Genomic DNA, 57,671 nt, shown 5'->3' on the forward strand with positions numbered 1-57,671 from the left:
CGCATCGTTCTGGATAGGGCCACGATTAGAAAACGTTTGGGCCTTGCTGGCGATAGAAGGCTGCGGTGTGGCTACAGCCTTGGTGGGAGAATTGGCCACCCATATCTCCATCTGCTGCGCTCCGCGGTTGTTCCAGGTAGAATAAGGGATGGCACGGAACGTTACATCCTTGATGGTGCCATCGGGCTGCAACTGCTTAGCATCGCCACTAAGTGTAACAACACCATTCAGAAGGTCAGCATCGTACTGAGCTGTAATGGCTGCCGAATTCAGGATATACTTATTAAACACCTGACCATCAAGTTGGTCGGAACCCTCCAGACAGTAAACGATAGGTCCACGCTCCAGTGCCACTTTGCCGCGATCGTCCTCAGCATTATCGTTAGCCACGATACGGCGCACACTCATAGGGAAGTCGATATCAATCACATCACCCTTTTTCCAGTTGCGGTTAATGGTGGCGTAATCGGTGTTTTCTACTGCCACCTGCTTGCCATTTACAGTAATGGCAAAGGCAGGGGCAGCATCGTTATAATAATAGAGAGTGTTGTTGGTTGGTGATGATTTGAGCCAGCTGGGGATACGCAGTTTGATGGCGAACTTACCACTACCCTTAGTCACCTTAATACGGATTTTGCCTTCCCAGGGATAGTTGGTGGTCTGCTCCAGTTCTACCTTGCCAATCTTGGCTTTGCCCTGTGCATACAGGTTTACGTAGATGTCCCTACCCTGCTGGGCGTACATATAACCAGGCACCGAAGCCACAAAACGAGTAATGTTACCTGGACAGCAGGCACAACCGAACCACTTCTGGCGCTCGTGTTCGCCATCGCTCTCCAGCACATTGTCGTAGAAGAACTTATCGCCGCTCAGCGATACACCACTCAACACATTATTATATAGTGCACGCTCGCAAACGTCGATATATTTGCTCTCGCCTGTAGCCAGGAACATACGATAGTTCCAGTAAACATTGGCGATAGCAGCACATGTTTCGCAATAAGCCGTGTGGTTATACAGTTCGTAGTTAGGTCCGAAGCCCTCGCCCTGCGGACGACTGCCTATACCGCCTGTGATGAAAAGCTTTTTCGAAGACATATTCTCCCAAATGCGCTTAAGGGCCTCAAAATAAGCCTTGTCGCCAGTGAGTGCTGCCACATCGGCCACACCACTGTACAGATAGCCTGCACGCACGGCATGACCTACTATCTCCTGTTGCTGCAAGATAGGCATATGGTCCTGCGAATACTCCGAAGGATGATGACCATCGGTACAACGACCTGTCTCATCCACGAAATACTTGGCACCTTCCAGATATTTCTTGTTGCCAGTTACCTTATACAGCTTGCAGAGCGCCATCTCGATGATAGGATGACCGCCCGGACGATGAATCTGACCCTCGTTAGGTCCGAAGGTCTTGCAAACCAGGTTGGCATTTTTGATAGCCACATTCAGGAATGTCTTCTTGCCTGTAGCACGATAGTGGGCAACGGCACTCTCGATGAGGTGACCAGAGTTGTAGAGTTCGTGCGAGTTAATCTTCTCCCACTTGTGTGTGCCCCACCATCCGCTCAGGCGCGTACATTTATTAGTAACACACGTAGTAAGATAGCCATCGGGCTCCTGAGCCTTGGCGATGATGTTAATCACTGAGTCGAGATAATGATCGAGTTTGGCATCGTAATGTACGGCGAGTGAGTAGCTGGCACCTTCGATAACCTTATATGGATCGGTATCATCGAACGAGAAATCGCCCTTGTGCTCGCCCTTGATAAGTCCGGCGGCGATGGCAAAGTTGTCGAAACGACCATTCACCTCGCACTCATGGAAAGCCGAGGGAATGCTGACGGTACGATTGATCTCGATACGTGGCGACCAGAATCCGTCGTTGAGGTGAACCTGAGTGAAGGGCACCTCCTGAATTTGTGTCTGGGCTGCTGCCGAAAGGCTGATACTTGCAACCCCGATAACTGATAACAATAGTCTATTCATTATTATACTTGTTATTGTTAGTAATCGTTAGAGTTTTTGATTTCGACTGCAAAGTAACATAAAAAAGGTGTAAACGGATGAAAGAATAGTCCAAGATACTAACAAAATAGTCTAAATACAGATAAAATAAGGCTTTTTAGACGATTTTGCCATCGAGATTAGACGATATTTTTATTCCGTTTAGCCGAAAGTTACTATCTTTGCACCAGAAATCAAAACTCTAACAAAAATGATGATTAATCGAATCTTATCATTCGCCACCTTATTAATAATGTGTGGTTCGCTTCAAGCCAAGGATCACATCGTAACTTCGCCCAACGGAAAGAATGTGGCGACGGTAGATGATGCACTTAACATCCGTGTTGCACACAACGGCAAACAGGTGTTAACGGTAAAGGCAAGCCTTCGCGATGGATTAAGAATTGCTTCTGTTAAATCCAAAAGCATCAACGAAACGATTCAGGCACCGTTTTACAGGCAAAAGGAGATTCGTATCGCAGGCAATCAGTTGGATGTTAAACTTAACGATGGATTTAGTCTGCAGATAAGAGCCTACGACGAAGGTGTAGCCTATCGATTCAGCACTACCAATAAGAAACAAACGATTATTTACAACGAGACGGCCGATTTCAGCTTTCCCGAAGACAGCAAAGCCTGGCTAGCCTACTCTACCAACGACGAAAAGCCCTTCGCAATGGCCTTTCAGAACTTCTACGACGAGACGAAGCTGAGCAAGGCCAAGGATAAATACATATTTCTGCCAGCCACCATCGAGAGTGGCGGAGTGAAAGTAACAATCCTCGAGAGCGACCTGCGCGCCTATCCGGGCATGTTCCTGAAGGCTGACAGACTGAAGCTGAAAGCCGACTTTGCCAAATATCCCAAGAAGATGGATTATTACAAATGGCGCGGCATGAGCTATGTGGCAGAAACAGAGGATTTTATCGCAAAGTCGACTGGCGCCCGTAGTTACCCTTGGCGCGTGATGGCTATCACCGAGAACGATACAGAAATGCCTGTTAACAACCTGGTATATGCCCTTGCCAAACCCAATCAGATAGGCGATACCAGTTGGATACGTCCAGGCAAAGTGGCTTGGGACTGGTGGAACGACTGGAACCTGAAAGGTGTCGACTTCGAGGCAGGCATCAACACGCGTACCTATCTATACTATATCGATTTTGCCGCCAAAAATCACATCCCATACGTAGTTCTAGACGAAGGTTGGTACGACTCAAGCAAAGCCGATATTATGAATCCCATTGCCGCCATCGACCTGCAGAAGCTGATAGATTACGGAAAGAAAAAAAGCGTAAACATAGTGCTTTGGACGGTATTTAATGTGCTCGACGAACATCTGCGCGAAGCCTGCGAGAAGTATAGAAAGATGGGCATCGCTGGTTGGAAGATAGACTTCCTGGATCGCAACGACCAGACGGCGGTAGAAATGGCAGAACGACTGGCAAAGACCTGCGCAGAATACCATCTGTTTGTGGATTATCACGGATTCTACACCCCAACAGGTATGAACCGCACCTATCCCAACATACTGAACTACGAAGGCGTGTTTGGCATGGAGGAGGCCCGCTGGGCTAAGAAAGAGACGGATATGCCTAGATACGACGTCACCTTCCCATTTATCCGCATGATGGCTGGCAATGTAGACTTTACTCCAGGCGCCATGCGCAATGGTACCAAACACAACTGGGTGGAGTGCTATCAGAACCCTGTATCGATGGGTACACGATGCCATCAACTGGCATGCTACGTCATGCACGACTCGCCATTCACCATGCTTTGCGATGCGCCAACCAACTATGAGCGCGAACAGGAATGTGTAGACATCATCACGTCGATTCCTGACACTTGGGACGAAACAAAAATTCTTTCAGGATATATTAGTAGTTATATGGTAACAGCCCGCCGCAACGGTAGCGACTGGTATGTAGGCGGACAAACGAACTGGGACGAAAGGAAAGTCGATATAGCTCTCGACTTTCTACGTCCTGGCGAGTCATATCAGGCTACAATCGTAACTGATGGAATCAATGCCAACCATAATGCCGAAGACTACCGCATAGAATCAAGAACACTTTCTGCCAACGACAAACTGCACATCAAAATGGCCAGCGGCGGAGGATTTGTTGTGAAACTGATAAAAAAGTAAAACATAGATATGAAGAAACTACTGACTATAGGGGTACTTGTCTGTTGTTCGCTTGGCATGAGCGCACAACAGAAAGCCTACGACGCCCCATCAACTGGCAATCCTATACTGCCAGGATATTTTGCCGATCCAACTGTAAAAAAGTTCGGCGACACCTATTATATATATGCTACTACCGATGGCAGCGGTGCCGGATTCGGACCTGCTCAGGTGTGGACAAGTAAGGACTTTAGTAACTGGACGCTGATGCCCATGAACTGGCCCGACACCCACTGGATTTGGGCACCCGATGTGATGCACGACGCCAAGGATGGAAAGTATTACATGGTGTATTGTCAACCCTGTCAGTTGCACATGGGGGTGAGCGATACACCTCGTGGCCCATGGAAGAACATTCTGGGCAAAAGCGATGCCGTACTGGTGCCAGACCGCTTTGTAACCAACGCCATCACCCTAGACGGACAGACCTTTGTGGACGACGATGGCAGAGTGTATATGTATTGGGGCACCTGGGGCATTTACAAAGGCTTTGGCTGTGGTGCAGGCATACTGAACGACGATAAGAAAACCTTCTCTGAGACACGATTGATACCTAATTCCGAGGTAACCGATTTCTTTGAAGCACCCTTTGTATTAAAGCGCAACGGCATCTATTACTTCATGTATTCATCGGGGTCCTGCCACGATCATACTTATCGTGTGCAGTATGCCACCAGCAACAAGCCGCTGGGGCCGTACAAATACCAAGGATGCATACTCGAGACTAATGCCGATGGTACCATTCATGGTCCAGGTCATCATAGCGTATTGCAGGAGGGCGATAACTACTACATTGTTTATCACCGCCACGACAACCCGCACTCCAATCGCGGTTTTCATCGTCAGGTATGCATCGATAAGATGGAATTCCTGCCCGACGGACGCATCAAAACAATTACCCCTACTCACGATGGCATTGGCTTGTTGGCACCATCAGTTATACGTTCAAGAAATCTGGCCTTAGATTGCAAGGTCGAGGCTTCATCGTATTACGATGATGACTTTAAGCCATCCTATGCTGTGGATGACAATAACGGCACACTCTGGCGCCCCAAAGGCACAGGTAGCGAATGGCTGAAGATTGATTTGGGCAAGACGCAGAAAATAAAAACCATCATGACGCAGTTTGAATATGGTACACAATTCTACCAGTATCTGATAGAAACATCTACCGACGGACATAACTGGAAGGTGTTTGCTGATAAGAGTCAGAACCGCTTGGCGGGCAGTCCGATGGTAGATTTTGGTAACGCTAAGGCCCGCTATGTGCGACTGACCTATCTTGGCGGACAGAAGAACGGCTTTGGTGGTGCCATCTGGAACATCAAGGTTTATCCTGAGATTGAAGATGCCTTACCCCAGCAATGGCTCGGCCTGACGCCTGCCGACTGGAACGGGCGCGAGTGGCTGAATAACGAAGGTATGCTTGGAGGTAGTTTTAAGTTAAAAACGGGCTCCGTATTCCGTCAGCATCAGGAGGACAAGGATATATTGGTACTACAGCCTGGCACCGAACTGGAATTTAAGAGTGCTGTTTACTGTCAAACAATCAAGGCCGATAAAGAGCCACTCACCCTCACCAATCTGCGCCACTACAGCTGGCAGCAGGCCGAGGCCGAGAAAGCATACGATGCCCAAAACGACATCGTACGCCTGCCAGTGGCCGATAATCAGAAGAAAGGTCTGATTGTTAGCATCACAGCCGATGATTTCCTGACAGGCGACACCATTTCCTATATTGAGAATCATGGCGTGGATGGCTATTTTGAAACGCTGACAGCACCTTGTATTGTTGAAGAAATCAAGGGCAAGAAAGCCCTACGATTCGACTCGATACAGGTGTATCAGTCGTCGTTTGCCCTGCCTGCCACTATGCGCGATAATGCACCTTATACCCTTGAGGCTTGGGTGCTGAATCCCCAAATGGCCATGAACGAGTGTGTTGCTGATTTTACCACCACTCACGACGAACTAGAGAAGATTATGCTGATTAGCGGCACAGAGCCTCGTTGCGGCGTAGTGAACCACTATGGATGGTACGAGGATGCTGGCTACAAAGATATCAAACAGCTGGAAGGCGAATGGCAACACATCATCGTGACCTTCGACGGACGTATCGAAACTGTCAGCATTAATGGAAAAGTTATCAGCCGTAAAGACATCCAACTGCTACTGAAGCCTTCGCAGTATGTTACTCTAGGCCGAAACGCCGAACGTGAATGGCTGTTTAGCGGCTATCTGCACAGTCTGAAACTTTGGGACAACGTGATAATTGATAATTGACAATTGATAATTTATGAAGAAACTTATGACTATTGCGCTGGGTGTAGCCATCATGCTCCCCATTAGCGCACAGAAAAAACAGACAGCGACTCATGGTTATCCCATCAGTCCTGTACCCTTTACCGCAGTAAAAGTAACACCTGGCACCTTCTGGGGACAACGATTGGAAGCCAGTCGTAAAGTAACCATCCCCTTGGCCTTCGCGAAATGCGAGGAGACTGGACGTTACACCAACTTCTCGAATGCAGCCCAGCACCTGAAAGACCCATCAAAGGTATTCAAGGTGAACGGTGTGGGCTACTCGTTCGACGATACCGACCCCTATAAGACTATTGAGGGTGCCAGTTACATCTTGCAGACCTATCCTGACAAGAAACTGAAACAGTACATTGATTCGGTACTCGATGTCATCGCCTCGGCACAGGAGCCTGACGGCTATCTCTATACTGCCCGCACACAGAATCCTGCCGACCCGCACCACTGGGCTGGCGACAAGCGCTGGGTGAAGGAAGAGGACCTGAGCCACGAGCTTTATAACCTCGGCCACATGATTGAGGGGGCAATCGCTCACTATCAGGCCACAGGTTCAAGAAAGTTCCTTGATATAGCTATCCGTTATGCCGATGTGGTATGCAAGGAGGTGGGACCCAACCCTGGTCAAGCTTGTGTAGTACCTGGTCATCAGATAGCAGAGATGGCACTGGCAAAGCTTTATCTTGTTACTGGCAACAAAAAATACCTCGACGAGGCCAAATTCTTCCTCGACTATCGCGGCAAGACCACTATCGTACATGATTACTCTCAGGCTCATAAACCTGTGATCGAACAGGACGAGGCCGTAGGTCATGCCGTTCGTGCAGCCTATATGTATGCAGGTATGGCCGATGTAGCAGCGCTGACTGGCGATAAAGATTACATCAAGGCCATCGATGCCATCTGGGACAACATCGTTACCAAGAAACTCTACATTACTGGTGGCATCGGTGCCACTAATAATGGCGAGGCCTTTGGCAAGAACTACGAACTGCCCAACATGAGTGCCTACTGCGAGACTTGCGCTGCCATCGGCAATGTGTATGTGAACTATCGTCTGTTCCTGTTGCATGGCGAATCCAAGTACTACGATGTATTGGAGCGCACACTCTACAATGGACTCATCAGCGGCGTATCGCTCGAAGGCAATGGTTTCTTCTACCCCAACCCACTGGAGTCGATGGGACAGCACCAGCGTCAGGCTTGGTTCGGCTGCGCCTGCTGCCCCAGCAACATCTGTCGCTTCATCCCCTCGCTGCCCGGTTATATCTATGCCGTTAAGGATCGCAATGTATATGTCAACCTGTTCCTCTCTAACAAGAGCAACCTGACTGTTGCAGGCAAGAAGGTTGGTTTGAGTCAGACAACTGCATACCCTTGGAATGGCGATATCACTGTAAATGTAGACCAGAATGCGGCAGGCCAGTTTGCCATGAAAATCCGTATTCCAGGTTGGGTGCGCAGCCAGGTGGTGCCCTCTAATCTCTATCAATATACTGATGGCAAGCGTCTGGGCTATACCATCACCGTGAATGGCCAGACTGCAGCAGCAAAGGTAACAGAGGATGGCTATTATACCATCAATCGCAAGTGGAAGAAAGGCGACAAGGTGCAGATTCACTTCGATATGGAGACTCGCACTGTACGTGCCAACAACAAGGTAGAGGCCGATCGTGGTAAGATTAGCGTAGAGCGCGGCCCGCTGGTTTATTGCGCCGAGCACCCTGACAACACCTTTGATATCATGGGCGCCCTGATGAATCAGAATCCAGAGTTCAGGCTGGGTAAGACCGAGATTGCAGGAACTACCGTACAGACCATCGTCACCGATGCTCAGACGCTAAGTTTCGATAAGCAGGGGAAACTGCAGACTACCGACCACAAACTGACGCTCATCCCCTACTATGCCTGGTGTCATCGTGGTAGTGGAAAAATGCGTGTTTGGTTGCCTCAGGACCTGAATGCTACTAATCCATCGCAGCCAGCCACCTTGGCCAGCGAGAGTAAAATCAGCAGTTCGACAGCTAAGATGCCAGCCCTGACAGCCATCAACGACCGCCTGGTGCCAAAGGATGAGAACGACCGTAGCGTACCTTATACCCACTGGTGGCCTAAGAATGGCAGTACCGAATGGTTAGGTTACGAATTCCCCGAAGTAACTACCGTACAGAGTGCCACCGTTTATTGGTTCGACGATGGTCCTTGGGGTGGATGCCGCGTACCGCAGTCGTGGCGCATACTATATCAGGACGCACAAGGCAACTGGAACCCTGTAACTGGCGCAGATGGATACCCCACCGATAAAGGTACAGCATGCACAGTAAACTTTGAGCCTGTTACAACCAAAGCACTTCGACTTGAGGTTGTATTACCTAACGATAATTCGACAGGAGTGTTTGAATGGATAGTTAAGTAACAGCATCATAAAATCCCAAAGCATTTTTCGTTTTGCTTTGGGATTTTTTATATCTACTGACCAGTAGCTTGTTTGTACTCCAAGAGTTTGTTCTGATAGTCGGCGAAGGCATCGGTATGCTTGTCGAGTGCTTGCTGGTAGAGTAGCTGTGCTTCGAGCAGATCGCTCATCTTCGAGGTGCCGGCACGATAGTAGTTGCGGTTCAGGCGCAGGTTCTCGTCGGCCTGTTCGATGCTACGCTGAGCCAGCTGCAACTGCTGATAGCTCTCCTCTACCCCATTCCAGGCATTCTGCATGCGTATCTTGAGCAGCTGAGCATTGTCTTCCAACTGCTCAACGGCTTTCTGATGCTCAATCTTCTTACGCTTGATGGCGTGCGAGCCGCCCCACCAATCGCTGATGGGCACACTAACGGTGGCAAACACCATACCAAACGAGTGGTTGTTTTCTAACACATTATGGTAGTTATAACCAGCTCCAACGGCCAACGTTGGCAGGTTCTGACCTACAGCCATCTGCTTTTGCAGTTTAGCGGCCTCGACCTGCTTACCTAACAACTGATACTCTGGCAATGACTGAACATCCGACATCATCGATTGTATGGTTGGAGGCACGCTGGTTTGGAAAGAAATGGCAAATGATGTGTCGCGGAGACCGCAGTATTGCGACAACAACAAACGAACGATAGAGATGCCATTCTGCAACTTCAGGCGCTGACTCTGAATATCGTTCTGGCGCAGTTGTACCTGCAACAGATCGTTACGCATGGCCACACCTGCACGCACGGCCACATCCACATCTTTATGGATATCGCGCAGCAACGTATCTACAGCATTAATGGTGTTCATCTTCTCCTGCAACGAGGCTAACTGCCAGAAGTACTGTTCGGCAGTCTTCTCCACCTCGTTTTCCGACAGTTGTAACTGCAACTTACTTACCTCCTCGCCGACCTTAGCCAGTTTGTTGCCGTTGATAATCTGTCCGCCAGCAAACACGGGCTGCACCGCCATCAACGAGCCAATGGTACCATTCTTCATCATCGAGATGCTGATGGGATTAGCTAAGGCAGCCAATGCCTCTTGGGGCAGCGACTGAGCCAAGGCCGCACCCAACTCGGGCGTAATACTCTCTGAAGGATTGATGGTGGTCTGCGCCATACCCTTATTGGCGTTAAACCACAAACCAGTACCACTCACAGTGGGGAAATACTTGGTAAACGCCTCCTTGCGCTGCTGCTGGGCAGCCTCAACACCATATTTGGCGCTGCGGATGGCAAAGTTGTTTTGTAAAGCAGAATCCTTAATCTGCTCTAAGGTATATGACTGCTGGGCTGTTGCTGTGGCACAGCAACATACCGAAGCAGCTATGATTGCAAATATCTTTTTCATCTCACTATTCACTTTTCACTATTCACTTAGTCGAAACTTTCCAATAAATAACGGGGAGCATGGTGACTACCATGATGAGCGAGCCGATACCACCTGCAAAGATGGTTACACCCACGGGCATCCAGAACGAACTCTGGGCGATAATCATCGGCACCACACCAACGGCAGTGGTTGCCGTAGTGAGGAAGATAGGCACCATACGGCGCTTACCGGCATCGTAGGCTGCCTGGCGCACAGCGGCGTTATAAGCCTGGCGATCTGTTTTCCAGTCGCCATGTTCGGCCACATGCTTCTTAATCAAGTCAATCGCGTGCTCGAAAATCAGGATTTCGTTACGCATAATCATTCCCATCAGCGTGATGAGTCCGAAGATAGAGGTCAGACCAAGGGCGCGATTCATCAGTCCGAGACCAATGAGCGCTCCAGGAATCATCAATCCCAAAGCTGCCATACAAACGGTGGTAACACCATACTTCTTGAAGTTAAACAACAGGAAGAAGTACACGATGATCAGTGCGATGGTGATGCCACCGATAATCTGTGGCATAGCCTCGTCGCCATATTCTATCTCGCCGCCCACCTCGGCACGGACGCCCTGTGGCAGTTTTATCTCCTCGTTCATCATACGGGCAATCTCCTTCTCTACAGGTGCGGTATATACGCCTTGTGCAAACTGGGCAGTAACGGTGATACAACGTTCGCCACCACGATGCATGATGCGACTCTCGCTCCACTTGGGTTGCACCTTGGCTATCTGGCGCAACGGAACGGTGGAATTGGTACTGCGCAGACCTCCCGACACCATCGATGCGGGCGATGCGATACCCAGGTTCGCGATGTCTGAGAAGGTCATATCAGCATCGTCCTTCACCACAATGGGTAGTTCATAATCTTTCTCCCAAATCTGTCCTACACGCAGGTCGGAAGATGTGGCGCTCAAAGCCAACTGGGCGGTGGTTCGGGTGATGCCTAACTGGGCCGATGTAACGGGATCGAGTTCGACATTGATAATGGGGTACGGCTGTAGATAATCAGTATGTACCCACTCCAGTTCGGGCATCTTCCGCATGCGTTCCATCAGTCGTTCGGCTACCACATGCAGCGAGTCGAGGTTGTCGCCATAGAAGCGATACTCCAGTTCGCTCACCTCCAGATAGTCCAAACGTTTGAACTTGACGTAAGCGTTGGGGAACGCCTCGCTCAATTGGGGCTGATATTGCGCCAAGAGGTCGAGTGTAGCCTTATTGCTCTTGGTATTCACGATAAACTGCGCATAGTTATTACCAGCCATCTGGGGTGCATAGGCATCCATGAATCGTGGCGACGAACAGCCGATAAAGCCCGTGATGCCCGTGATACGTTCGTCCTTTGCCAACACATGCTGCACCGAATCGGCAATCACCTCGGTCTCGGCCATGCCCTTACCCTCGGGCAGAAAGATCTCTACGGCAAACTGGTCGCGATCGGCGTATGGGAAGAGACGTATCTTCAGCGTAGGAGCAATCAACGTCGACAGCAGAATAACGCCAATACCACCACCAATGGTTAACCAAGGGTGTGCAAAGGTAAAATCAAGCACCTTATTGTAGGTTTTCTGCACCCATTTTGTTATCGCATTACCATCGGTGCTCACCTTGCCGGGCTTGATGATACGTGTCTCTAGGAACGGAATCACCGTTACGGCCAGCACCAGCGACACCATGAGGTTGATGGTAATGGTAACGGGGAAGTCCTCCAAACAGTCGTGGAACATACCCTTCATCGTAATCAGGAACGGATAGAAGATGGCACAGATACAGATGGTGGCCAGCAACATGGGCATGAAGTACTGACGGGCCGACTCGATGGCGGCATCGAAAGGTTTAAAACCTTTACCCAAGTATTCCAGATAGCCATCAATCACCACAATCGAATTATCAACAATCATTCCTAACACCACAATGAGCGCTGCCAGGGTTACAATGTTCAGTTCGATGCCCATCATATACATGATTGCCACACTCACAAAGGTACTCAAGGGGATGGTGATGGCCGACACGATGGCCGAACGCAGGGGGAACAGCACCATCATCACCAGGATGATGATAGCCATCGAGATAAGCAGATCGCGCAAGAAATCGCTCACACTCATCGCTACCACTTTGGGCTTATCGGCAATGCGGGTAACCTTTACATCCTCGGGCAGTTCGTTCAGACTGAACTCCTTCAGTACTTTATCCACCTGCTCGCCATACTGCACCACATTGTTACCAGGCGTCATCTCCATCGAGAGCAGCACGCAAGGGTGTCCGTCCTGCTCAATACGACTGGCGTTTGGCTCATACTCTCGCACCACACGGGCCACATCGCGAACACGTGCCACCTTGCCTGTCACTGGGTCGCTGAAGATAATCTGGTTGGCAATCTCCTCCTCGCTATTCTCCTGAGCCTCAACGTGGATGGGTATCTGCTGGTCGTCGTCGCTGATAGCGCCACTCATGGTAGTGATGCCTTGGGCCTGTAAGCGTGAAAAAAGCATCTGCTGACCAATACCATAGGCCTGCAGGCGCTGACGATTGATATAAAGCGATATCTGCTCCTTCTGTTCACCAAACAGTTTCACGTTGGCTACCGAGGGGATGCGACGCAGACGATCGCTCAGGTCGTCGCTATACTGTTTCAACTCACGATAGCTGCGCTGGTCGCTCTCGATGGCGATGAGCAAGGCCGAGGTGTTGCCAAAGTCATCGTTCACCACGATGGCCAGCACACCACTTGGCAACTGCGCCTTAAAACCATTCAGTCCGTGTTTGATTTTGCTCCACACCTCATCTTTATTGTTCACGTCATCGTTCAGTTTCACCATCACGATACACATGCCATTCTGACTCTGTGTGGTGGTTTTTACACGGTTCACCTCACCATAGGTAAAGAGGTAACGCTCAAGCGGACGGGCCACCTGCTGTTCAACCTCCTCGCTGGTGGCACCAGGATATACAGCCACTACCACACCCTGACGGATGGTGGCGTGGGGGAATTCGTCCTTAGGCATAATATACATGCCGTAGATGCCCATCACAAACAATATGCCGATGATGAGCAATGTTATCGAGTAATGCTCCAAAGGCCATCGGAGCCAATTCACATTTTTCATAATCTTCAATGTTCAATGGTCAATGTTCAATAAACCACCTTGGTGTTTTCACTAAGTTTCTGATAACCCTCGGTAACTACACGAGCACCTTCGGTCATGCCATCGGTAATGGCGATGCGGTTGCCCATCGTTTCACCCGTACGCACTGTTGTACGGTGGGCAGTACTGTCGTTGGCAATCGTCCATACAAACAGCGAGCCATCAGCCTTACGCTGTACAGCTGTTACAGGCAGGGTTAAATCCTTGCTTGGCTTTTCAATATTACCAAACTGCACGCTGGCCACCATACCTGGCAGCAATTGGCGCTGACCATTAGCCACATGTATGCGTATATCATAGGTATGCGTGAGCGCATCGGCCTGCACACCTTTTTCAATCCTTCCACCTGTAAAGCTGCCATTCACAGCCTCCACTTTAATAGTCGACGAGGTGTTGGCACCAATACCACTGATTTCGGCCTCGGGGATGGCCACTTTTACCTTAACGGTAGATATATCGAGAATGCTCACTACCGCCTGCGAGGGCATAGCCGTTTCGCCAGCACCTACCAGGCGCTTGCCAACGATACCACTCACAGGGGCTACCAATCGGCAATCGGCCAGATTCTTCTTAGCCACCTCCAGTTGCGACTTGGCCTGAGCCACCTTGCTCTGTATCTCAACCCACTGCACCTCAGGGAGCGATCCGTTATCGTGAAGCATCTTGTAGCGCGACAGAGCATCGTTGGCCTGCGTCATCTGAGCCTCGGCACCACTTAATAGGTTACGCGCCTGCGTGTCGTCCATCTCGGCTATCAGCTGTCCGCGACTCACTGCCTGTCCCTCGTTTACCAGCATGCGCTTTACCACACCCATGCCCGTAAAACTAACGGCAGTAGCCTCACACTCCTCAACAATGCCTACATACGTCTGACCATTGGCATTCATAGCAGTAGATACCACTTCTGTTTCAACTCTCGTAGGAGCCTTTGTGTTCTGCTCCTTCTTACTTGTGCAGCTACTTATCAGCATCACGCCCAGCAGCATCAAAATACTCTTTTTCATCATTACATGTAAAATTTTGGGGACAAAGGTAGTGCAAAATCAATCATTATCTATGTTCGATTTCACCACTTATATTACCAAATTAACCACACACCACCAAATAGAACATAAAAAACACTAAATAAAACACCAGATATGCGAAATTATGATTAATTTTGCCACATGAAACAGCAAGAAGAGATTACAATTCAGTCATTAGCTAACAACGAGGACGTACAGATTGGCTATTCGGACAACGAAATTGTGGTTGTGGATAGTATCCAGCAGTTTACGCAGATAAGCAGCGCTCATGTGGCCATGAACGCCATTGTGATTTGTACCAGCGGAAAAGCGCAAGCACAGATGAACGGCATACAGATGGAACTGCATAGAAATCAGATTGCCATTATCCCACAGAACGTAACGGTGACCGATGTGATGGTAAGTCCCGACTTCGACGCAAAAGGCATGTTCCTTACCAACCGTATTCTGCGTAGTTTCCTGAACGAGAAAATCAGCGTTTGGAACGACATGATGTATATCCATCGCCAGCATATCGTAACGATGGACGAAGACGAGATTCTATTCTACACCCACTTCTACGACATGCTCACGCTGGCCATTGAGAAAGGCAAGGAGAACCCTTATCACACTGAGATTATCCAGGCTTTGCTCCGTTCGGCCATCCTTGGTCTTTGTGGCACCATGAAGTGGATGCTGTTAGCTGACAATTCTCCGCTCGGCTCCGCCGCTTGGCAACGCCAAGAATTATCATCCGGTAAAAGTCACTTCCAGCGTTTTCTGGATTTGCTGCACTCTACCGAGGTGAAGCACCGCACCGTTGAGGCGTATGCCAACGATTTGTACATCTCGCCCAAATATCTTACCACCATCTGCAAAAAGAATTCGGGCAAAACGGCCAACGAGTGGATTACCGAACATGTTTTAGAGGACATACGCTACTATCTGAAACAAACCGACCTGAGCATCAAGCAGATATGCAACCAGCTGGGATTCCCTAACCCATCGTTCTTTGGTAAGTACGTAAAGGACCACTTCGGCATGACACCGATGGAATTCAGGAAAGGCTAAAACATGGGCCAAGCAACGTTTGGTAAAGGAGATAGCCGACGAGGTATGGGGCACAAGCAAATAAAAAACATCCAAAAAACTATAAATCCCAAGGCATAATACACCAGCTTTGGGATTTTTTACGTATATTTGTCGGCATAAAAACCAAACTAAAGGATAAGATGAAAGTAGGAATTATCGGAACAGGAAGGATTGCTGAGAAGGCAGCCATCACATTAAACGGACTGGACAACTGTGAGGCCTATGCTGTGGGCTCACGCCAACAGGAAACGGCAGACGCTTTTGCTGCCAAGTGGAACATCCCCAAAGCTTACGGCAGTTATACAGAGTTGATAGCCGATAAGGATATCGACCTGGTGTATATCGGCACCCCGCACTCGCACCATTACGATGTAACGCGCCAGGCCATCATGGCAGGCAAGCCCTGCTTGGTTGAGAAGGCGTTCATGGCCAACGCCACCCAGGCACAGGATATCATCCAACTGGCTCACGAAAAACAAGTATTCTTAGCCGAAGCCATCTGGACACGCTACCAGCCTGCCGTGGGCATCGTGAGGAAACTGATGGCCGACGGACGTATCGGCCAGCCTCGACTGGTGACTGCCACCCTAGGCTATTCGATGGGCAACAAACCCCGCATCATGCGCCCCGACCTTTGCGGTGGTGCCCTACTCGACCTGGGCGTGTATGCCCTTAACTTTGTACGTATGTTCTGCGATGCCGATATCGATAGTATCGACGGCCACTGCGTGAAGAGCGATACGGGGATGGACCTGACAAACGCCATCACCATCATTCTCAAGGATGGCATCCTGGCCAATGTGCAGTCGTCGGCCCAATGCGTGGGCGACAATATCGGCGTGATAGCAGGCACCCTGGGCAATATCATCATCGACAACATCAACAATCCCCAAACGATAACCCTCAACGGCCCCGACCGTACGTTTGTTGAAACCATCCACGTGCCACAACAGATAACAGGCTACGAATACCAGTTCCTGGCTTGCCGACAGGCACTCATCGACAAGCTATCGGAGCCGCGCGAGATGCCACACGCCGAAACCCTTTACATCATGCAGCTGATGGACGAGCTACGCCGTAAATGGGGCGTGCGCTATCCGATGGACAACTGACAGCATTCTCGGGTTCGCTGAAGAACTTCGGGCCTTGGTTGATTAAATTAGGCGGATAAGGGCAAATGCATTACTTTTGCCCCCGCTTATGACAACAATCAACAACATACTGGGCACCTTTGCCCCGATCACACTCGAGCAGATGAGCAGCGTAAAGCTCATGAATCGCACAGATACCAAGTTTGTTACAAACATGGCTAAGCTGCACCTGCTGCTGGAGATGGCACAAGCCGATTACTTTGTGCAGGACATAGATGGCGAACGTAATCTGGAGTACGACACCACGTACCTTGATACCTACAACTTCGACATGTACAACCAGCACCAGTGGAACCATACCAACCGTCAGAAGATACGGTTCCGCACCTACTGCGTAAGTGGTTTGCAGTTTATGGAGGTCAAGACCAAGAACAACCACGGGCGCACCAGGAAAAAACGCATAGAGGTAAGCAATATGGATGTTACCGAGGAACAGAAACGCCTGTTTCTCGGCCAGCATCTGCGCTACGATGTCGATACCTTACAGCCGGCACTCAACAATCATTTCCGTCGCATCACACTCGTCAACAAAGCCAAGACCGAACGCCTTACCATCGACCAGCAGCTATGCTTTCACAACCTCATCAGCGGTGTTAACAAACAGATGGACAACCTGGTGATTATCGAACTGAAACGCGACGGACTCATCTACTCGCCCATACTCCACATGCTGCGCCAGCTGCACATCCATCCGCACGGATTCTCCAAATACAGCATCGGGTCGGCACTCACCAATCCGCAACTGCAGGTAAACCGTTTTAAGTGCAAACTCATCGAAATAGGAAAACTAGTAAACAATTCATAATATGCAAGACATTTTTTCGAACGGCTTCGGCGACACGCTTCTCAGGTTCGCCATCTGTGTTTTAGTAAACTGGGCTATCGTACACTTCCTGTACTTCCGCAAGGGCAAACGGCAGGACTTTTATTTCACCTTCATGGTCATCTCGGTAGCCATCTATTTCTTGGTATACCTCATGATGGGTATGGATCGCGGCAAGGCCACCATGGGTGTAGGGTTAGGTCTGTTTGGCATTTTCTCGATCATGCGCTACCGCACCGACTCCATGCCTGTACGCGAAATGACGTATCTGTTTGTGGTCATCTGCCTGTCGGTGGTTCATGCCATGGCCGACTCGTTAGGTATCGATGTCAACGGACGGCTCATCGGCACCCCGGTGATGGAACTGGTAGTGATTGATGTGATAACCATTCTGGTCATCACGCTGTTAGAGCGCACGCTGAAGATAGAAACCTCGAAGTTGGTGCAGTACGACCGCATCGAACTGATTAAGCCCGAGAAACGCCAGGAACTGATAGCCGATCTGGAGCTGCGCCTGGGCATCGCGGTAACCGATGTAAAGGTGGGCGCCATCGACTTTTTGCGCGATATGGCCATGCTGCGTGTGTACTACCAGGGCGATGGCGATAAGGAGATAGATAACAAACTAAAAATTAAAAACTCAGAGTATGCAAATGTGTAAGTATTATGTGGCTGCGCTGCTGTTAATGGGTAGCATGCCAACTATGGCCCAGAGTGACGACTTTGGTCTGTGGAGCGAAGTAAACCTGGAGAAGAAACTTAGTAAGAAGTGGAGCCTGGATGCAGGTGTGGAGTACCGTAATCGTGACAACATGAAGACTGCCGACCGCTGGAGCTTTGGTGTTGATGCTAACTACAAACTCACCAACTGGCTCAAGCTTTCGGCAGGCTACTCATTATTAAACGATCATTATTACAAGCTGAATGATAGCGGCAAGAAATATGCCGATTACTGGGGGCTGCGCCACCGTTTCAACGTATCGGCCACAGCCAGCCAGTCGTTTGGCAACCTTACCCTGTCGCTACGCGAGCGCTGGCAGTACACCTATACCCCCGAAACCACCGTGCAGCGCTACTACACCGCTAATGGTACCGAGGCCGACGAACATACCTACAGCGGCAAAGGCAAGAACGTGTGGCGTAACCGCCTGCAGGCCAAATATAAGCTTGGCAACCTGTTCCGCCCCTATGCCAATGTCGAAACCTACCTATCAAACGGTTGGGATAAGATACGCTATGCCGTCGGTACCGAGCTGCGCTTAAACAAGCAACACTCATTCGATATCAAATACATGTACCAGCATCCCTTCGGCCAGGATGATACCGACGGTAACCGCCACATCCTTGGCCTGGGATACACGTATAAGTTCTAGGCGCGCAGGGTACGCATCGCATTCAGCACGGCCAGCACCGTTACGCCCACATCGGCAAACACGGCCATCCACATGGTTGCCACACCAAAGGCAGCCAGAACCAGCACAGCCAACTTAATTCCGATGGCCAGCCATACATTCTGTCGGGCGATGGCCAGTGTTCTGCGGGCTATACCGATGGCCGTTGCTATCTTCGATGGCTTATCGTCCATCAGCACCACGTCGGCAGCCTCTATGGCCGCATCGCTGCCCAGGCCGCCCATGGCTATACCTATATCGGCACGCGCCAATACAGGCGCATCGTTAATGCCATCGCCTACAAAGGCCAGCCCATCCCCCATCAGCTGCTCAACATGGGCAACCTTATCGGCAGGCATCAACTCAGCATGGTATTCGGTCAGCCCCAGCTGCTTGGCCACGTTATCGGCCACTTCTTTGCGGTCGCCCGTCAGCATCACCGTACGGTTCACGCCCAGTGCATGCAGGGCCGCAATGGCCTCGGCACTATCCGCCTTTATCTGGTCGTTAATCACAATATGTCCGGCATAGGTTCCGTTAATAGCCACGTGGATAATCGTGCCCGTATGGTGACAGTCGTGCCACTTGGCACCGATGGCATCCATCAGTTTGGTATTACCCACAGCCACCTCGCGCTCACCCACCTTGGCTATGATGCCCTGTCCGGCCATCTCGCGCACATCGCTCACCTCGCAGCCATCAGTAGCCTCGTCGGGGAACGCATCACGCAGGGCCGCACCAATCGGGTGAGTTGAGAAGTGCTCCACATGAGCCGCCAAGTGCAGCAGCTGGTGATCGTCGATAGCCTCAGGATGCACAGCCGTTACGGCAAACTGTCCGTGCGTAAGCGTACCCGTTTTATCAAACACCACCGTACGCACCTTTGCCAGCACATCCAAGTAGTTCGCACCCTTTATCAGGATACCACGGCGCGAGGCACCGCCGATGCCACCAAAGAATGTCAGGGGCACGCTGATAACCAACGCACAGGGGCACGACACTACCAGGAACATCAGCGCTCTGTACAGCCAGGTGCTGAAGGCCCCACCCAGCAGTGTAGGCACAATGGCCAGGGCGATGGCGGCAAACACCACGATAGGCGTATAGATACGGGCAAAACGGGTAATAAACGTTTCGCTCTGCGACTTATGTTCGCCGGCATCCTCAACCAGCTTGATAATCTTCGAAACCGTGCTCTCGCCGTAGGGCTTGGTCACGCGTACACGCAGCACGCCACTCAGGTTTACGCAGCCCGATATCACCTCGTCGTCCTCGGCCACATCGCGGGGCAACGATTCGCCTGTCAGCGCCACCGTATTCAGCGCACTCGTACCGTCGATAATCACACCATCCAGAGGCACACGTTCACCCGGACGGATCACAATCACGTCGCCCACCTTCACCTCATCCGGCTTTACGCGCTTGTCGCCATCAGCCAGTGTGGCATAGTCGGGTTTAATCTCCATCAGGTGTGCAATGCTGTCGCGACTCTTTCCCTCGGCATAGCCCTCAAACAGCTCACCCACCTGAAAGAACAGCATCACAAACACCGCCTCGGGAAACTGTGTCTCGGCCCCAGGCAGGAAACCGATGCACAGGGCGCCGATGGTGGCAATACTCATCAGGAAGTGCTCGTTAAACGGCTCGCCCTCCAGCAAACCCTCAGCCGCCTCCTTCAGCGTATCATGGCCTATTATTAAGTAAGGTACCAGATATACCAGCAGCAGCTGCCACGTGGGCAGTGCCAGCTGGTGTTCTACTATTACTGCCCCAACCAGCAGCACAGCCGATATGACAATCAGCCTCAATTGTTCACGAGTGTTATGCTCCTCGTGGTGGTGCTCATGTTCACCGCAATATTCGCAATTCTTTTCCATATGCTTAATCCTTTTTATTGTTTCTGGGTGCAAAGATACGCAGTATTTCCTGCAACTTGGTTGCAAATAATTTGGTGATGTGCTAAAATTGCATTATCTTTGCAGGCAATTATGGACATTACAGAAAGATTTATAAACTATACCCAGTTTGACACACAGTCGGCTGAGGATAGCGACACCGTACCGAGTACGGCGAAACAACTGGTGTTTGCCGAGTACTTGAAGAAAGAACTGGAACATGAGGGACTGAGTGATGTGGAGATGGACGACAAGGGTTACATCTACGCTACACTGAAGGCTAACACCAAAGATGAGATTCCTACCATTGGATTTATTTCGCACTATGATACCAGCCCCGACTGCTCGGGTGCAGACATCAAGCCACACATTGTGCATAACTACGACGGCAGCGACATTCTGCTATCGGAGGGTATCATGATGAGTACCGCCAAATTCCCAGAGCTGCTGCAGCACACAGGCGAGGACCTGATAGTGACGGATGGTACCACCCTGCTGGGCGCCGACGACAAGGCGGGCATTGCCGAGATAGTAGAGGCGATGTGCTACCTGCGCGACCATAAGGAGATAAAGCACGGCGATATTCGCGTGGCGTTTAATCCCGACGAGGAGATTGGCATGGGCGCGCACCACTTTGATGTGGAGAAATTCGGCTGCGAATGGGGCTACACGATGGATGGCGGCGATGTGGGCGAGCTGGAGTTTGAGAACTTTAATGCCGCCAGCGCGAAGATAACGATAAAAGGCGTAAGCGTGCATCCTGGCTATGCTAAGGACAAGATGGTGAATGCCAACCTGCTGGCGATGGAACTGGCTGCCATGCTGCCTGCCGACGAGCGCCCCGAGACCACCGAGGGCTATCAGGGATTCTATCACCTGCTGGGTGTACAGGGCAACGTAGAGAAAGCGAGCATGCACTACATTATACGCGACCACGACCGCGACCGCTTTGAGGAGCGCAAGCGCACACTGGCCAGCGTAGTGGCTGCGATGAACGAGAAATACGGCGAGGGTACGGTAATACTTGAAACCAAGGACCAGTACTACAACATGAAGGAGAAGATTGACCCGCAGATGCACGTGATAGACCTGGTGCTGCACGCCATGCAGGACTGCGGCGTGGCTCCAAAAGTAAAGCCTATACGTGGCGGCACGGATGGTGCACAGCTGAGTTTTAAAGGTTTGCCCTGCCCCAACATTTTTGCAGGCGGCGTGAACTTTCATGGACCTTACGAGTTTGTAAGCATCCAATCGATGAACAAAGCAAAAGAGGTAATCATCAAGATATGCGAGCTGACAGCCGGGTTTAATCTTTAATATTAAACAGGGCGTCGAGTGATTCCTGCTCGCCTACCACCCAGATGATATCACCTGCACGGAACTTACGATTAGGACTATAGGGGGAGAGGCTTTCCTTTCCCTCTTCTAATCCTACCACCATACAGCTAAAGCGATCGCGGATACGGCTCTCGACGAGGGTCTGGCCTACAAACGGGCTATCGGTACCGATAATGAGTTGGCGCAGCTTCATCTCGCGCATCTCTACATCTACATCGGCACCCAGCACCTCGTTCTCGATGGCATCGCGGAAAGCTGTGAACTGCTGGTCGCTACCGATGACCTGAAGCACATCGCCTGGGAACAGGATGTTATAACCATCGGGGATATTTATACGACGGCCACCACGCAGAATACTACTAACATGCACACCATACTTGGTACCCAACTTGAGCTGAGCCAACGACTGGCCCATCCAGCAGGAATTGAATGGCAGGGTGAATTCGGCAATATGGATATCGCGATCGAGCAGCTTTCCCTCGTACAGCGGACGTTTCTTGCCATGCACCTGGGCCTCGATATCGCGCGAACGCAGGTTCTGGATAAACAGGCGCTCGAGTGTGATGCTACGATGCTTGGTACGGCGCGAGAGGATGATGAGCACGATAACCACAAAGCCGATGGTTATCATCAAGGCATTGGTGAAGCGGCTGAGGAAATTGCAGATGTAGAAGATAAAGCTGACGGCAATGAGGAAACGTACCAGGATGGTGAACAGCAATGGCAAACGGTTGCGATTGCTCTCGGCCCACAGGGCTTTCCACTCCTCGCTGTGATTCTTCTTCATGACCATGGCACGCAGGAATGGTGCGATGAGGGCCACGGTGAGCACACCGGTAATGGCGTTGGCATACCAATGGAGCTCCCAGCCGGGCAGCATTTTGCGGGTTACGGGCAGCACAAAGGCAAACATCATAGCAATGGATGCCGACGAAAGGATGGAGTAAACAATGGTGTTGATGGCCATCTGTGTGAGCAGGCGCTTCCACTTGCTCTCCTCCTGACTATGGGTATTGCCCATGGTCAACTGGTTAAGCGACTTAATAAGCTTACCAGGCAGGCGCTTCTCTAAGTTATTATAAGCTGGCGTGGCCAGACGAATCATGTAAGGAGTCAAGAAGGTAGTGATGACAGATACGGCTACCACCACGGGGTAAAGGAAATCGCCAATAACGCCCAGCGACAAACCTAACGAGGCGATGATGAACGAGAACTCACCTATCTGTGCCATTGAGAAGCCGCAACGCATGGCCGACTTGAGCGACTGGCCGCCTAACATGAACGAGATGGTGCCGAACAGGCTCTGGCCTACAATAATAGTGAGTACCAGACAGAGGATAGGTATGGCATATTCGACCAGAATCTTAGGATCGACCAGCATACCTACCGACACGAAGAACACGGCTCCGAAGAGGTTCTTAACGGGCTCGACGAGTTTCTCGATACGCTCGGCCTCGATGGTCTCGGCCAGGATGCTACCCATGATAAAAGCGCCGAAAGCTGAGCTGAAACCAACCTTGGTTGAGAATACCGCCATGGCACAACACAAACCCAAGGCTACGATGAGCAGCACCTCGTTATTGATGAGTCGGCGCACGCGGCGCAAAAACAGGGGGATGGCAAAGATACCCACCACCAGCCATAGTATGAGGAAGAATCCGATACGCATGACCGACTGCAAAAGCTGTCCGCCACCCATATCTGAACCGCTGGCCAGGGCACTCAGCATTACCATCATGACAATGGCCAGGATATCCTCGAGGATAAGCACACTCATCACCATGCCGGCAAACTGCTGCTGGCGCAATCCAAGATCGTCGAAAGCCTTATAGATAATGGTGGTACTCGACATGGCGAGCATACCTCCTAAGAAAATGCAGTCCATCTTACCCCAGCTGAACACATGGCCCACCACGATACCCAGCATCATCATACAGAAGATGATGGTGATAGCGGATATGACGGGCGAGGCGCCCATCTTAAGAATCTTCTTGAACGAGAAATCCAATCCCAACGAGAACAGCAGGAACATCACACCGATATCGGCCCACAGATGGACGTTGGCCATATCAACAGCCGATGGCGTATAGGTCATGTTAGGACTAACCAGGAAACCTGCCACGATATAGCCCAGCACTAGGGGCTGCTTTAAGCGTTTAAATATGAGCGTAACCACACCTGCCACCATCAGGATGAGTGCCAGGTCGGCTATCATTGGGGGTAATTCTGCCATAGCGTACTAAGTTTAGTACCACTGCACAGCGTTTGAGTAACTTGAGCGCTTGTCGTACTTAAGCGCATCGGTAAGCGTTGACGCGTTACAGCGGAATGAGAAGTTATAACTAGTGTATGGTGCCAACACTACCGAGCACGACATATTGAAGCAATGGAGGTCGCGATTAAGTGAGGCCGTTGTCATAGATATCTTCTTATTATCGAAATCGTAACCAGATGAGAACGAGATGTTCCATCCGTCGCTGATGCGCAGGTTACCACTTATATTGAGGTTCTGACTAAACTTATAAGGATAGCGCATGGTGTTGTAGTTGAACTTTGAGAGGGTCTGATCCTCACGCATGGTCACACCATAACCGATACTCAAGCTCCAAGGCATCTGGAAGGCCATATAGCCATCCTCGTCGGTCTCGGCTTTCGAGCCGCCCTTACGCTGAGCGCCGTGCTTGGCTTTCTCCATATCCTTATCCACGTTCGACTCGAGGGTATCGTCCCACTCGTCATCGTCGTCCTGATTATTCTTCTTGCCTTTCTTATCATCAACCTTCTCGCCACGCAAACGCTTAAAGAAGTTGGCTATCTTCTCGTTGCTGAGGGTATAAGAGAGGTTCTGCGAGATACCCTGGAATCGGCCGAGCTTGCCCATGCCCCAATAGGTGGTGTGCTCTGACACGCGAGGTGTGGCACCAACGCTGTCGGCCTCGTAAACATACGATGCGAACACGGCGTTCAGGTTCAGGGTGTAGCTTTTTGAAAGCTTGAGTCGCAAGCTGGTTGAGAGATCGCTCCAAGGACGGATGTCGGCAGCAAAGTTATACGACATCGACATGCGGAACTCGTCGATGAGTGATATCTTCTTAAAGCCTGTAGAGTCGTCGTCGCTCTTAACCTTCATTTCGAGGTTCTGCGAGAGGTCCATCGAGAGGCTACCGGTTTTACCCTTGCCAGGCACACCGAAGGTACCTATCGAGTAAGGCGAGTACTCAACCATGGTTACCTTACCATCGGCATCGGTCTTCTGATAGTAGTCGTAATAGCCATAGCGCGAGGCACTGAAGTCGGGCGCATAGCTGAAGCTGACGGTTGGGGTAACCACGTGGCGGATAGCATTAATCTTATCGCCGAATATCTTACGATTGGGCACCCACATACCATAAAGCTTGGTAGAGGCGCCAACACTGAAGTTCCAGTTGTAAACGTTATAGAAACCGCTCAGGGTATCTACTACCTCGCGCTGAGCAGCGGCATCCCACGACTTGTGTACCTTGCTGAAATAGGTACGGTCGGTAAAGTTGAACGAGGGGTTCAGGTTGAGATAGCCGAACAGGGTAAAGTTACCACTGATAGGTATTGAGTGCTGCATGCCGTTCTTCCAGTCCTTCGACAGCGACGAGTGCAGCAGTTTATCTTCTTTGGTGGTTATCTCGTTCTTGACCTGACCGGTGTACTGCATCGAGATTTTCTCGTACCAGCGCTCATCGCCTACCCTCTTTTTGCGCTTAAAGGGATAGAAACGGGCGATTGAGATATTCAGGTCGGGCAGAGTGAGCGAGATAGTACTGTCGCGCATATTCTGGTTCAAGTTGGTGGTTGAGCTCAATGTCATGCCGATGCTCGAGAACGTAGTGCTCCACGATACCGATGAGGTACGTGTTGACTGCGTGAGCGTTTGCGGATTGTACATCGAGGTAAGGTTATTGCGCTCGTAGCTGCTGGTGGCAAAGTTAACGTTTGCCGAGAGCTGCGAGTATGGGTTGGCCTTGGCATCCTGACGATGGCTCCAAACTACCTTAAAGCTGGTTTGCTTAGAGTAGTCGGGCATATTCTTCTCGCCGTTAATGGTGTTCTGATAACTGGCCAGGAACGAACCGCTATAGCGATAACGCTTACGATAGTTAGATGCTGCCGAGAGGCCCCACGAGCCTTTGGTATAGATCTCGCCAATGAGTTTCAGGTCCATCTTATCGTTGATGGCAAAATAGTAACCACCATCGCGCAGATAGAAACCACGCTCGGTCTCATCACCATAGGTAGGCATGATAAGTCCGCTTGAGTAGCTCTTGGTGAAGGGGAAGAATCCGTAAGGGATGGCCAATGGCAGAGGCACATCGGCCACTACCAGATAGGTAGGACCGAACACCACATCCTTACCTGGGCGCACCTTGGCACGCGACATGGCAAGATAGAAATCGGGATGAGGATCGTCGCAAGTGGTGTAACGACCGTGCTGCAGGAACATCTCGCCATCAGCACCACGCTTCGACAGCTCGCTGGTTAAGAAACCTTCCTCCTGCTGCGTATATACGCTCGAAATCAAACCTTTCTTGGTTTTAAAGTTAAAGGCCATGGTATCGCTCTGGTACTCATCGTTACCCATCTTGAAAACGGGGGTACCCGTAAGTTCCATCTTCGATGAGTCCATACTACCAGTAGCATGTACCAAACTGCTGTCAAGACTCATATAAATCTTGTCGCTCTGCAGGTCCATATTCTGGTACTTCACCTTCGAGTCGCCATACAGATGGGCCAAACCCGAAGCAGCTTCGTATGTAAGCGAATCCTCAGCCGAATACTCTACTGGCGAATCGATACCATTTTTGCGACGCTTATTGATACTATCCTGCGCCAACGAATCGTCGATAGCCTTGTTATGGCGATAGATGGCAAGCTGGATAGAGTCCATCTGAGTGGTATCGGTAAGGGCTTTGATGGTATCCATCACGACTGTGATGGCTGGCTTTACAATGCTATCTGCAGATATACTATCAGAGGTGCCAGAGCCTTGCTGAACTCTGGAAACCATCTTCATGGGCACTTCCGCCATCACTAACAGGATAACGAAAGCGAACATAATCAATACCGATTTTCTTTTCACGGGTGCAAAATTACAAATAATTCTGCGATTTTCGCCATAGATTAACAGAGATTATCACAAAAATTTTACTTTATTCGAACATTTCCACCCATTTCAGGAACTTCTGCACGCCTTCGGCGCCGAATTTCTCCAGACTCTGCGCTGTTTCTACTACTGTACGCTCGTGATCGATATGTGATTTTGAATAGAACTTATCGGCATAGCACACCACCTGCTCTTCGAGTGTCTCAGGCTCGTAACTACGGTCGAGTGGCAATGGCAGTTGCTGGCGCTCAATCTGTGCACGGGTAAGACCTGTACCGGTATGGCGCTCGCATACCAGTGCGTGGCGCAAAAAGCCCTCGCTACGCAGTATCTCGCCACCCAAATAACCATGACAGATGTAAGGCTCGGTACCTACGCACTCGATACTGGGGGCATTACAACGAAAAATGCCGATATCGTGCAGCATGGCAGCCTCTTCTAAAAACACGATATCCAGACATAGTTCGGGGTGCTGCTTGGCAATCTTCAAGCATCTATCCGCCACCTGACGAGAATGATGCATCAGCAAACGCTTAAGCTCATTATCCTCAGGATAATACTTATCAATTATTGATTGGTAATCCATAAAAAATAAATGAGGCACGAATTACGCGAAATACACGAATTTTAAAATTTTCGTGTTAATTCGTGAAATTCGTGCCCTATTAAAATATTACACGTTTAAGCTTCGCGCTCAATCCAGGCGATAGTGTCGCCCTGACGAATGTTCTGACCAGGCTTAACGCTGATATCTACCAGCTTACCACCCATAGCAGCGGGAATCTCTACAATCTCGCCCCACTTGGTCTGCAGATAACAGAACGTGTCGCCCTCCTTGTACTTCTGACCGATGAATGGCTCAACGCATGGTGCCAGTACACCTTCGCCACCGAAGCCCCACAACAGCTGACCAGCCAGAGGAGCCTTTACAGCGTCGGCCTTTGCATGCTTGATAGCGTCGATCTCTTCCTGCGAAATCTTCTGACCACCACCCAGCTTGGCATCCTTAGCCTTCTGGATATCAGCCAGCAGTTGCTTCTTAGCCTGACCGCTCTTGAATGGACGGTACTGCTCAGGGTGCATAGCCAGCTCGAACAGCTCTTCGTCGTCCTGTCCGTAATCCCAACCGTTCTCGTCCATCTCCTTGCGGAAGGTATCGAGTGAGTTCTCCAACAGGGTGTGAGGATCGGCATCGGTGAACTTAAGACCCTTCTTCTCGGCCAGCTCAACCAGCTCGGGAGCGATTGTTCCAGGCACCTTACCGCTCTTACCAAGAATCATACCCCAGATGGCATCGTCCATCATCACGTAACGACCCTTGCCCTGCTCCATGGTGAGGAGGTTCATCAGAGCGATATTCTTAGTGTACTGAGAGAATGGTGTTACCAATGGGGGATATCCAACCTTTGGCCATACGTACTCAACCTCGTTGAACAGCTTAACCAGCATATCGTCCATAGTGAGTGCGTTCTCACCCTTCTTCTCGCGTTCCTTATTAATCATCTTCTGGATAGGACCAAGATCGGCCATCATAGATCCCATCATACCACCAGGCAGACCGCAACCAAGCAACAATGATGACATGTGCTTGTTAGCAGGGTTGATGAAGCAACCCAACCAGTCGTCGATAAACTCCTGAGTGAGTGTACGTGCCTGCATGTAAGCGTTCATGTCCAGATCGGCCACCTCGAAGCCCTCGTTCTTCAGCATAGAACGAACTGAGATGATATCTGGGTGAACCTTACCCCACGACAGAGGCTCGATAGCTGTATCGATTACGTCGGCACCGTTGTTACAAACCTCGAGAATAGAAGCCATCGACAAACCAGGACCAGAGTGACCGTGGTACTGAATGATGATATCGGGGTGCTTGGTCTTGATAGCCTTGGTGAGGGCACCCAGCATAGCTGGCTGACCAATACCTGCCATATCCTTCAAACAGATTTCCTCGGCACCAGCGGCGATTACCTCGTCGGCAATAGCAGCGTAGTACTCAACGGTGTGAACTGGCGAAGTGGTGATACACAGTGTGGCCTGAGGTGTCATGCCACCCTCCTTGGCCCACTTGATACTTGGAATGATATTACGAGTATCGTTCAATCCACAGAAGATACGAGTGATATCTACACCCTGAGCGTGCTTAACCTTATACATCAATGCACGAACATCATCGGGCACAGGATACATACGGAGTGCGTTCAAACCGCGATCCAGCATGTGAGTCTTAATGCCTACCTCGTTGAAGGGCTTACAGAAAGCACGAACAGCCAGGTTAGGATTCTCACCTGCCATCAGGTTCACCTGCTCAAAGGCACCACCATTGGTTTCTACTCGGGCAAAACAGCCCATATCGATAATGGCGGGCGCAATGCGTTCCAGCTGATCCTTACGAGGCTGGAATTTGCCTGAACTCTGCCACATGTCTCTGTAAACGAGACTGAATTGAATCTTCTTTTTTGCCATATTTTATAAGCTAATTTTCAAAATTTGAATGCAAATATAGCACTTTTTCCGCACATAGCCGCAAATATACTACAAATTTTATAATTTTTAGTTATTCTTTTTCTTTCGTCACCGAAAGAAGAAGAACCAAAAAGAAAGGTGCGAAAACGTCCTGAGCTCGGAGGCCGGAACACAAATTCTTCAAATCACTCAAAGAACTCGCTACGCTCAAACTGCTTTTCGTATTTCGTTGTTCAGATTGCGTACCGCAATCCGAAACTCAATGTTGATTCAAAGAATTTGCATTCCTCTAAAGACCTCCTCGTGCGGAATGTTTTCGAACGAACGCTGTGAGTGAGGAAACATGGAGCGCAAAGTGCGGTAATCGCGAAGCGCTTGCAACCGAAGAGACGCAAGAATGTTTTCGAACGTTTTATCCCAACGAAGAAGTGCGTAAGACAAAAGTAACTAGAGAAAAAGAAAGTAATCCTCAAAACATTCCGCACGAGGAGGTATTTATAGGATGTACTATTATCGGAATCATTTTCGATTCTTGTATCGCGTAAGCGAGACAAGCAAATCGACATGAGGAGCTGTTTGAGCGAAGCGAGTTCTCCGAATGATTACGATAATATTACATCCGGCCTCCGAGCCAGGACGTTTTTGGGATTACTTTCTTTTTCGGTCGCGAGGATTACTCTCTTTTTCGACCAATCGCGCGAACCAACTATTTAAAAGTGTGATTCATCAGGCGCTGCTCGGCGAGGGTTTCGAATTTGGTGCCGGGACGACCGTAGTTGGCGTAAGGGTAAATGCTGATGCCGCCACGTGGTGTGAACAGACCGATCACCTCGATGTACTTGGGATCCATCAGACGCACCAAGTCCTTCATAATCACATTCACACAATCCTCGTGGAAATCGCCATGGTTACGGAAGCTGAACAGATAGAGCTTCAAACTCTTACTTTCAACCATCTTCTCACCCGGAATATACATAATCTTGATCTCGGCAAAATCAGGCTGACCTGTGATAGGACACAGCGATGTAAACTCAGGACAGTTGAACTGTACCCAGTAATCATTCTCAGGATGCTTGTTCATAAACGTCTCAAGCACCTCGGGTGCATAATCACTTTTGTACTCAGTCTTTTTACCGAGTGCCTGCAAGCCTTCTACCTCTCTATTCATAACTCCTTAACTTTAAAAATGTTATATGCCACATCCTCGTCGTACACATCCTCGTGGTCGTGCTTCTTGGTAAAGTTTACCACACGGATGGTTACAGGAAGTGCGATGATTTCGTAAATAGTCTTCAGTGTTACCTGCGTGATAACCAGCGATGGCATCTCCTCCCAGGGTATAACACCACCGAGCGCCAGAGGGAAGAAGATGATAGAGTCGGTAAGCTCACCCCAGATAGTACTCATCACGGCACGTGCCGAGAAATTCTTACCGTTCGAGCTCAACTTCATCTTACTCATCACATAGGCATTCATAAACGATCCTGCCAGGAAAGCCAGGAACGATGCACCAGCTATACGAGGCGCCAAACCGAAAATCTGATGGAATCCCTCCTCACCGTGCCAGTACGGCGCACCAGGAATCCAGTCGGCGATGGCACCAAACACCACGAACATAAAGTTCATGGCAAAGCCCATCCAGATGAGCAGACGGGTGCGACGATATCCCCACACCTCGCAAACCACATCGTTGATAATGTAACTTACAGGGAACACAATCAGTCCGGCCGTCATGTTGGCAGGTCCGAACGAAATCTGTTTTGTCTCCAATACGTTTGCCGTAATCAGGCACACGCAAAACAGTATGCCGTACATCATGAACAGCACACTGATCCTTTGATTGTCTTTTAATTTTTCCATATTTCTTGTTTTGTTAAAGGGGGTGTTCAAGTACCCCTGTTATCCATTACAACAGATACAGCAACCAACCCATGTAGCCCATAAAGGTGAGTATCAGTACCCAACCCTCGCGGCGCGATACAAAGTACTTGGTGATTGCGAATATCCACATCAGTCCAATACTAATCAGCATCATCATTAAATCAACGATGGTGATACCCATAATACGCATGGGATGAACCACCGACGTGATGCCGAGAATAAGCAGAATGTTAAACACGTTTGAGCCGATGACATTACCGATAGCCATGGCCGAACGACCCTTATAAGCAGCCACCACACTGGTAGCCAACTCGGGTAACGACGTGCCGCCAGCCACAATGGTAAGACCTACCACACTCTGACGGATACCAAAACGATATGCCACATACGTAGCACCGTTCACAAAGATATGACTGCCCACGATTAAGCAGCCAAGTCCGAGAGCAATCCAGAACAGGTTACGCCACAGGTTTGCATAATCCCTCTTGGGCTTTTCGCGCTCCACACCCAGTTCCTCGTCCATGAAATCCAGCTTTCCGTCCTTGGCAGCCATCTGAAAGGTGTAAACCATAAAGGCCACAAAGCCGATGAGCAGGATGATACCATCCGAACGACTGATTTCGTTACCCCACAAGTGTACCGAGCTCATGTCATCGGCACACAGCATAAAGAGCAGCAACGAGGCACCGATAGCAAAGGGGATATCCTTTTTTACCGTGCTGGGTGCCACAGCGATTGGTGCTACTGCAGCCGAACAGCCCACAATAAGCAGGGTGTTAAAGATGTTAGAACCTATCACATTACCTACGGCCAGATCGGGTGTACCTTTCAGGGCCGACATCAGACTCACAAACAGCTCGGGCGCCGAAGTGCCGGCTGCTACAATGGTAAGACCTATTACGATTTCGGGCACACGCATGTCGCGGGCCAGTTTCGAGGCTCCATCCGTCATTCGATCGGCTCCCCAGATAACAAGGATGATACCTAAGACGATGAATCCGATGTTAAGTAATGTCATAGTAATCTCGGTTTTTATTCCATGTCGCTGATAAACGCATCCAGACTGCGACGATCCTTCTTGGTGGGACGACCAGTACCACGGGCACGGTCAACGAAACCACTGATACGTGTCATCTCCAGCAGTTCGTACTGCTCGGGAGCCGTCACATTCTCGTAGATTTCGGGCAGGAGTTTTGCTCCTACGCGCTGTTCGATAGTCTTCAGAATACGGAACGAATAGGTGATGGGCGGCTTGCGTACGCTTACAGTCTCGCCTACCTTTACCATACGCGAGGGTTTTACGTTTACCCCACCGATGGTAACGCGACCGTTCTTGCAAGCATCGGCTGCAATAGAGCGGGTTTTAAAGATACGCGATGCCCAAAGCCATTTATCAATTCTTGCTTCTTCCATATCACCTTAATGTCATTCTGTCACTGTCACATGTCATTTCTTACCCAGTTTGTTAAACTGGTTCATAGTAATATCGATACCTGCCAGCACAAAGCTCTTGATAATTTCGCAAGCAGTATCGATGCTTGGTGCGAGGGTTTTCATATCCTCCTCGTCGTACTTTCCGAGCACCCAATCTACCTGCATGCCGCGTGGAAAATCGTTGCCGATACCCATTCGCAAGCGAGCATAGTTCTGTCCGATGAGCTGCTGAATATGTCCCAAACCATTATGCCCGCCATTAGAGCCACCGGCTTTCAAACGGAAGGCACCGAGAGGCAGAGCCACATCGTCGCTGATAACCAGCAGTCGGCTCTGTTCGATATTTTCCTTATTCAACCAGTAACGAACGGCGTTACCGCTCAGGTTCATGTAGGTGGATGGTTTAAGCAGGATAACCTTACGACCTTTCAGCGATGTTTCGGCCACAAAACCATAGCGCTTATCATCAAAATGAATATTGGATGCCTTAGCAAAAGCATCCAATACCATAAAGCCTGTATTGTGGCGGGTGTTCTCGTACTCGTCGCCGATATTTCCCAAGCCTACAATCAAGTACTTATCCATTCGCTAACGAATTAGATAATTACTCAGCTGCAGCTGCAGCAGCAGAACGAGAAGCACGTGTAGCCTTAACTGAGCATACTACAACCTGAGCAGGAGTAGCGATCTGCAGACCTTCGAAGTTCAGCTCAGCTACCTTGATAGCCTTACCGAGCTTGAGCTCTGTAACGTCTACATTCAGAACCTCAGGAATCTGCTTGTAAGGAGCTGTAACGTTCAGTGTACGAACAGCCTGGCTCAGACGACCACCATCACGTACACCCTGAGCGTGACCAACGAGCTTAACAGGGATACCAATTGTGATTGGCTTCTCCTCGTTTACCTCATAGAAGTCAACGTGCAGCAGAGCATCTGTTGTTGGGTGGAACTGGAGCTCCTTCATTACAGCCTTGTGAGCCTCACCATCGATAGTGATGTTTACAACGTATACGTCGGGAGAATAAACTACGCGACGGAGCTGAGATGCTGGGATGGCAAATGCCATAGCCTCGGGCTGACCGTTCTCATTCTTCTTCTCACCGTACAGGTTGCAAGGTACAAGACCTTCCTTACGCATTTCCTTTGTGGCTTTCTTGCCAGTTGTGGCACGCTTCTGGCCACTTACACTCATTTCTTTCATAAATGTGTTACTCTAAATTAAGTTTAAAAAATTACGTTTTGCTTAATTCGCCATCACACGAATCTCGGCACAAGCCGAAAAAGCGGTGCAAAGGTACTACTTTTTTTGATACCAACCAAATATTTGGCTAAAAAACCTCAATTTTCTGTATTTTTCTTGCTTATTCCGACCTTTTTTACTAATTTTGCAGCCGATTTAAACGTAAAGTTTATATATAATAGGTATAATAATAAATAAAACATCAAGTGAGATGATTAACAGAGAAATTATCAGAATTAAGATTGTTCAGTTAACCTACGCCTACTATCAAAACGGTAACAAGAACATCGACACGGCTGAAAAAGAGTTATTTTTCAGTCTCTCGAAAGCTTATGACCTCTACAACTACATGCTGGCCCTGATGGTGGCCGTAAATAAAGAAGCAAGCCGCCGTATGGAGGTGATGGTACAGCGTGCCAAGCGTGAAGGCACACCCGAGCCATCGCAGCGTTTTGTATTAAACCGTTTTGCCATTCAGTTGGCCGAGAATAAGCAGCTTAACGACTTTATCAGCACCCAGAAAAGCGGTTGGGACGAGAATGCCGCATTTGTAGCATCGCTGCTCGAGAAGATTGAGCAGAGCGAGGTTTATCAGGAGTATATGAACAACCCCGAGGACAGCTACGATATCGACCGTGAGTTCTGGCGCAAGATATACCGTACACTGATTCAGGACAACGACGAGCTCGACGCTATCCTGGAGGACCAGAGCCTGTACTGGAACGACGATAAGACCATCGTTGATACATTCGTACTGAAGACCATCAAGCGCTTCGACGAGGCAAACGGCCCCAAGCAGGAGCTGTTGCCCGAGTGGGACAGCGAGGAGGAGAAGGACTTTGCCCGCAAGGTGTTCCGTGCAGCTATCATGAATGCCGACGAGTACCAGCGCTACATGAGCGAGGCTTCGCGTAACTGGGATTTCTCACGTTTGGCCTACATGGATATCATCCTGATGCAGATTGCCATCGCCGAGATGATGACCCTGCCCAATGTGCCCATCAGCGTAACCATCAACGAGTATGTTGAGATTGCCAAGTTCTACTCTACCCCTAAGAGCGCCGGCTACATCAACGGTATGCTGGATGGTATCGCCCGCAACCTGGTTGAGAGCGGACGCCTGGCTAAGTTCATCGAACCTAAGAAGGAGAGAGAATATAAACCCAAAAAACAAATTATAACAAAGAAACATGACTAATTTTGTACTCGCTGCACAGGCAGCACAGAACGGTAGCGGTATGAGCATGATTATCATGATGGTGGCCGTATTTGCCATCATGTGGTTCTTCATGATCCGCCCACAGCAGAAGAAACAGAAGGAAATCCAGAAGTTCCAGAACGAACTTTCGGAAGGTACCGAGGTTGTTACCGGTGGTGGTATCCACGGCACAGTTAAGAGCATCGATCTGGCTAAGAACACAGTCGACATCAAGATTGCTCGCGACGTGGTTGTTACCGTCGAGAAGACATCGGTTTACAAAGATATGGCAAGCACTCTGCAGAGCAAGTAAATGAAGAAGTTTCTGGGAAGCATTGCACGATTTCTGCACAAGCTCCTTTTTAGCAAGGCTAACAAGGAGCTGCTGCTTTTCGTGTTCTTCCTGGCACTTTCGGGCATCTTCTGGCTGCAAACCACACTTAACGAGGTTTACGAGCGCGAGTTTGCCATCCCCGTGTCGGTAGTAGGCATTCCGAAGAATGCCGTGCTTACCAGCGACGAGACTGATACGGTACGCGTAACCATCCGCGACAAAGGCATCACACTCCTTACTTATATGTATGGCGACATACTGCGTAAGGTGAACGTGAACTTCAGGAACTACTCGCACGGCAACGGTACTGGTGTGATTACACAGCAGGAGCTGCAGAAGCTGGTTTACCAGCAGCTGGCCAACGGTTCGCGCATTACGGCTATGAAGCCCGAGAAGCTGGAGTTTTATTACAACTACGGCGATAAGAAAACAGTGCCCGTACGCTGGAGCGGACGTGTGATTCCCGAGGAGCTGTTCTTTATTTCGCGTGTGGCTTACAGTCCCGATAGCGTTACCATCTACGCTTCGCCCGAAAAGCTGGATAGCATCAACGTGGTTTACACCGAGCAGCTTAACTACGCCAACTTCCGCGATACGCTGCGTGCTAACTGCGAACTGGCCAAGATTAAAGGCGTAAAGATGATACCCGACCATGTGCGTGTTACCTTCTGCACCGACGTACTTACCGAGGAGAGCATCGAGGGTGTACCCATCAAGGCCATCAATCTGCCCAAGGGTAAATCTATCCGTACATTCCCATCGCGCGTAAACGTAACATTCGTAACGGGTGTTAGTGTGTACCGAAATCTTAAGCCAACCGACTTCTACGTGGTGGCCGATTACAACGAGATTAAGGACCACCCGCAGGAAAAGTGCCACATTTATCTTAAGAGCGTACCACGCGGCATTTCCAGAGCACGTTTGGAAACCAGCATGGTTGACTATCTGATAGAATCCGACGAAGAATGAAAGTAGGTATTACGGGCGGCATTGGTAGTGGTAAAAGCTACGTGTGCCGTGTGCTGAAAGAGCAAGGCATCGAGGTTTTCGACTGCGACAGCGAGGCCAAACGCCTTATGCGTAATTCGCCCGAGCTGCGCCAACAGCTAACAGCTCTGATAGGTCCCGAAACCTATACTCCCGAAGGCATACTGAATAAGGCCACTGTGGCCAAATTCCTGCTGGCATCGCCCAGCAATGCCAAGGCCATCGACGCCATCGTACACCCAGCCGTGTTCGACGCTTTCCGCCAAAGCGGGTTGGACTACATGGAGAGTGCCATCCTGTTCGAGAGCGGCGCCAATGTACTGGTCGACAAGGTGATTGTGGTGATAGCGCCCAAGGAGATTCGTCTGCAGCGTGTGATGGAGCGCGACGGTATCAGTCGCGAACAGGCACTGCAATGGATGAACCGCCAGTTGCCACAGCAGGAGGTGATACGTAAGGCCGACTTTGTTCTGATAAACGATGGAGAAGCTGATATAGATAATCAAATTAACAAAATAATAAAACAATGCAACAAACCATTTTAGCTATTGCCGGTAAGCCCGGTTTATACAAGCTTGTTACCCGTGGTAACAACAATCTGATTGTAGAGGCTCTGGATGCTACTCACAAGCGCATGCCCGCCTTCGCAACCGATCGCATCACATCACTTGGCGATATCGCCATGTTTACCGAGACTGATGATGTGCCCCTGACAGATGTTCTCGACAATCTGAAGAAGCTGGAGAACGGTAAGCGTGCCAGCATCAACGAGAAGAAGGCCTCGTCAGCCGAGCTGCGCGAGTACTTTACAAAGGTACTGCCCGAGTGGGATCAGGACCGTGTAAAGGATAGCCACATCAAGAAGCTCATCACTTGGTACAACATCCTGATCGAGGCCGGTATCACCGACTTCAAGGACGAGGAGCCCGAGAGCGCTGAGTAATTTTTTGGCACGAATTTCGCGAATTAACACGAATTTAGTTTAAGGCACGGATTACGCGGATTAACACGGATTTATTAATAAATAATTCGTGAAATTCGCGTAATTCGTGCCAAAATAATATCTCGGGATAAGAATCCGTGCCTAAATCTTCTTTGCTTCGAAGGTTTGTTTGATTTTCTGTTCGCGATGTTCTACGCGAACCTCGATACCAAACTTTTCGTGGATATGCTCGGCCAGATGCTGGGCCGAATACACCGAACGGTGCTGACCGCCCGTACATCCGAACGAGAACATCAGCGATGTAAATCCACGCTGTATGTAGCGGCGCACATGCGCATCGGCCAACTTATAAACCGAATCCAGGAATGTTAGTATCTCGCCATCATCCTCCAGGAATCGGATTACTGGTTCATCCAGTCCCGTCAGCTTTTTGTAAGGCTCGTAACGTCCGGGGTTGTGCGTGCTGCGGCAGTCGAATACATAGCCACCACCGTTGCCGCTCTCATCCTCGGGTATGCCGTTGCGATACGAGAAGCTGAATACCTTAACCACCAGCGGTCCCTGTGCATCGTACTTCGAGAATGTAGCCGGTCCGTCCTGTGGGTGGGCCTTATAGGGGTTCAAATCAGTTGTCTTATAACCATCGGCACGACTAGCCACCGCCTCAATCTGCTGGAACTGTGGCAGCTCTGTCAGCTTCTGCAGTATCTCCATCAGGTACGGATAATGCCATGGCGTGCTGCTTGCCAGCAACTCGCGCAGGTTCTGTATAGCGGGTGGTATGCTCTCAATAAAATGCTTTTTCTGCTCAAAATAGCCGCGGAATCCGTAGGCGCCCAGCACCTGTAAGGTGCGGAACAGCACAAACAGCGACAGGCGGTTTACAAAGTGGCGCACCGTGGGCACCTCGATGTAGTTCTTCAGCGAGTTGTAATACTCGTATACCAGTTCGCGGCGCAGCTTATGCGGATACTTAGCCGAGGCCTGCCACAAGAACGATGCCACATCGTAATAGAACGGACCCTTTCGGCCGCCTTGGTAATCAATAAACCAAGGATTGCCATCGTGGTCTAACATCACGTTGCGAGCCTGGAAGTCGCGATACAGGAACGAGTCGCTCTGCTCCGAAGTCAGGTCCTTCGCCATCAGTCGGAAGTCGGCCTCCAGCTTCAGCTCGTGGAAATCAATCTCCGTAGCTTTCAGGAAACAGTACTTAAAGTAGTTCAGGTCGAACAGTACGCTGTCCACATCAAACTCGGCCTGCGGATAGCAGTTCTCGAAATCCAGATCGCGTGCGCCCTGAATCTGCATTTTAGGCAGTTCGCGAATGGTACGCTTCAGCAGCTCCTGCTCTTTCAGCGTATAACGTCCACCCGCTTCGCGACCGCCACGGATGGCGTCGAAGAGCGACATGCTGCCCAAGTCGGTTTGCAGGTATCGCAACTGATCGTCGGTGGCCGCCAGAATCTTTGGCACCGGCATCTGCAATCGTGAAAAGTGCTTGGTAAGATAGATAAACGCATGGTCCTCGTCGCGACTGGTACCTATCACGCCTATCACACTCTGTCCCTGCTGGTCGGTTAAACGGAAGTAAGTGCGGTTACTACCGCCCCCGGGAATCTGCTGAACATTAGCTGGCTCAGCTCCCCTCCACTCTGTATATAAATCGATAAGTTTCTGCATAACGTGTGCAAAGTTACGAAAAATTAGGCACGAATTACACGAATTAACACGAAATATTTAAAATTCGCGTAATTTAGCGTAATTCGCGCCAAAACACCTACTTGATAGTAATCCAAACCGCCTCGCCACGGGCTTTGGCTTCTACTATTTTCTTTTTCAGGCGGTACAGCCATATCTTGCTATCCACCACCTGCCCCACCACTCGGTTCCTGCCTGGCAGTATGCAGCCTTGGGTATCGGCAGCGGTGTTGCCTGCGTGTATGCGTATGCCGCTGAACCGGGGCACACCTAGCAGTATGGGCAGCCACTGCTGAAACTTATGACTCCACGAGATAACTACGGCATATCGCCCCTCGGGGATGGCCGAACAGCCTTGCACCTTATGGGCACCGGCGGCGTAGTTGCGCCATGTGGGTTCTAATGTGTCGCAGAAGTAATCCTCTACCTGATAGGTGCGATACTCGTCTACTACTTCGCGCAGTATGGCCAGACGGCCAATGGTGTAGGTTTTGCGCTTTGCTATGCGTGTAAGTACTAATTCCATATTCGTATAAGCTTAATGTCATTTTGTCACGTTGTCATCGTCATGCTTGGTTTTACTCCAATGCGTGGCATCAATCTTCTCAACCCAGCCATCGATGTTCCAACGCGAAACGATCTTTACAATGGCGTTGTGCGATACTGTTTTGGCCTTGAGGGCTATCACATCGTCGATGGTAAAGGTGGGCGGCAGCTGGTCGAATATCGAGCGGTTGCAGCCGTAGCGCTTGCTTTCCTGCTCGGCATCCACATACTGGTTTTGCAATATGCTTCCAAAGGTGCGTATCTGCTGCTCCATGCTGTACTGGGCCATCATTACCGCAAAATCGGTGCAGGCCTTGCTCTCCTTCATGTTGCCCGTAAGCAGATGGAAGACAACGCCACAGCGGAAGCCGATAACGGCGGCACGACGGCGGTACACATCCTTTACGTGGTCGATATCCTTGGCCGCCTCTATGCGCTTCTGTTCGCACCATTCTTCGATGGCATGGCGCAGCTTGGGGGTATCCACATAGCCGGTGTACGATCGCAGCCTGCTTACGGCCTGCTGTATGCGGTTTTCGTCAACGGTGGTGCGCTTGCGGTACTTGGGCATCTTAGCAAACGACGAATCGGGCATTTCGGCCAGCAGCATACGGCTTGACAGTCCGTTCTCGATGTTATCGTTCTTAAAGCACTTGCGCACGGCACCATCGGTACCCAGCATGGTCCAGTTGTAAGCCACGCACACCACGCCGCTCTCGGCCTGATCGCTGTTGTAATCCTGACCCCATTTCGAATCCAGCGGGTCGAAGGCCAATCGGTAGATATCGTACTTCGAGCTCCACGAACCGGCACCGTTGGTTTTTCGCAGCGTATCGAGTTCTTCGCCGAACGAAAAGAGCGTATGTCCGCGCGAGTTCTTCAGTCGTTTAAGTAGCGTAGAGCAACTGATGGTAATGGGCACCACGCGTATCAGCACCTTCGGGTCGTCGGGAGCCTTTTCGTTGGCCTTTCGGGCTTTCTTTTTGTCGCGCCACTCATCCTCGCGCTGTCGGGCCAGTTCGTCTTCGGCCTCCAGCTGTCGCAGCCATACATTGATGGCGTGTTTACACACCGATTTACCCGAGGCCTGCTCGCCGTGTATAATGGCCATCATGCCAAGTTTCTGCATCTCGCCATCGCAGTAGCGCACCTCTACCTGGTCGGCATAAGCGGCGGCCAATGGCAGCACCGAGCACAGCACGGGCATGTGCATTTTTGGGGGCACACCTACCAGCGATTCCTTCAGTCCCATCGGTAGTGCTTTTACGTTCAGCGGTGCGGCTGGTGTTTCGGGCTGGTTGGTATCGATATCGATTTCTGCGGTTGGGGCCGACAGCTGCGCCACAATATCGTCCATCATCTTCGAGCCCTTGGTAGGCTCTTTGCAAGCCGAGTGGATGATAGATTGCAACTCTTGTTGCGACAAGCCTACAGAAGGCATTACCTGTAGCAGCCACGCCTGATTGTTATCGCAGATGGCACGCAGATTGGCCGCCAACTGGTGCAAGCGTTTGTTACGCTCGCCCTCGGATGGCACCCCACCCGTTCGCCGCCAGAACTCGGCTATAATCGCATCGTAAGCTATGCCTTTGAACTCGCCTGGATATTGTTGGCACGAATTACACGAATTATCACGAATACTTTTTTCTTCTCCGTCGTAGTACGAGCCATCGGCAGTTCTTCCATCGATTGATAATCCACGGTCGGTGTAGGCTTTACGGCGGATAGCAATCTCTTCGTCGCTCAGCTGCTCATACCAGCCATCGGCACGATAAATCTCGTAATCCGCAGGCGTTATGTAGATAAACCGCTCGGGGGTAAAACAGCTGGTATCGGCCTCAACACCAAGCGCACGGCAGTATGCACGCTGCGCCTCGGGCACGGTCATTCCTATCGGCAATCGGATATCGATGTGCAACTTCCGGCGCGCCGAATAATCCTTGTGCAGCATCATGCACTGCCACTCGCCACCGGCTTGGATATCCAGCTTTTCCGACATGGTATTGGCACGTTCTACCAGCTCCGGATCGTCGATATCCACACACGTCTGCCAGGTAAAGCTTTCTGGGCAAATATGTTCGCGGTCGCGGTGGTTATCACGAAAGCGTGTGTAGTGCGCACAGCGGAATGGCAGGGCCGACTTCAGTTGCCGTTGCTGCTCATCGTCGGTGGTGTTATTAATACGGTTCACCAGCTGTTGCAGTTCGGTGCTGCGTGTAAGCGTATCGTACTCGGTGAGCGGGCATTCTGTTACGAATGCCCTGTTTTGCTCACGGGTTCTGCGGTGGTTAAGTGCTATTAATCTTGCTGCCATATGGTTTCCTCCTTTCTGGTTTTAAAATATGCCAAAATTTCGTCGGCCTCCTCCTGATAGATGGCCTTGGTGAGTGCCAGGCCAAGGTTTTTGGGGAACTTAAAGGTTACGTACACGTACTCCGATGCCAAACGACGGCGATACGGAAAACGACTATCGTACACGGGGCGCGTCATTTCTACCTTGGCATGACGGGTGGTGAATAGCAACTCACGTCGGCGTCCGGTATTGCTGCGGTAAGCCTTAAAGTGGCTGGTGCCATCCTCCCCGATCAGCATTTTGCCTCGTGGTTCGCGACTGCCACCGCTGGTTACCTGTTGGTTCTCCCATCCGCAGGGGTAGATATTCATGTCGCCATTGGCGTGGAACACGGTTTGTGTTTCCATTTTTACTTCGCCTACTAATAACTGCTGCTTAAAATTCTTTCTCATTGTTGGAGTTGATTTGCGAGAGAAGTTTTCGAGAAAGGGCCCTACATCGACATGATCGACGCTCAATTGATTCCCTCGACCTCAACTCTGGGTTAATAATTTAAATTAGTGGAAATACTTAGAGTTTGATACCCCTTGGCGATTTACCTTTGCCATCTGCATTTTGTCGCGCTGAGCTCTCAGCCCTTTCCACGCGTTTCTTAAATCGTTTCGTTTGCTCATTGCATCTCGAATTTTACGTCGCTGCCTTTTCAGCGACCTTTAAATTTGTTTTCGAGTGCAAAGATACGATGAGCGCATAAAAGAAAAAAAGAAAGAAAGCTGCGCCAACTTTCTTTCTTCTTACCTATCTGTAAATCAATTATTTACCGCATCACAAAGCCTGCTTACTTTCTTTTATTTTAGCCTTTACAGCCTCTTTTAGTTGCTTATCCAGAGGCACGGCGCCCAGGGCAGCCTTTACCGAGTGATCTTTGTTATTTTCTAGTTTCTCAGCCATCCGCGAGGGGTTAGCTGTTGGCAGAAAGATATCATTCTCCCGCAACATCATCTGTACAACATTGGCCACCATGTTCCGGTTAAACGTAGTGCCTTGCTGTTTGCCTACGATGGCAATGTTTACGCGCACCTGCGGCAGAGCGAATATCTGCTCACACAAATCCATATAGCGGTCGGCCCAGGCAGGGGCAACCATTTCCTTCAGTCTACCCACATATTCCATAGCAGCCTGCGTGGCAGCCTCAACATCGTGTTCATCCTTATCGGCATGCTTGGCAGGCTTTTCGGCCTCGTGATATACAGCCTGAGCATGATCGCCGGTAAGAATATTAACTTGTTTGGCCTGCGACACCACGGCCGATAACAGGTCTTTCAGTTCGTTGCTATTCATATTCAATGTTTATCTCCTTCGTTAGTTGATGCTCCATAATACGGTGCCTGAGCAGCCTGACCCGTCAAAAAGTTTATCTGATTTCCGTTCAGTCCGTTTGCTGCCAGCGCTCGCAAAAGCGAAGCCTCGCTTTTGGCCACGCGTTCCGCCTCGGCATGGTCGGCCTGTTGTTTCATTTCCAACAAAAAGGCCATCACCTCGTTGTTGATATCCGGCCAGTCTCTGCATCCCGAAAAGAATACAGTCATCTGATTGAACTCTGCCATAGCAGCCTCCGCCCCCATCAGTTTGAATGTTTGTGTTATACGATTTATCACAGCACTTCGCAGTGTTGTATTCTCCGTTGTTGTAATTACTTCTTGTATGGTTGTATTGGCTGGGTGTAAATTTGGCATACAGTCGACGTGAGTCAGTTAGAGTATTATTTGTGGGGTTGTTAGTTTTACAAGTTTGCTTTTGTAGAATGGTGTTAATCACCTTAACAGCGGCACCGCCAGTGCCACTTCTCATCGGAGAAAAACCAGATATTTTTAAACTTTTTAACATATAATATTTGATTAAAATAATTAAAATACTAAAACGGCTACAAAGTTAAGAAAAAAGGCTTGAGCCAACAAGTACGCCAGCGCGAAAAATGTCATAATAATCGTTAAAGCCCCTATATTCCACTTTACTACTCACAACGTAACGCACTGTAAATCAGAAGGTATGCAACGTTAAAAAGAGCGTTCGATTACATATAATGGAACAGAATATCATGTAGACGCAAAGTATGAGGGAGGTTCATGGTGGTAAACAAACCTTATAATTACAACAACTGCAATCATCAGAAATGATGGTTGCAGTTATTTTGTTATATTTTTCGTAAAAATAGTCTTTGCTCTTGATTATTTTTGCTACCTTTGCCAGAAATTTTGAAGAGACATGTATTACATCTGGACTGATGAAAGCGATACTACGGGTAAGTACTACGCCAATTTCTATGGTGGTATACTGATAAAATCAGAGCATCTAGAAGAGGTGCTTGCAAGGTTGTCTACTGTTGTAAAAGAGCAGGGATTAGAAAATGAGGAGATAAAGTGGCAGAAGGTGAATGATTATACAGAAGAACGCTACAAAAGAATTATCGACATTCTCTTTATGTTGATGGGTGAGGGTAAGGTAAAGATGCGTATGTTTTTCCGTCATCGCCAATTTGAAGCTGTTGGACTGACCAACGAGCAACGAAGAAAAGAGTATCCTATGCTATACTACCAATTTATTAAGAATGATTTTGGACTGATACATAGTAACCCTACTGGTAAGGAAGTTCGTGTGAGACTTCTTATTGACGATATGCCACTGAAGGGACCTGCTAGAGATGAATTTCTTAAGGCAATCTATCACTTAAACGAACTTAAGTCATTCCAAAAAGCCAATGTTCACATTAAGGATGGTGATGTGGCAGAAGTAAACTCTAAGAAACATTTACCATTGCAAGTGATGGACTTGGTACTTGGTTCGATGTGCTTTAGACTGAACGATAAACACAAGGAACGTGGTATTGACGGCAAAAGAGCTAAGCGAAACATAGTGAAGGAGCGTATATATAAGTATATACGTACAAAGATATGGCAGTTGCATCCAGGTTTTAATATAGGTATTACAACTCCTATCACAAAACAGACCGATTTGTGGGAATGTCCATACTTACATTGGAACTTTGTGCCGCGTAACTATACAAAGAATGAGGAGTTGACTAAACGTCATAAAATAGAAACAGCCCCGTACAACCTACACGAGTGAGCTACGTCAACGTAACCTTTCAGTTGCAAAGGACTTTTTCTGGGTGCAAAGATAGAATATTTTTCTGAAACCACCAAATTTTTTAGCGATTATTTGCTTATGTGGCTTTGGAGCATGTTGAATAATTCGCGATTGGAGATGTTGAGGATGGTGGGGCTGATGCGTACGGTGGCGCCTTGCAGAAAGGAGTTGTTTAGTCTCTGCATGAAGCGGCGCCAGCGGTTGGTCTCTATTATCTGATATCGCTCCTCGTTGCGCACGTAGACATCGAAGAATGTCGCGCTCCTCATAGAAACTTCCTCAATCTTTACTACGTCCTTCCAGTCGAACACACGGTGGCATTTATAGGTGAAATCGTAAACCTGCAGCTGATCGCTGGTGATGGTAACTATCGGCGTGCGGCGGAGTAGGAGTTTTAACTCGGTAAAAGCATGGAATGCCACGATGTACGCCATTAATACTGCACCAAAAATCAGCGCTCCTTCGGTGAGGTGATTCACTGTGGCCGACACATAGGGCTCGTTGAGGGGGATAAGATGGATGCAGATGGCCCAATAACCCACAGCTGCTAAGGGGATTAACACAGCTTTTGAGATGGCTTGCCAGCGGGTGATATAGAATTCTTTCATAATCGAGTTTCTTAAGTATATTAATATTTCTGCTGCAAATATAAGGAGAAATAGCGAAATCGCCAAATAATTAAAGATTTTTTTGATGACAGCGTGACGGATGACATCGTGACATTAAGGGTGTGGCGATGTGCAGAGTAATGGTCTATAATAATTATATTATTATAGGCTTTTGTTTTGTGGGGTGGCTGGGGCTAAACGTCATTTTGTCATTGGTCATTGTCATGGGTATGGCGCGGGATTGTTTGGCGTTAACAGATTTTTACAAGTTATGGAGGGGCGGAATTTGGCCGAACAGTGAAAATTTCGTACCTTTGCATTGTCAACAACGAGGGAGGCTGAGGGCGGCCGTTAAGGAGAAAAATAGCGAGCATTAATAGCAGAATTTGCGCGAATTAATAGTAGCTGAATTTTAACTTAAAAGGCAGCCCGAACCCGAACTCAGAACAATGTAAAAAAGTAAAAATGATAGAATTTAAAAATTATTTACAATCCTATAATTATTACATTTTTTAATTCTTTAATTTTTTAATTTTACTAAAGCTATGGCAATTAAAGTAATCGCACAGCGCCGAGTGCTAAAAATCGGCAAGAATCCTGGAGCAAAGCGTTTTGTAATGCGTCCCGATCTGTACACGCCCATCCAGGAAAAGAAGGTGTTTGCAGAGGCTGCTACCCGCAGCGGTATTGCAACAGGAGTTATTAAAGCGGCTTGGGATGCCGCAGGCGAAGTGATCAGAGCATGGGCCACCGAAGGTCACTCTATCCCCATACCTGGACTGGGTACCATGCGATTCAGCGTGCGCAGTAAGGCTGTAGAGAATCTGGACGACGTGAAGACCGCACTGATTACTACCCGACGCATTGTGTTCACCCCCAGCACCGACGTAAAGGACGAGCTGAAGAACACCTCGATACAAATTACCTGTCTGGACGAGGATGGCACCGTACTGAAGCGCGTAACCAGCGGCGACAGCGGCGACATTGAGGACCCTGAGAACGAGAACACCGGCGGCAACAGCGGCAACACCAACCAGAGCGGTAACACTGGTGGCAATCAGCCAAGCAACCCAGGCAGCGGCGGCAGCGACATGAACTAAGAAAGGAGGTGAGTTATGAGCAAGAAGGAAACCGTAAAGTTTATCCTGCAGATGATTGCAAGTATCGCAACGGCGATTATCACAGCACTCGGAGCAACCAGTTGCATGGGGCTGTAAAGAAAACGAGGGGTTCGCAGCATCACGCGGCGAGCCCCCCTAACAACCATTATCTTAATATTATTATGAAATTTTATACTTCCCAACCGATGGCCGAGGCACCGAGAACGGCTGCACTGGCACCATCGAGACCAGAAACAAGGAACTTGGCCTTGTTCTTGAAAATCTTAAGCACGTGGGCATCGTAAGCCTCGCGGATTGGCTTCATAATCAGCTCGCCGGCCTTAACCATACCACCGAAGAAGATGAATGCCTCGGGTGATGAGAAGGCAGCGAAATCGGCACAAGCCTCGCCAAGCATCTTTCCGGTGAACTCGTAGATGTCCTTAGCCAGCTCGTCGCCCTTACCGGCAGCGATTGATACATCGAGCGATGTGATATCCTCGGGGTTCATCTCGCGCAACAATGATGGACGGTCGGTCTTAGCCAGCATCTCACGAGCAGTACGAGCCACACCAGTAGCCGAGCAGTAGCACTCCAAACAGCCTGTACGACCGCATCCGCAAGCGCGACCTTCCTCGCCACGAACCATTGTTACGTGACCCAGCTCGCCGGCAAAGCCATCGTGGCCGTAAAGCAGCTGACCGTTAACAACAATACCCGAACCTACACCGGTACCAAGAGTAATCACGATGAAGTTCTTCATGCCACGAGCCACGCCGTAAACCATCTCGCCGATAGCAGCGGCATTAGCATCGTTGGTAAGGGCTACGGGAATGCCCAGTGCATCGCTGAACAGCTTAGCCAAGGGTACTACACCATCGTGAGCCCAAGGCAGATTAGGAGCAAACTCGATTGTGCCGTTATAATAGTTGCCGTTAGGAGCACCAATACCCATGGCCTTGATTTTCTCGATACCGCCAACCTGCTCGATGATAGGCTGCAAAGCCTGGACCGATGCGGCTACATAATCATCTACATTGTCGTAGCCACCAGTCTTGATGGCAGTAGTGGCCTTGATATCGCCACGGGCATCAACAATACCAAATACTGAATTGGTACCTCCTAAGTCTAAGCCAATAACGTAAGGCTTAATTTCTGCGTTCTGTTCGTTCATAATTATAATAAGTTTATTAGTCTATATTAATATCGAATTTCGATTTCAAGGCACAAAATTACTAATTTTTTCGGCATAACACTTGACTTTTTACGGAAATTAACCATTATTTTATAAAAGAATGACTAAAATCAGCCGTATGAGGAAAAATTTTCGTAACTTTGCACCCGTTATGCCCATTCATATACCAATTAATATATTAGACTTCATCTTTAAAGGGATGTTGATCGGTGTGATTGCCAGCGCACCGATGGGACCGGTAGGCATTCTGTGCGTGCAGCGCACACTTAACAAGGGCCGCTGGTTTGGCTTTGCCACAGGCATGGGTGCCGCTGTGAGCGACATTATATATGCCGCGTTTGCTGGCTACGGAATGTCGTTTGTGATGGATTTTATCACCAACGACCAGAACAGATTCTATCTGCAGATGGCGGGTAGCATCTTATTGTTGTGCTTCGGCTGGTACACCTACCAAACCGACCCTACACAGAAAATGCACCAGAGCGGCAAGCAGCAAGGCACACTGTGGTACAACACGTGGACAGCCTTTCTGGTTACGTTCTCAAATCCACTCATCATCTTCCTGTTCCTGGCCATGTATGCACAGTTTGCCTTTGTGCTGCCCAACCATCCGTTCGAGATGATTGTGGGCTTTGCCAGCATTGTGGCAGGCGCTATGCTGTGGTGGTGGGGACTGACATGGCTGGTAGATCAGATACGCACTAAGTTTGACACCAACGGTATCAAGATTATCAACAAAGTGATTGGCGTGGCAGTAATCGTGGGCAGTATCATTATGCTGCTCGGACTAACCACCAACCTGGTAAGATTATTTTAGCATAAAATATGTTTATAGCAAACGAACTTAGAAAAACCAACATTGCCGAGTATCTGCTGTATATGTGGCAGATGGAAGACACGGTGCGAGCATTCGACTGCTCGCTGCAACGCATTAAGCGCGAATACATAGAGCGCTTTGACTACAACGACGAACAGAAGGAAGAGGAGACCGACTGGTTTGGCAACCTGATACGCATGATGAATCAGGAGGGATGCCGCGAACAGGGACATCTGCAGATTAACAAGGTTACCATGCAGATGCTGATTGAGCTGCACCAGCAGCTGTTACAGAGCAGCAAATTTCCCTTTTACAACACGGCTTACTACAAAGTGCTGCCCTTTATCGTAGAGCTGCGCAACCGTGGTGCCAACAAGCAGGAAAACGAGATTGAAACCTGTTTTAACTCGCTGTACGGTGTGATGCTGCTGCGCCTGCAGAAGAAGGACATTTCGCCCGACACAGCACATGCCGTAAAGGAGATTACAACATTTATCGGCATGCTCTCAGATTATTATAAAAAGGATAAAGAAGAAGGACTGAAATTCGAATAACAATGAAGATACTGATTACGGGTTGTAACGGACAGTTAGGAAACGAAATGCAGCTGCTGGAAAAGGAAAACCAGCAGCATACCTATTTTAATACGGATGTGGCCGAGCTGGATATTACCGACGAGGCCGCCATCAACCGATTTGTAGCCGACAACGAGATTGACGGTATTGTGAACTGCGCCGCCTACACAGCCGTGGATAAGGCTGAGGAGAACCAGGAGCTGTGCCACAAACTGAACGCCACCGCCCCAGGACTGCTGGCCAAGGCCATCGAGAAGCGTGGTGGATGGATGATTCAGATTTCGACCGATTATGTGTTCGACGGTACCAATCACCGTCCCTATACCGAAGAGGACAGTGTATGCCCCAACAGCACCTACGGCCGCACCAAGCTTGCAGGCGAGCAGGAGGTAACCAGCGGTTGCCAGCGCTCGATGATTATCCGCACAGCGTGGCTGTACTCTACATTCGGCAACAACTTTGTAAAGACGATGATCCGACTTGGCAAGGAGAAGCCCGAGCTGGGTGTAATCTTCGACCAGATAGGTACACCAACATACGCTCGCGACTTGGCAGTGGCCATCTTTGCCGCCATCAATCAAGGCATCGTGCCAGGCATTTATCACTTCAGCAACGAGGGTGTTATCTCGTGGTACGACTTTACCAAGGCCATCCACCGCATTGCCGGTATCAAGGATTGCAAGGTGCGCCCCCTGCACACCACCGAGTATCCTACTCCCGCCGCCCGTCCACACTACAGCGTATTAGACAAAACAAAAATAAAGCAGACCTACAACATCGAAATCCCCTACTGGGAAGAAAGCCTCGAGCAGTGCATCGATAAGCTAGGTTTATAGGCTGACATTTTAGGCACGAATTTCACGAATTAACACGAATTTATGTTATTTGAAGACGAATATACAAACAAAATCATTGGAGCTGCACAAGAGGTTCATAGAGAATTAGGATTTGGATTTCTTGAAGCAGTATATGGTAATGCATTGTATAAGGAGTTAACAAAGCGTGGAATGAAGTGCGAATGCCAAAAGGCAATAGATGTATTCTATAAAGGAGAGGTAGTTGGGCACTATATACCCGACATGATTGTTGAAGATAAGGTAATTATTGAATTAAAGGCAGTAGCAGATTTACGACCTGAGCACGAATGGCAACTGGTTAATTATCTGGTAGCATGCCATAAAGAAATAGGATTGCTCTTAAATTTTGGGCATTCATTAAAAGTCAAAAGGAAATTATTTACGAAAGGGCACAAGTATAAATAAATTCGTGTTAATTCGCGTAATTCGTGCCTAATTATTATGTGTATATGAATCAGGAAATAGAAAGAAGACGTACATTTGCCATCATTTCGCACCCAGATGCGGGTAAGACTACGCTGACAGAGAAGTTTCTGCTGTTCGGTGGACAGATACAGGTGGCTGGAGCTGTAAAAAGCAACAAGATTAAGAAAACTGCCACCAGCGACTGGATGGATATCGAGAAGCAGCGTGGTATCTCTGTATCGACCTCTGTGATGGAGTTCGATTACACCCCCGATGGCAAGGACATCGAATACAAGGTGAACATTCTGGATACCCCAGGTCACCAGGACTTTGCTGAGGATACCTTCCGCACACTCACCGCAGTAGATTCGGCTATTATCGTAGTGGATGGCGCCAAAGGTGTTGAGACTCAGACCCGAAAACTGATGACGGTGTGCCGCATGCGCAAAACACCCGTTATCATCTTTATCAATAAGATGGACCGCGAAGGCCGCGATCCGTTCGACTTGCTCGACGAATTGGAGCAGGAACTCGAAATCAAGGTTCGCCCACTGTCTTGGCCTATCAATCAGGGTGCCAAGTTCAAGGGCGTTTACAATATCTACGAACAAAAACTCGACCTGTTTACACCCGACAAGCAACGCGTGACAGATAAGGTTGAGGTTGACATCGACAGCGAAGAGCTCGACCAGCGTGTAGGCGAGGAGAACGCCGCCAAGCTGCGCGAGGATCTGGAGCTGGTGGATGGTGTTTACCCCGAGTTCGACGTGGAGACATACCGCGAGGCCGAAGTGGCCCCCGTATTCTTCGGATCGGCCCTGAACAACTTTGGTGTGCAGGAGCTGCTTAACTGCTTTGTTGAGATAGCACCATCGCCACGCCCCACCAAGGCCGAGGAGCGCGATGTGCAGCCCGAGGAACAGAAGTTTACTGGCTTTATCTTTAAGATTACCGCTAATATCGACCCCAACCACCGTTCGTGTATCGCATTCTGTAAGGTATGCTCTGGTAAATTCCAGCGCAACCAGCCTTACCTGCACGTCCGTCAAGGCAAGACCATGCGTTTTTCAAGCCCCACCCAGTTTATGGCTCAGCGTAAGAGCACCATCGACGAAGCTTGGCCAGGCGATATCGTAGGATTGCCCGATACTGGTGGCATGTTTAAGATTGGCGACACACTGACAGAGGGTGAGAAGCTGCACTTCCGCGGTCTGCCTTCGTTCAGCCCCGAGCTGTTTAAGTATATCGAGAACGACGACCCCATGAAGGCCAAGCAGCTGCAGAAGGGTATCGACCAGCTGATGGACGAAGGTGTGGCACAGCTGTTCGTAAACCAGTTTAATAATAGAAAAATTATCGGAACCGTAGGACAGCTGCAGTTCGAGGTTATCCAGTACCGACTGGAGAACGAGTACAACGCCAAGTGCCGTTGGGAGCCCGTACATCTGTATAAGGCCTGCTGGATTGAGAGCGACGATCCACAGGAGCTGGAGAACTTCAAGAAGCGCAAATACCAGTACATGGCCAAGGATAAGGACGGCCGCGACGTGTTCCTGGCCGATAGCGGCTACGTGCTGAGCATGGCGCAGCAGGACTTCGAAAACATCAAGTTCCACTTTACAAGCGAGTTTTAATTATGAAACAGGAAGACGATATTAAGCAGGCCGTAGAATGCATGCGTAAGGGCGGTGTAATCCTCTACCCCACCGACACCGTTTGGGGTATTGGCTGCGATGCTACCAATGCCGAGGCCGTGAAGCGTGTTTACGAGATTAAGCAGCGCGAGGATTCGAAGGCGCTTATCTGCCTGGTGGATAGCGATGCCCGCATGCAGCGCTACTTCCGCAATGTGCCCGATGTGGCATGGCAGCTCATCGACAGCTTGAAAGAGGCTACCGATGCCAAGCCAACCACACTGATTCTGGATGGCGCTATCAATCTGGCACCTAATCTGATTGCCGAGGATGGCAGCTTAGGCATCCGTATCACCAACGAGCCTTTCTCGAAGGAACTCTGCTTCCGTTTCCAGAAGGCCATCGTATCAACATCGGCCAACATCAGTGGCGAGCCCGCAGCACAAAACTACTGCGACATCGACCCACGTATCCTTGAGGCAGTAGATTACGTATGCTGGAGCCGTCGTCAGGAGCACAAGCCTCACACACCATCGAGCATCATCAAACTGAAAGAAAACGGCGAAGTAACCGTGATCCGCAAATAAGAAAAGGCACGCCTAAAAAAAATATGGAAACGACAGTAACAGATAGAAGACCGGAGTGGCTGAAGCGCTTGCACGACTGGCGTGTAGAGCACGTGAGCGAGAGGATGTTTATGATTATCCTCGCCCTGCTTGTGGGCTTTTTCGCTGCCGTGGCTGCCTTTGTGCTGCACTGGATTATCAACCAGATTGTAACGCTGCTCACCAGTTCGTTCAACCAGAGTCGTGCCAACTGGCTCTACCTGGTTTACCCCGTTGTGGGTATCTATCTCACATCGCTGTTTGTACGCTATATCGTAAAAGATAACATCTCGCACGGTATCACGCGTATTCTTTACGCTATCTCATCCAACCGCTCGCGACTGAAATCGCACAACTGCTGGTCGAGTGTGATTGCATCGGCCATCACCATCGGCTTTGGTGGATCGGTAGGAGCCGAGGCACCTATCGTGCTTACAGGTTCGGCCATCGGCTCAAACCTGGGTCAGCTGTTCCATCTCGACCGAAAAATGCTGATGACGCTGGTAGGATGCGGTGCTGCAGGTGCTATTGCCGGTATCTTTAAAGCGCCTATAGCCGGACTGGTGTTTACGCTCGAGGTGCTGATGATTGATATGACCATGTCGGCCCTGCTACCTATCCTGGTATCGTGCGTAACAGCCACCGTGTTTACCTATATCTTCAGTGGCGACTCATCGCTCTTTACCTTCCATCTGGATAGCGAGTGGAGCGTGGAGCGCATTCCGGCCTGCATAGGCTTAGGCATTGCCTGCGGACTGGTTTCGCTGTACTTTATCCGCATGATGGGAGCCTGCGAGGATGTATTCTCAAAATTCAAGGATAAGCCCTACGTAAAGCTGGCCATCGGCGGCACTACGCTTAGTTTGCTTATCTTCCTGTTCCCCGCGCTGTACGGCGAGGGTTACAGCAGCATTAATCTGCTGTTGAACGGACAGAATGCCGACGACTGGAACCGCATACTTAACAACTCGATGTTCTCGGGTCAGGGTTCGCTGTTGCTGGTATATATCGCCCTGGTACTATTTACCAAGGTAGTAGCCACATCGGCCACCAATGGTGGAGGCGGATGTGGTGGAACATTCGCACCATCGCTGTTTATCGGCTGCTTTACAGGATTCCTCTTTTCGCGACTTTGGAACATCAACTCCATCGGTGTGTATGTGCCCGAGAAAAACTTCTCGCTGCTAGGCATGGCAGGTGTGATGTCGGGCGTAATGCATGCACCGCTTACGGGTATATTCCTGATTGCCGAGCTGACTGGTGGCTACTCGATGTTTATGCCACTGATGATTGTGAGCGTGGTGGCTTACATGACTATCAGCATCTTCGAGCCTCACAGCATCTATGGTTCGCGACTGGCCAAACAAGGAAAACTGCTCACCCACCATACCGACCATGCCGTGCTGACACTGATGAATCTCGACTCGGTCATTGAGCGCGATTATTTAGGCGTTGAGCCCGATATGGAGCTGAACCAGATTGTACACAAAATCAGTCGCAGCCACTCTACGGTATTGCCCGTGCTCGATGCAGGTGGCAAATTGCTGGGCGAGATCGACATTATGAAAATCAGAAACGTAGTATTCAGAATAGAACTCTATCACCACTTCAAAGCGTCGCAGTTAATGACCGATCCAAAGGCACTGCTCACGGATGGCATGCAGATGCAGCAGGTGATGCGCACCTTCGATCGTACTGGCGCCAACTGGCTACCCGTGCTCGATGCCGAGAACCGCCTGAAAGGCTATATCTCGCGCCAACGCATCTACACCATGTATCGCAAGATGGTGGCAGATATGTCTGAAGATTAAAATAAAAGAAGAATGAAGAAGGAAGATTTACGAATTGTATTTATGGGAACACCCGAGTTTGCCGTGCCAACACTGCAGGCTTTGGTTGAGAACGATTATAATGTAGTGGCTGTAGTAACACAGCCCGATAAACCCGTTGGTCGCCATCAGACAGAGATGCAGCCATCTGAGGTTAAGAAGTATGCCCTCGAGCACAATCTGCCCGTACTGCAACCCGTAAAGATGAAGGATCCCGAGTTTGTAGAGCAGTTGCGCAGCTATCAGGCCAACCTGCAGGTGGTAGTAGCATTCCGCATGCTGCCCGAGGTGGTATGGGATATGCCTGAGTACGGCACCTTTAACGTACATGCCGCCTTGCTGCCACAGTATCGCGGTGCAGCCCCCATCAACTGGGCCGTTATCCACGGCGAAACACAAACAGGTGTTACCACATTCTTCCTCGACCACGATATCGACACCGGTCGCATTATCATGCAGAAGCCTTTCGGCATCCCCGATACTGCCGATGTAGAGTACGTATACGACGGTTTGATGCATCTTGGTGCCGAGATCTGTCTGGAGACATTAGAAAAAATTATCGCTGCCGATGGACACCCCGAGAGCATCCCTCAGGAGCAGATGATACCCGTAGGTAGCGAGCTGCATGCAGCGCCAAAGATATTCAAGGAAACCTGCGAGATTAACTGGAACCAGCCAGCCAAGCAGGTTTACGACTTTATCCGCGGTCTTTCACCCTATCCCGGTGCCTGGACCACTCTGGTATCGCCCGAGGGTAAGGAAACGGTGCTGAAGATTTTCAAGACCAGCAAAACCGGAAATACCAGTGGCGAGCTTGGTCACACAGCCATTATCGACCGCAAGCCCTGCATCAAAGCAGCCGACGAGTTGCTGATGATCGAGGAGCTGCAGTTGGCAGGAAAAAAGCGCATGAATGGCAAAGATTTCCTGAATGGCATTAAAAATTTCGATAATTATATAATAAAATAAGGTATATTTGCGTTACTATAAATAGGTAGAACAATAAAAAACAGATTGCCTATGAAGATTTTTACTCCAGACGACAACATGTTCAGCGAGAAGACGTACAAGCCGCGCAAACAAACGCTCGACCTCATCCGTCTTGTTGCATACACCTATCGTAGTAACTGCAACAAAACGTCGAACCTGAACTAACTTAAAAAATTATGGCATTAGTATCACCATCATTACTTGCCGCAGATTTTCTGCATCTCGACCGCGACATCGATATGATTAATCGCAGTGAGGCCGACTGGCTTCATCTGGATGTGATGGACGGATCGTTCGTACCCAACATCTCGTTTGGTTTCCCCGTACTCGAGGCAGTAGCAAAAGCTTGCAAAAAGCCACTCGATGTACATTATATGATAGAGCACCCTGAGCGTTACATTGCGCAGACAGCCAAGTTAGGTGCCATGATGATGAATGTGCACTACGAGGCTTGTGTGCACCTGCATCGCACCATTCAGGAGATTCACCAGGCAGGTATGAAAGCCGGTGTAACACTGAACCCCGCCACGCCCGTTAGCGTGTTAGAGGATATCATTAACGATGTGGATATGGTACTGCTGATGAGCGTAAACCCCGGCTTTGGCGGACAGAAGTTTATCGAGAACACTATCGATAAAGTAAAGCGCCTGCGCCAACTCATCAACGAGAAAGGCAGCCACGCACTGATTGAGGTTGATGGTGGTGTGCAGGGCGAGACAGCCCCACGCTTAGTAGAAGCTGGTGTTGATGTGCTGGTAAGTGGCAGCTACGTGTTTGGCGCAGCCGATCCCGAGGGCATCATCAAGTCGCTCCGTTCACTCTAAGCTGAGATTCAGATTATATTCGCGCGAGTATTTGCGCATATTGATCAGGGCGTAACGCATACGTCCTAACGATGTATTGATGCTGCATCCCAACTCCTCGGCTATCTCCTTGAACGACATATCCTGGAAGTATCGCATATACACCACCTCGCGCTGCGGGGCGGGCAGTTCGTTCATCAGCAGCACCAACTGCTTCATCGTGCGCTGGTTGGTAAGTTCGGTTTCGCGATTCACATCTATCACCTCATCGCCCTTCACGGCACTCAGATCGTTCTCCTTGGGAGCATCTACCACGAAGTTCTTCTTCAGGTCGCGATAGTAGTCAATCACCACGTTATGGGCCACGCGAATCATCCACCACTGCAGTTTTCCCGTTTCGGTATACTGGTGGCTCTGTATCTTGCTGATAATCTTCAGGAACGTTTCCTGAAACAATTCGTTAGCCAACTCCTCATCCTTCACTACACGCATAATGTAGCTGAAGATATTGTCCTGGGTACGTGAGAGTAACTCGTCGAATGCATGGTTATTACCATCTTGGTAAGCCTGAACCAATTCCTGGTCAGTCATACTTGTAAATGTACTCATTTGCTCAAAAATTTAAAATTGAGTAGAGTTTGTTTCGATAGGCAATAATCATTTAAATTGTTAATAATCTGCGGCAAAAATAGATAATTTTATCCAAATCACCAAAAAAAATGGTCAAAAACTTAACATTGTGACAATTTTTTACTACTTTTGCAGTAT

Annotated in this window: 51 protein-coding genes (1 of these 51 only partly in view); 27 read left to right on the forward strand and 24 right to left on the reverse strand. The window is 49.5% G+C overall.

What is annotated here, in order from left to right; translation table 11 throughout:
* Positions 1–1,992: the 5' portion of a glycoside hydrolase family 127 protein gene (locus T500_RS0106165; protein WP_155267455.1), read on the reverse strand. The gene continues 411 nt to the left of window position 1, outside the view; only the first 1,992 of its 2,403 coding nucleotides appear in the window; its start codon is at positions 1,990–1,992; its stop codon lies off the left edge, out of view.
* 232 nt (positions 1,993–2,224) lie between these two features.
* Here T500_RS0106165 and T500_RS15300 point away from each other — a divergent pair, with 232 nt between their 5' ends.
* From T500_RS15300 to T500_RS0106180, 3 genes are read left to right on the forward strand one after another with little or no spacing between them, the layout of a single operon-like run.
* A complete protein-coding gene (locus tag T500_RS15300; RefSeq protein ID WP_410543881.1) occupies positions 2,225–4,159 on the forward strand; it encodes a glycoside hydrolase family 97 protein in 1,935 nt (644 codons plus the stop codon).
* A gap of 57 nt (positions 4,160–4,216) precedes the next feature.
* Positions 4,217–6,481, forward strand: coding sequence for a family 43 glycosylhydrolase (locus T500_RS0106175; protein WP_051611911.1), 2,265 nt, complete (start codon positions 4,217–4,219; stop codon positions 6,479–6,481).
* Positions 6,482–6,494: 13 nt separating this feature from the next.
* On the forward strand, positions 6,495–8,930 hold the full coding sequence (locus tag T500_RS0106180; RefSeq protein WP_028907387.1) for a glycoside hydrolase family 127 protein: 2,436 nt from the start codon (positions 6,495–6,497) through the stop codon (positions 8,928–8,930).
* A gap of 53 nt (positions 8,931–8,983) precedes the next feature.
* On the opposite strand, the gene T500_RS0106185 is transcribed toward T500_RS0106180, so the two are convergent.
* The 3 genes from T500_RS0106185 to T500_RS0106195 are packed head-to-tail and all read right to left on the reverse strand — an operon-like array spanning position 8,984 to position 14,497.
* A complete protein-coding gene (locus T500_RS0106185; protein ID WP_028907388.1) occupies positions 8,984–10,318 on the reverse strand; it encodes a TolC family protein in 1,335 nt (444 codons plus the stop codon).
* A gap of 22 nt (positions 10,319–10,340) precedes the next feature.
* Entirely contained in the window at positions 10,341–13,451 is a 3,111-nt protein-coding gene (locus tag T500_RS0106190; protein ID WP_036908643.1) for an efflux RND transporter permease subunit, read from the reverse strand.
* A 26-nt stretch (positions 13,452–13,477) separates the two neighbouring features.
* Positions 13,478–14,497, reverse strand: a complete 1,020-nt coding sequence (locus tag T500_RS0106195) for an efflux RND transporter periplasmic adaptor subunit (protein ID WP_051611913.1) — start codon at positions 14,495–14,497, stop codon at positions 13,478–13,480.
* Between the two features lie 159 nt (positions 14,498–14,656).
* On the opposite strand from T500_RS0106195, the gene T500_RS15305 reads away from it, so the two are divergent.
* The 5 genes from T500_RS15305 (at position 14,657) to T500_RS0106220 (ending at position 18,933) form a co-directional block, all read left to right on the forward strand.
* Complete coding sequence (locus T500_RS15305; RefSeq protein WP_051611914.1) at positions 14,657–15,565, forward strand: helix-turn-helix domain-containing protein; 909 nt, start codon at positions 14,657–14,659, stop codon at positions 15,563–15,565.
* Positions 15,566–15,726: 161 nt separating this feature from the next.
* Complete coding sequence (locus tag T500_RS0106205) at positions 15,727–16,698, forward strand: Gfo/Idh/MocA family protein (RefSeq protein ID WP_028907391.1); 972 nt, start codon at positions 15,727–15,729, stop codon at positions 16,696–16,698.
* A gap of 88 nt (positions 16,699–16,786) precedes the next feature.
* The gene (locus T500_RS0106210) at positions 16,787–17,542 is read left to right on the forward strand and encodes a polyphosphate polymerase domain-containing protein (protein WP_028907392.1); all 756 of its coding nucleotides are present in this window, start codon (positions 16,787–16,789) and stop codon (positions 17,540–17,542) included.
* Between the two features lies 1 nt (position 17,543).
* On the forward strand, positions 17,544–18,221 hold the full coding sequence (locus T500_RS0106215; RefSeq protein WP_051611915.1) for a DUF4956 domain-containing protein: 678 nt from the start codon (positions 17,544–17,546) through the stop codon (positions 18,219–18,221).
* Positions 18,214–18,933 carry a DUF2490 domain-containing protein gene (locus T500_RS0106220; protein WP_028907394.1) on the forward strand — a complete coding sequence of 240 codons (720 nt, stop codon included), beginning with the start codon at positions 18,214–18,216 and terminating at the stop codon, positions 18,931–18,933. Before T500_RS0106215 ends, T500_RS0106220 begins: the two co-directional genes overlap by 8 nt.
* Here T500_RS0106220 and T500_RS0106225 read toward each other — a convergent pair.
* Complete coding sequence (locus tag T500_RS0106225; protein ID WP_155267456.1) at positions 18,930–20,828, reverse strand: heavy metal translocating P-type ATPase; 1,899 nt, start codon at positions 20,826–20,828, stop codon at positions 18,930–18,932. The two genes, T500_RS0106220 and T500_RS0106225, sit on opposite strands and share 4 nt — an antisense overlap.
* Before the next feature lie 111 nt (positions 20,829–20,939).
* On the opposite strand from T500_RS0106225, the gene pepT reads away from it, so the two are divergent.
* On the forward strand, positions 20,940–22,163 hold the full coding sequence (gene pepT / locus T500_RS0106230) for a peptidase T (RefSeq protein WP_028907396.1): 1,224 nt from the start codon (positions 20,940–20,942) through the stop codon (positions 22,161–22,163).
* Here the strand turns inward: pepT and T500_RS0106235 are convergent.
* The 10 genes from T500_RS0106235 to T500_RS0106280 form a co-directional block, all read right to left on the reverse strand.
* Positions 22,153–24,417, reverse strand: coding sequence for a cation:proton antiporter (locus T500_RS0106235; protein WP_028907397.1), 2,265 nt, complete (start codon positions 24,415–24,417; stop codon positions 22,153–22,155). The two genes, pepT and T500_RS0106235, sit on opposite strands and share 11 nt — an antisense overlap.
* A 12-nt stretch (positions 24,418–24,429) precedes the next feature.
* Positions 24,430–27,270 carry a putative LPS assembly protein LptD gene (locus tag T500_RS0106240; RefSeq protein ID WP_410543879.1) on the reverse strand — a complete coding sequence of 947 codons (2,841 nt, stop codon included), beginning with the start codon at positions 27,268–27,270 and terminating at the stop codon, positions 24,430–24,432.
* A gap of 94 nt (positions 27,271–27,364) precedes the next feature.
* Complete coding sequence (locus T500_RS0106245) at positions 27,365–27,904, reverse strand: HD domain-containing protein (protein ID WP_028907399.1); 540 nt, start codon at positions 27,902–27,904, stop codon at positions 27,365–27,367.
* 95 nt (positions 27,905–27,999) lie between these two features.
* Positions 28,000–29,781, reverse strand: coding sequence for an oxaloacetate decarboxylase (locus T500_RS0106250; protein WP_028907400.1), 1,782 nt, complete (start codon positions 29,779–29,781; stop codon positions 28,000–28,002).
* A 706-nt stretch (positions 29,782–30,487) separates the two neighbouring features.
* Positions 30,488–30,949, reverse strand: a complete 462-nt coding sequence (queF, locus tag T500_RS0106255; protein ID WP_028907401.1) for a preQ(1) synthase — start codon at positions 30,947–30,949, stop codon at positions 30,488–30,490.
* Positions 30,946–31,641, reverse strand: a complete 696-nt coding sequence (locus T500_RS0106260; protein WP_028907402.1) for a queuosine precursor transporter — start codon at positions 31,639–31,641, stop codon at positions 30,946–30,948. Before T500_RS0106260 ends, queF begins: the two co-directional genes overlap by 4 nt.
* 46 nt (positions 31,642–31,687) lie before the next feature.
* Positions 31,688–32,680, reverse strand: coding sequence for a calcium/sodium antiporter (locus T500_RS0106265; RefSeq protein ID WP_028907403.1), 993 nt, complete (start codon positions 32,678–32,680; stop codon positions 31,688–31,690).
* 14 nt (positions 32,681–32,694) lie between these two features.
* Complete coding sequence (locus tag T500_RS0106270; RefSeq protein ID WP_013063238.1) at positions 32,695–33,075, reverse strand: RNA-binding S4 domain-containing protein; 381 nt, start codon at positions 33,073–33,075, stop codon at positions 32,695–32,697.
* A 33-nt stretch (positions 33,076–33,108) separates the two neighbouring features.
* On the reverse strand, positions 33,109–33,681 hold the full coding sequence (gene pth, locus T500_RS0106275) for an aminoacyl-tRNA hydrolase (RefSeq protein ID WP_028907404.1): 573 nt from the start codon (positions 33,679–33,681) through the stop codon (positions 33,109–33,111).
* Positions 33,682–33,700: 19 nt separating this feature from the next.
* The gene (locus tag T500_RS0106280) at positions 33,701–34,297 is read right to left on the reverse strand and encodes a 50S ribosomal protein L25/general stress protein Ctc (protein ID WP_028907405.1); all 597 of its coding nucleotides are present in this window, start codon (positions 34,295–34,297) and stop codon (positions 33,701–33,703) included.
* 250 nt (positions 34,298–34,547) lie between these two features.
* Here T500_RS0106280 and nusB point away from each other — a divergent pair, with 250 nt between their 5' ends.
* The 5 genes from nusB to T500_RS0106305 are packed head-to-tail and all read left to right on the forward strand — an operon-like array spanning position 34,548 to position 37,798.
* Positions 34,548–35,534 (forward strand): transcription antitermination factor NusB, encoded by a 987-nt coding sequence (gene nusB / locus T500_RS15310; protein ID WP_051611916.1) that lies wholly within the window; start codon positions 34,548–34,550, stop codon positions 35,532–35,534.
* Positions 35,527–35,847, forward strand: coding sequence for a preprotein translocase subunit YajC (gene yajC, locus T500_RS0106290; protein ID WP_028907406.1), 321 nt, complete (start codon positions 35,527–35,529; stop codon positions 35,845–35,847). Before nusB ends, yajC begins: the two co-directional genes overlap by 8 nt.
* Positions 35,848–36,837 carry a hypothetical protein gene (locus T500_RS0106295; protein WP_051611917.1) on the forward strand — a complete coding sequence of 330 codons (990 nt, stop codon included), beginning with the start codon at positions 35,848–35,850 and terminating at the stop codon, positions 36,835–36,837.
* Complete coding sequence (gene coaE / locus T500_RS0106300) at positions 36,834–37,400, forward strand: dephospho-CoA kinase (RefSeq protein ID WP_028907408.1); 567 nt, start codon at positions 36,834–36,836, stop codon at positions 37,398–37,400. Before T500_RS0106295 ends, coaE begins: the two co-directional genes overlap by 4 nt.
* On the forward strand, positions 37,382–37,798 hold the full coding sequence (locus tag T500_RS0106305) for a DUF5606 domain-containing protein (RefSeq protein WP_028907409.1): 417 nt from the start codon (positions 37,382–37,384) through the stop codon (positions 37,796–37,798). The genes coaE and T500_RS0106305 overlap by 19 nt, the downstream gene beginning before the upstream one ends.
* A 141-nt stretch (positions 37,799–37,939) precedes the next feature.
* Here T500_RS0106305 and T500_RS0106310 read toward each other — a convergent pair whose 3' ends face one another.
* From T500_RS0106310 to T500_RS0106335, 6 genes are all read right to left on the reverse strand, one after another.
* Positions 37,940–39,481: a phosphotransferase gene (locus T500_RS0106310; protein WP_028907410.1), complete on the reverse strand. Its 1,542-nt coding sequence runs from the start codon at positions 39,479–39,481 to the stop codon at positions 37,940–37,942.
* A gap of 97 nt (positions 39,482–39,578) precedes the next feature.
* The gene (locus T500_RS0106315) at positions 39,579–40,025 is read right to left on the reverse strand and encodes a DUF5675 family protein (RefSeq protein WP_028907411.1); all 447 of its coding nucleotides are present in this window, start codon (positions 40,023–40,025) and stop codon (positions 39,579–39,581) included.
* 18 nt (positions 40,026–40,043) lie between these two features.
* Positions 40,044–42,359, reverse strand: coding sequence for a hypothetical protein (locus tag T500_RS15315; RefSeq protein WP_051611918.1), 2,316 nt, complete (start codon positions 42,357–42,359; stop codon positions 40,044–40,046).
* Positions 42,344–42,790 carry a hypothetical protein gene (locus T500_RS0106325; protein WP_028907412.1) on the reverse strand — a complete coding sequence of 149 codons (447 nt, stop codon included), beginning with the start codon at positions 42,788–42,790 and terminating at the stop codon, positions 42,344–42,346. The genes T500_RS15315 and T500_RS0106325 overlap by 16 nt, the downstream gene beginning before the upstream one ends.
* Before the next feature lie 373 nt (positions 42,791–43,163).
* Complete coding sequence (locus tag T500_RS0106330) at positions 43,164–43,679, reverse strand: hypothetical protein (RefSeq protein ID WP_028907413.1); 516 nt, start codon at positions 43,677–43,679, stop codon at positions 43,164–43,166.
* A 2-nt stretch (positions 43,680–43,681) separates the two neighbouring features.
* Positions 43,682–43,996 carry a hypothetical protein gene (locus T500_RS0106335; RefSeq protein WP_028907414.1) on the reverse strand — a complete coding sequence of 105 codons (315 nt, stop codon included), beginning with the start codon at positions 43,994–43,996 and terminating at the stop codon, positions 43,682–43,684.
* 607 nt (positions 43,997–44,603) lie between these two features.
* Here T500_RS0106335 and T500_RS15320 point away from each other — a divergent pair.
* Positions 44,604–45,464 (forward strand): DUF3800 domain-containing protein, encoded by an 861-nt coding sequence (locus T500_RS15320; RefSeq protein WP_051611919.1) that lies wholly within the window; start codon positions 44,604–44,606, stop codon positions 45,462–45,464.
* An 89-nt stretch (positions 45,465–45,553) separates the two neighbouring features.
* Here the strand turns inward: T500_RS15320 and T500_RS0106345 are convergent, their stop codons facing one another.
* Positions 45,554–46,093 (reverse strand): STM3941 family protein, encoded by a 540-nt coding sequence (locus T500_RS0106345; RefSeq protein WP_028907415.1) that lies wholly within the window; start codon positions 46,091–46,093, stop codon positions 45,554–45,556.
* A 545-nt stretch (positions 46,094–46,638) separates the two neighbouring features.
* Here T500_RS0106345 and T500_RS0106350 point away from each other — a divergent pair.
* Together T500_RS0106350 and T500_RS16890 are read left to right on the forward strand one after the other, a co-directional pair.
* Positions 46,639–47,193 carry a DNA-binding protein gene (locus tag T500_RS0106350; protein ID WP_028907416.1) on the forward strand — a complete coding sequence of 185 codons (555 nt, stop codon included), beginning with the start codon at positions 46,639–46,641 and terminating at the stop codon, positions 47,191–47,193.
* Between the two features lie 15 nt (positions 47,194–47,208).
* Positions 47,209–47,310 (forward strand): smalltalk protein, encoded by a 102-nt coding sequence (locus tag T500_RS16890; RefSeq protein WP_155267458.1) that lies wholly within the window; start codon positions 47,209–47,211, stop codon positions 47,308–47,310.
* A 73-nt stretch (positions 47,311–47,383) separates the two neighbouring features.
* Here the strand turns inward: T500_RS16890 and T500_RS0106355 are convergent, their stop codons facing one another.
* Entirely contained in the window at positions 47,384–48,367 is a 984-nt protein-coding gene (locus tag T500_RS0106355; RefSeq protein WP_028907417.1) for an ROK family protein, read from the reverse strand.
* Between the two features lie 172 nt (positions 48,368–48,539).
* Between T500_RS0106355 and T500_RS0106360 the strand changes: the two genes are divergently transcribed.
* From T500_RS0106360 to rpe, 10 genes are read left to right on the forward strand one after another with little or no spacing between them, the layout of a single operon-like run.
* A complete protein-coding gene (locus T500_RS0106360) occupies positions 48,540–49,205 on the forward strand; it encodes a LysE family translocator (RefSeq protein ID WP_028907418.1) in 666 nt (221 codons plus the stop codon).
* An 8-nt stretch (positions 49,206–49,213) separates the two neighbouring features.
* Positions 49,214–49,759: a DUF4924 family protein gene (locus T500_RS0106365; protein WP_028907419.1), complete on the forward strand. Its 546-nt coding sequence runs from the start codon at positions 49,214–49,216 to the stop codon at positions 49,757–49,759.
* A 2-nt stretch (positions 49,760–49,761) separates the two neighbouring features.
* Complete coding sequence (gene rfbD / locus T500_RS0106370; RefSeq protein ID WP_028907420.1) at positions 49,762–50,616, forward strand: dTDP-4-dehydrorhamnose reductase; 855 nt, start codon at positions 49,762–49,764, stop codon at positions 50,614–50,616.
* A gap of 42 nt (positions 50,617–50,658) precedes the next feature.
* Positions 50,659–51,042 carry a GxxExxY protein gene (locus T500_RS0106375; RefSeq protein WP_028907421.1) on the forward strand — a complete coding sequence of 128 codons (384 nt, stop codon included), beginning with the start codon at positions 50,659–50,661 and terminating at the stop codon, positions 51,040–51,042.
* 44 nt (positions 51,043–51,086) lie between these two features.
* Positions 51,087–52,676 carry a peptide chain release factor 3 gene (locus T500_RS0106380; protein WP_028907422.1) on the forward strand — a complete coding sequence of 530 codons (1,590 nt, stop codon included), beginning with the start codon at positions 51,087–51,089 and terminating at the stop codon, positions 52,674–52,676.
* A gap of 2 nt (positions 52,677–52,678) precedes the next feature.
* On the forward strand, positions 52,679–53,263 hold the full coding sequence (locus T500_RS0106385) for an L-threonylcarbamoyladenylate synthase (RefSeq protein ID WP_028907423.1): 585 nt from the start codon (positions 52,679–52,681) through the stop codon (positions 53,261–53,263).
* Between the two features lie 23 nt (positions 53,264–53,286).
* Positions 53,287–55,092 (forward strand): chloride channel protein, encoded by a 1,806-nt coding sequence (locus T500_RS0106390; protein ID WP_028907424.1) that lies wholly within the window; start codon positions 53,287–53,289, stop codon positions 55,090–55,092.
* Between the two features lie 12 nt (positions 55,093–55,104).
* Positions 55,105–56,079: a methionyl-tRNA formyltransferase gene (gene fmt, locus T500_RS0106395; RefSeq protein WP_028907425.1), complete on the forward strand. Its 975-nt coding sequence runs from the start codon at positions 55,105–55,107 to the stop codon at positions 56,077–56,079.
* Between the two features lie 51 nt (positions 56,080–56,130).
* Positions 56,131–56,265, forward strand: coding sequence for a hypothetical protein (locus T500_RS17395; RefSeq protein ID WP_255327352.1), 135 nt, complete (start codon positions 56,131–56,133; stop codon positions 56,263–56,265).
* 8 nt (positions 56,266–56,273) lie between these two features.
* Positions 56,274–56,924: a ribulose-phosphate 3-epimerase gene (gene rpe / locus T500_RS0106405; protein WP_155267459.1), complete on the forward strand. Its 651-nt coding sequence runs from the start codon at positions 56,274–56,276 to the stop codon at positions 56,922–56,924.
* On the opposite strand, the gene T500_RS0106410 is transcribed toward rpe, so the two are convergent.
* Positions 56,916–57,512, reverse strand: a complete 597-nt coding sequence (locus T500_RS0106410; RefSeq protein WP_028907427.1) for an RNA polymerase sigma factor — start codon at positions 57,510–57,512, stop codon at positions 56,916–56,918. The genes rpe and T500_RS0106410 overlap by 9 nt on opposite strands.
* Between the last annotated feature and the right edge of the window lie 159 nt (positions 57,513–57,671).

It is taken from the genome of Xylanibacter ruminicola Ga6B6, from assembly GCF_000687715.1.
GTDB classification, from domain to species: Bacteria; Bacteroidota; Bacteroidia; order Bacteroidales; family Bacteroidaceae; genus Prevotella; species Prevotella ruminicola_B.

What these genes read in the sequence shown, in the direction of transcription:
- T500_RS15300 (WP_410543881.1), top strand. Translation starts at nt 2,225, where the DNA reads ATGATTAATCGAATCTTATCATTCGCCACCTTATTAATAATGTGTGGT.
- T500_RS0106175 (WP_051611911.1), top strand. Translation starts at nt 4,217, where the DNA reads ATGAGCGCACAACAGAAAGCCTACGACGCCCCATCAACTGGCAATCCT.
- T500_RS0106180 (WP_028907387.1), top strand. Translation starts at nt 6,495, where the DNA reads ATGAAGAAACTTATGACTATTGCGCTGGGTGTAGCCATCATGCTCCCC.
- T500_RS0106185 (WP_028907388.1), bottom strand. Translation starts at nt 10,318, where the DNA reads ATGAAAAAGATATTTGCAATCATAGCTGCTTCGGTATGTTGCTGTGCC.
- T500_RS0106190 (WP_036908643.1), bottom strand. Translation starts at nt 13,451, where the DNA reads ATGAAAAATGTGAATTGGCTCCGATGGCCTTTGGAGCATTACTCGATA.
- T500_RS0106195 (WP_051611913.1), bottom strand. Translation starts at nt 14,497, where the DNA reads ATGATGAAAAAGAGTATTTTGATGCTGCTGGGCGTGATGCTGATAAGT.
- T500_RS15305 (WP_051611914.1), top strand. Translation starts at nt 14,657, where the DNA reads ATGAAACAGCAAGAAGAGATTACAATTCAGTCATTAGCTAACAACGAG.
- T500_RS0106205 (WP_028907391.1), top strand. Translation starts at nt 15,727, where the DNA reads ATGAAAGTAGGAATTATCGGAACAGGAAGGATTGCTGAGAAGGCAGCC.
- T500_RS0106210 (WP_028907392.1), top strand. Translation starts at nt 16,787, where the DNA reads ATGACAACAATCAACAACATACTGGGCACCTTTGCCCCGATCACACTC.
- T500_RS0106215 (WP_051611915.1), top strand. Translation starts at nt 17,544, where the DNA reads ATGCAAGACATTTTTTCGAACGGCTTCGGCGACACGCTTCTCAGGTTC.
- T500_RS0106220 (WP_028907394.1), top strand. Translation starts at nt 18,214, where the DNA reads ATGTGTAAGTATTATGTGGCTGCGCTGCTGTTAATGGGTAGCATGCCA.
- T500_RS0106225 (WP_155267456.1), bottom strand. Translation starts at nt 20,828, where the DNA reads ATGGAAAAGAATTGCGAATATTGCGGTGAACATGAGCACCACCACGAG.
- pepT (WP_028907396.1), top strand. Translation starts at nt 20,940, where the DNA reads ATGGACATTACAGAAAGATTTATAAACTATACCCAGTTTGACACACAG.
- T500_RS0106235 (WP_028907397.1), bottom strand. Translation starts at nt 24,417, where the DNA reads ATGGCAGAATTACCCCCAATGATAGCCGACCTGGCACTCATCCTGATG.
- T500_RS0106240 (WP_410543879.1), bottom strand. Translation starts at nt 27,270, where the DNA reads ATGTTCGCTTTCGTTATCCTGTTAGTGATGGCGGAAGTGCCCATGAAG.
- T500_RS0106245 (WP_028907399.1), bottom strand. Translation starts at nt 27,904, where the DNA reads ATGGATTACCAATCAATAATTGATAAGTATTATCCTGAGGATAATGAG.
- T500_RS0106250 (WP_028907400.1), bottom strand. Translation starts at nt 29,781, where the DNA reads ATGGCAAAAAAGAAGATTCAATTCAGTCTCGTTTACAGAGACATGTGG.
- queF (WP_028907401.1), bottom strand. Translation starts at nt 30,949, where the DNA reads ATGAATAGAGAGGTAGAAGGCTTGCAGGCACTCGGTAAAAAGACTGAG.
- T500_RS0106260 (WP_028907402.1), bottom strand. Translation starts at nt 31,641, where the DNA reads ATGGAAAAATTAAAAGACAATCAAAGGATCAGTGTGCTGTTCATGATG.
- T500_RS0106265 (WP_028907403.1), bottom strand. Translation starts at nt 32,680, where the DNA reads ATGACATTACTTAACATCGGATTCATCGTCTTAGGTATCATCCTTGTT.
- T500_RS0106270 (WP_013063238.1), bottom strand. Translation starts at nt 33,075, where the DNA reads ATGGAAGAAGCAAGAATTGATAAATGGCTTTGGGCATCGCGTATCTTT.
- pth (WP_028907404.1), bottom strand. Translation starts at nt 33,681, where the DNA reads ATGGATAAGTACTTGATTGTAGGCTTGGGAAATATCGGCGACGAGTAC.
- T500_RS0106280 (WP_028907405.1), bottom strand. Translation starts at nt 34,297, where the DNA reads ATGAAAGAAATGAGTGTAAGTGGCCAGAAGCGTGCCACAACTGGCAAG.
- nusB (WP_051611916.1), top strand. Translation starts at nt 34,548, where the DNA reads ATGATTAACAGAGAAATTATCAGAATTAAGATTGTTCAGTTAACCTAC.
- yajC (WP_028907406.1), top strand. Translation starts at nt 35,527, where the DNA reads ATGACTAATTTTGTACTCGCTGCACAGGCAGCACAGAACGGTAGCGGT.
- T500_RS0106295 (WP_051611917.1), top strand. Translation starts at nt 35,848, where the DNA reads ATGAAGAAGTTTCTGGGAAGCATTGCACGATTTCTGCACAAGCTCCTT.
- coaE (WP_028907408.1), top strand. Translation starts at nt 36,834, where the DNA reads ATGAAAGTAGGTATTACGGGCGGCATTGGTAGTGGTAAAAGCTACGTG.
- T500_RS0106305 (WP_028907409.1), top strand. Translation starts at nt 37,382, where the DNA reads ATGCAACAAACCATTTTAGCTATTGCCGGTAAGCCCGGTTTATACAAG.
- T500_RS0106310 (WP_028907410.1), bottom strand. Translation starts at nt 39,481, where the DNA reads ATGCAGAAACTTATCGATTTATATACAGAGTGGAGGGGAGCTGAGCCA.
- T500_RS0106315 (WP_028907411.1), bottom strand. Translation starts at nt 40,025, where the DNA reads ATGGAATTAGTACTTACACGCATAGCAAAGCGCAAAACCTACACCATT.
- T500_RS15315 (WP_051611918.1), bottom strand. Translation starts at nt 42,359, where the DNA reads ATGGCAGCAAGATTAATAGCACTTAACCACCGCAGAACCCGTGAGCAA.
- T500_RS0106325 (WP_028907412.1), bottom strand. Translation starts at nt 42,790, where the DNA reads ATGAGAAAGAATTTTAAGCAGCAGTTATTAGTAGGCGAAGTAAAAATG.
- T500_RS0106330 (WP_028907413.1), bottom strand. Translation starts at nt 43,679, where the DNA reads ATGAATAGCAACGAACTGAAAGACCTGTTATCGGCCGTGGTGTCGCAG.
- T500_RS15320 (WP_051611919.1), top strand. Translation starts at nt 44,604, where the DNA reads ATGTATTACATCTGGACTGATGAAAGCGATACTACGGGTAAGTACTAC.
- T500_RS0106345 (WP_028907415.1), bottom strand. Translation starts at nt 46,093, where the DNA reads ATGAAAGAATTCTATATCACCCGCTGGCAAGCCATCTCAAAAGCTGTG.
- T500_RS0106350 (WP_028907416.1), top strand. Translation starts at nt 46,639, where the DNA reads ATGGCAATTAAAGTAATCGCACAGCGCCGAGTGCTAAAAATCGGCAAG.
- T500_RS16890 (WP_155267458.1), top strand. Translation starts at nt 47,209, where the DNA reads ATGAGCAAGAAGGAAACCGTAAAGTTTATCCTGCAGATGATTGCAAGT.
- T500_RS0106355 (WP_028907417.1), bottom strand. Translation starts at nt 48,367, where the DNA reads ATGAACGAACAGAACGCAGAAATTAAGCCTTACGTTATTGGCTTAGAC.
- T500_RS0106360 (WP_028907418.1), top strand. Translation starts at nt 48,540, where the DNA reads ATGCCCATTCATATACCAATTAATATATTAGACTTCATCTTTAAAGGG.
- T500_RS0106365 (WP_028907419.1), top strand. Translation starts at nt 49,214, where the DNA reads ATGTTTATAGCAAACGAACTTAGAAAAACCAACATTGCCGAGTATCTG.
- rfbD (WP_028907420.1), top strand. Translation starts at nt 49,762, where the DNA reads ATGAAGATACTGATTACGGGTTGTAACGGACAGTTAGGAAACGAAATG.
- T500_RS0106375 (WP_028907421.1), top strand. Translation starts at nt 50,659, where the DNA reads ATGTTATTTGAAGACGAATATACAAACAAAATCATTGGAGCTGCACAA.
- T500_RS0106380 (WP_028907422.1), top strand. Translation starts at nt 51,087, where the DNA reads ATGAATCAGGAAATAGAAAGAAGACGTACATTTGCCATCATTTCGCAC.
- T500_RS0106385 (WP_028907423.1), top strand. Translation starts at nt 52,679, where the DNA reads ATGAAACAGGAAGACGATATTAAGCAGGCCGTAGAATGCATGCGTAAG.
- T500_RS0106390 (WP_028907424.1), top strand. Translation starts at nt 53,287, where the DNA reads ATGGAAACGACAGTAACAGATAGAAGACCGGAGTGGCTGAAGCGCTTG.
- fmt (WP_028907425.1), top strand. Translation starts at nt 55,105, where the DNA reads ATGAAGAAGGAAGATTTACGAATTGTATTTATGGGAACACCCGAGTTT.
- T500_RS17395 (WP_255327352.1), top strand. Translation starts at nt 56,131, where the DNA reads ATGAAGATTTTTACTCCAGACGACAACATGTTCAGCGAGAAGACGTAC.
- T500_RS0106410 (WP_028907427.1), bottom strand. Translation starts at nt 57,512, where the DNA reads ATGAGTACATTTACAAGTATGACTGACCAGGAATTGGTTCAGGCTTAC.